This is a genomic window from Pseudomonas rossensis, from assembly GCF_039888995.1.
Lineage (GTDB): Bacteria > Pseudomonadota > Gammaproteobacteria > Pseudomonadales > Pseudomonadaceae > Aquipseudomonas > Aquipseudomonas rossensis.
The window spans coordinates 1-50,494 of sequence record NZ_JBBWCB010000034.1 but is presented as its reverse complement, the minus strand read 5'-3'; the positions used below and the strand labels follow the sequence as shown (position 1 = coordinate 50,494).

The 50,494-nt window shown below is 58.7% G+C and carries 46 protein-coding genes; 13 read left to right on the top strand and 33 right to left on the bottom strand.

Annotated elements, in window-relative coordinates; genetic code table 11:
• Nucleotides 1–36: 36 nt before the first annotated feature.
• The 7 genes from lon to cmoB all read left to right on the top strand — a co-directional run bounded on the left by lon (nucleotide 37) and on the right by cmoB (nucleotide 6,740).
• Entirely contained in the window at nucleotides 37–2,454 is a 2,418-nt protein-coding gene (gene lon / locus WLY71_RS11945) for an endopeptidase La (RefSeq protein WP_347803699.1), read from the top strand.
• Nucleotides 2,455–2,645: 191 nt separating this feature from the next.
• Nucleotides 2,646–3,065, top strand: coding sequence for a hypothetical protein (locus WLY71_RS11940; protein WP_347803698.1), 420 nt, complete (start codon nucleotides 2,646–2,648; stop codon nucleotides 3,063–3,065).
• Between the two features lie 117 nt (nucleotides 3,066–3,182).
• A complete protein-coding gene (locus WLY71_RS11935; RefSeq protein ID WP_347803697.1) occupies nucleotides 3,183–3,575 on the top strand; it encodes a protease inhibitor I42 family protein in 393 nt (130 codons plus the stop codon).
• A 2-nt stretch (nucleotides 3,576–3,577) separates the two neighbouring features.
• A complete protein-coding gene (locus WLY71_RS11930) occupies nucleotides 3,578–4,210 on the top strand; it encodes a lysoplasmalogenase (RefSeq protein ID WP_347803696.1) in 633 nt (210 codons plus the stop codon).
• A 151-nt stretch (nucleotides 4,211–4,361) separates the two neighbouring features.
• Nucleotides 4,362–4,847, top strand: a complete 486-nt coding sequence (locus tag WLY71_RS11925; RefSeq protein WP_347803695.1) for a hypothetical protein — start codon at nucleotides 4,362–4,364, stop codon at nucleotides 4,845–4,847.
• A 160-nt stretch (nucleotides 4,848–5,007) separates the two neighbouring features.
• A complete protein-coding gene (cmoA, locus tag WLY71_RS11920) occupies nucleotides 5,008–5,787 on the top strand; it encodes a carboxy-S-adenosyl-L-methionine synthase CmoA (RefSeq protein ID WP_193560118.1) in 780 nt (259 codons plus the stop codon).
• The gene (cmoB, locus tag WLY71_RS11915) at nucleotides 5,784–6,740 is read left to right on the top strand and encodes a tRNA 5-methoxyuridine(34)/uridine 5-oxyacetic acid(34) synthase CmoB (RefSeq protein ID WP_347803694.1); all 957 of its coding nucleotides are present in this window, start codon (nucleotides 5,784–5,786) and stop codon (nucleotides 6,738–6,740) included. The genes cmoA and cmoB overlap by 4 nt, the downstream gene beginning before the upstream one ends.
• A 132-nt stretch (nucleotides 6,741–6,872) precedes the next feature.
• Here cmoB and tadA read toward each other — a convergent pair whose 3' ends face one another.
• The 7 genes from tadA to treP form a co-directional block, all read right to left on the bottom strand.
• Nucleotides 6,873–7,370 (bottom strand): tRNA adenosine(34) deaminase TadA, encoded by a 498-nt coding sequence (gene tadA / locus WLY71_RS11910; RefSeq protein WP_347803693.1) that lies wholly within the window; start codon nucleotides 7,368–7,370, stop codon nucleotides 6,873–6,875.
• Nucleotides 7,370–8,746, bottom strand: coding sequence for a multicopper oxidase family protein (locus WLY71_RS11905; RefSeq protein ID WP_347803692.1), 1,377 nt, complete (start codon nucleotides 8,744–8,746; stop codon nucleotides 7,370–7,372). The genes tadA and WLY71_RS11905 overlap by 1 nt, the downstream gene beginning before the upstream one ends.
• 205 nt (nucleotides 8,747–8,951) lie before the next feature.
• Entirely contained in the window at nucleotides 8,952–9,242 is a 291-nt protein-coding gene (locus WLY71_RS11900; RefSeq protein ID WP_347803691.1) for a PTS sugar transporter subunit IIB, read from the bottom strand.
• 2 nt (nucleotides 9,243–9,244) lie between these two features.
• Nucleotides 9,245–11,779 (bottom strand): phosphoenolpyruvate--protein phosphotransferase, encoded by a 2,535-nt coding sequence (gene ptsP / locus WLY71_RS11895; protein WP_347803690.1) that lies wholly within the window; start codon nucleotides 11,777–11,779, stop codon nucleotides 9,245–9,247.
• Between the two features lie 62 nt (nucleotides 11,780–11,841).
• A complete protein-coding gene (locus WLY71_RS11890; protein WP_347803689.1) occupies nucleotides 11,842–13,065 on the bottom strand; it encodes a maltoporin in 1,224 nt (407 codons plus the stop codon).
• Between the two features lie 95 nt (nucleotides 13,066–13,160).
• Entirely contained in the window at nucleotides 13,161–14,810 is a 1,650-nt protein-coding gene (gene treC / locus WLY71_RS11885) for an alpha,alpha-phosphotrehalase (protein WP_347803688.1), read from the bottom strand.
• 116 nt (nucleotides 14,811–14,926) lie between these two features.
• Nucleotides 14,927–16,369: a PTS system trehalose-specific EIIBC component gene (gene treP, locus WLY71_RS11880; RefSeq protein ID WP_347803687.1), complete on the bottom strand. Its 1,443-nt coding sequence runs from the start codon at nucleotides 16,367–16,369 to the stop codon at nucleotides 14,927–14,929.
• A 236-nt stretch (nucleotides 16,370–16,605) separates the two neighbouring features.
• Here treP and treR point away from each other — a divergent pair, with 236 nt between their 5' ends.
• Nucleotides 16,606–17,310, top strand: a complete 705-nt coding sequence (gene treR / locus WLY71_RS11875) for a trehalose operon repressor (RefSeq protein WP_347803686.1) — start codon at nucleotides 16,606–16,608, stop codon at nucleotides 17,308–17,310.
• On the top strand, nucleotides 17,234–20,524 hold the full coding sequence (locus WLY71_RS11870) for a membrane-targeted effector domain-containing toxin (RefSeq protein ID WP_347803685.1): 3,291 nt from the start codon (nucleotides 17,234–17,236) through the stop codon (nucleotides 20,522–20,524). Before treR ends, WLY71_RS11870 begins: the two co-directional genes overlap by 77 nt.
• A 79-nt stretch (nucleotides 20,525–20,603) precedes the next feature.
• On the opposite strand, the gene guaA is transcribed toward WLY71_RS11870, so the two are convergent.
• The 4 genes from guaA to WLY71_RS11850 form a co-directional block, all read right to left on the bottom strand.
• The gene (gene guaA, locus WLY71_RS11865) at nucleotides 20,604–22,181 is read right to left on the bottom strand and encodes a glutamine-hydrolyzing GMP synthase (protein WP_347803684.1); all 1,578 of its coding nucleotides are present in this window, start codon (nucleotides 22,179–22,181) and stop codon (nucleotides 20,604–20,606) included.
• Between the two features lie 99 nt (nucleotides 22,182–22,280).
• Nucleotides 22,281–23,750, bottom strand: a complete 1,470-nt coding sequence (gene guaB / locus WLY71_RS11860) for an IMP dehydrogenase (RefSeq protein ID WP_053123503.1) — start codon at nucleotides 23,748–23,750, stop codon at nucleotides 22,281–22,283.
• Between the two features lie 209 nt (nucleotides 23,751–23,959).
• Nucleotides 23,960–24,508, bottom strand: coding sequence for a sugar ABC transporter ATPase (locus WLY71_RS11855; protein ID WP_347803683.1), 549 nt, complete (start codon nucleotides 24,506–24,508; stop codon nucleotides 23,960–23,962).
• A gap of 162 nt (nucleotides 24,509–24,670) precedes the next feature.
• Nucleotides 24,671–25,438: a sulfite exporter TauE/SafE family protein gene (locus WLY71_RS11850; protein ID WP_347803682.1), complete on the bottom strand. Its 768-nt coding sequence runs from the start codon at nucleotides 25,436–25,438 to the stop codon at nucleotides 24,671–24,673.
• A gap of 157 nt (nucleotides 25,439–25,595) precedes the next feature.
• Between WLY71_RS11850 and xseA the strand changes: the two genes are divergently transcribed.
• A complete protein-coding gene (xseA, locus tag WLY71_RS11845; protein ID WP_347803681.1) occupies nucleotides 25,596–26,975 on the top strand; it encodes an exodeoxyribonuclease VII large subunit in 1,380 nt (459 codons plus the stop codon).
• A 3-nt stretch (nucleotides 26,976–26,978) separates the two neighbouring features.
• A complete protein-coding gene (locus WLY71_RS11840; protein ID WP_347803680.1) occupies nucleotides 26,979–27,800 on the top strand; it encodes a peptidoglycan DD-metalloendopeptidase family protein in 822 nt (273 codons plus the stop codon).
• A gap of 120 nt (nucleotides 27,801–27,920) precedes the next feature.
• Here WLY71_RS11840 and WLY71_RS11835 read toward each other — a convergent pair whose 3' ends face one another.
• Nucleotides 27,921–28,277, bottom strand: coding sequence for a hypothetical protein (locus WLY71_RS11835; RefSeq protein WP_347803679.1), 357 nt, complete (start codon nucleotides 28,275–28,277; stop codon nucleotides 27,921–27,923).
• Between the two features lie 398 nt (nucleotides 28,278–28,675).
• On the opposite strand from WLY71_RS11835, the gene leuA reads away from it, so the two are divergent.
• Entirely contained in the window at nucleotides 28,676–30,355 is a 1,680-nt protein-coding gene (gene leuA, locus WLY71_RS11830) for a 2-isopropylmalate synthase (RefSeq protein WP_033061480.1), read from the top strand.
• A 185-nt stretch (nucleotides 30,356–30,540) separates the two neighbouring features.
• On the opposite strand, the gene WLY71_RS11825 is transcribed toward leuA, so the two are convergent.
• The 21 genes from WLY71_RS11825 to trmJ form a co-directional block, all read right to left on the bottom strand.
• The gene (locus tag WLY71_RS11825; protein ID WP_347803678.1) at nucleotides 30,541–31,332 is read right to left on the bottom strand and encodes an amidohydrolase; all 792 of its coding nucleotides are present in this window, start codon (nucleotides 31,330–31,332) and stop codon (nucleotides 30,541–30,543) included.
• Nucleotides 31,320–32,468 (bottom strand): pyridoxal phosphate-dependent aminotransferase, encoded by a 1,149-nt coding sequence (locus WLY71_RS11820; protein ID WP_347803677.1) that lies wholly within the window; start codon nucleotides 32,466–32,468, stop codon nucleotides 31,320–31,322. Before WLY71_RS11820 ends, WLY71_RS11825 begins: the two co-directional genes overlap by 13 nt.
• A 122-nt stretch (nucleotides 32,469–32,590) precedes the next feature.
• On the bottom strand, nucleotides 32,591–34,060 hold the full coding sequence (gene der / locus WLY71_RS11815; protein ID WP_347803676.1) for a ribosome biogenesis GTPase Der: 1,470 nt from the start codon (nucleotides 34,058–34,060) through the stop codon (nucleotides 32,591–32,593).
• Nucleotides 34,061–34,199: 139 nt separating this feature from the next.
• Nucleotides 34,200–35,351 carry an outer membrane protein assembly factor BamB gene (bamB, locus tag WLY71_RS11810; protein ID WP_347803675.1) on the bottom strand — a complete coding sequence of 384 codons (1,152 nt, stop codon included), beginning with the start codon at nucleotides 35,349–35,351 and terminating at the stop codon, nucleotides 34,200–34,202.
• Nucleotides 35,344–35,985 (bottom strand): tetratricopeptide repeat protein, encoded by a 642-nt coding sequence (locus WLY71_RS11805; protein WP_095131572.1) that lies wholly within the window; start codon nucleotides 35,983–35,985, stop codon nucleotides 35,344–35,346. The genes bamB and WLY71_RS11805 overlap by 8 nt, the downstream gene beginning before the upstream one ends.
• Nucleotides 35,986–36,025: 40 nt before the next feature.
• Nucleotides 36,026–37,315 (bottom strand): histidine--tRNA ligase, encoded by a 1,290-nt coding sequence (hisS, locus tag WLY71_RS11800; protein WP_282375262.1) that lies wholly within the window; start codon nucleotides 37,313–37,315, stop codon nucleotides 36,026–36,028.
• A gap of 24 nt (nucleotides 37,316–37,339) precedes the next feature.
• The gene (gene ispG / locus WLY71_RS11795) at nucleotides 37,340–38,449 is read right to left on the bottom strand and encodes a flavodoxin-dependent (E)-4-hydroxy-3-methylbut-2-enyl-diphosphate synthase (protein WP_347803674.1); all 1,110 of its coding nucleotides are present in this window, start codon (nucleotides 38,447–38,449) and stop codon (nucleotides 37,340–37,342) included.
• A 3-nt stretch (nucleotides 38,450–38,452) separates the two neighbouring features.
• Nucleotides 38,453–39,487: a RodZ domain-containing protein gene (locus WLY71_RS11790; RefSeq protein WP_347803673.1), complete on the bottom strand. Its 1,035-nt coding sequence runs from the start codon at nucleotides 39,485–39,487 to the stop codon at nucleotides 38,453–38,455.
• A complete protein-coding gene (pilW, locus tag WLY71_RS11785) occupies nucleotides 39,487–40,245 on the bottom strand; it encodes a type IV pilus biogenesis/stability protein PilW (RefSeq protein WP_347803672.1) in 759 nt (252 codons plus the stop codon). Before pilW ends, WLY71_RS11790 begins: the two co-directional genes overlap by 1 nt.
• A 12-nt stretch (nucleotides 40,246–40,257) precedes the next feature.
• Complete coding sequence (gene rlmN / locus WLY71_RS11780) at nucleotides 40,258–41,406, bottom strand: dual-specificity RNA methyltransferase RlmN (RefSeq protein ID WP_123368319.1); 1,149 nt, start codon at nucleotides 41,404–41,406, stop codon at nucleotides 40,258–40,260.
• A gap of 28 nt (nucleotides 41,407–41,434) precedes the next feature.
• Complete coding sequence (gene ndk, locus WLY71_RS11775; RefSeq protein ID WP_007916882.1) at nucleotides 41,435–41,860, bottom strand: nucleoside-diphosphate kinase; 426 nt, start codon at nucleotides 41,858–41,860, stop codon at nucleotides 41,435–41,437.
• Nucleotides 41,861–42,074: 214 nt separating this feature from the next.
• Nucleotides 42,075–42,275 (bottom strand): Fe-S cluster assembly protein IscX, encoded by a 201-nt coding sequence (gene iscX / locus WLY71_RS11770; RefSeq protein ID WP_116581898.1) that lies wholly within the window; start codon nucleotides 42,273–42,275, stop codon nucleotides 42,075–42,077.
• 14 nt (nucleotides 42,276–42,289) lie between these two features.
• Nucleotides 42,290–42,631 (bottom strand): ISC system 2Fe-2S type ferredoxin, encoded by a 342-nt coding sequence (fdx, locus tag WLY71_RS11765; protein ID WP_347803671.1) that lies wholly within the window; start codon nucleotides 42,629–42,631, stop codon nucleotides 42,290–42,292.
• Nucleotides 42,632–42,633: 2 nt separating this feature from the next.
• A complete protein-coding gene (hscA, locus tag WLY71_RS11760) occupies nucleotides 42,634–44,496 on the bottom strand; it encodes a Fe-S protein assembly chaperone HscA (protein WP_347803670.1) in 1,863 nt (620 codons plus the stop codon).
• Between the two features lie 51 nt (nucleotides 44,497–44,547).
• Nucleotides 44,548–45,069, bottom strand: coding sequence for a co-chaperone HscB (gene hscB, locus WLY71_RS11755; RefSeq protein WP_347803700.1), 522 nt, complete (start codon nucleotides 45,067–45,069; stop codon nucleotides 44,548–44,550).
• An 8-nt stretch (nucleotides 45,070–45,077) separates the two neighbouring features.
• A complete protein-coding gene (gene iscA, locus WLY71_RS11750) occupies nucleotides 45,078–45,401 on the bottom strand; it encodes an iron-sulfur cluster assembly protein IscA (protein ID WP_007903589.1) in 324 nt (107 codons plus the stop codon).
• A 34-nt stretch (nucleotides 45,402–45,435) separates the two neighbouring features.
• Entirely contained in the window at nucleotides 45,436–45,822 is a 387-nt protein-coding gene (gene iscU, locus WLY71_RS11745) for a Fe-S cluster assembly scaffold IscU (protein ID WP_003443374.1), read from the bottom strand.
• An 84-nt stretch (nucleotides 45,823–45,906) separates the two neighbouring features.
• Nucleotides 45,907–47,121, bottom strand: a complete 1,215-nt coding sequence (locus tag WLY71_RS11740; protein ID WP_074873944.1) for an IscS subfamily cysteine desulfurase — start codon at nucleotides 47,119–47,121, stop codon at nucleotides 45,907–45,909.
• A 50-nt stretch (nucleotides 47,122–47,171) separates the two neighbouring features.
• On the bottom strand, nucleotides 47,172–47,663 hold the full coding sequence (gene iscR / locus WLY71_RS11735; protein ID WP_007903581.1) for a Fe-S cluster assembly transcriptional regulator IscR: 492 nt from the start codon (nucleotides 47,661–47,663) through the stop codon (nucleotides 47,172–47,174).
• A gap of 169 nt (nucleotides 47,664–47,832) precedes the next feature.
• The gene (gene cysE, locus WLY71_RS11730; protein ID WP_347803669.1) at nucleotides 47,833–48,609 is read right to left on the bottom strand and encodes a serine O-acetyltransferase; all 777 of its coding nucleotides are present in this window, start codon (nucleotides 48,607–48,609) and stop codon (nucleotides 47,833–47,835) included.
• A gap of 2 nt (nucleotides 48,610–48,611) precedes the next feature.
• Nucleotides 48,612–49,382: a tRNA (cytosine(32)/uridine(32)-2'-O)-methyltransferase TrmJ gene (gene trmJ, locus WLY71_RS11725; protein ID WP_347803668.1), complete on the bottom strand. Its 771-nt coding sequence runs from the start codon at nucleotides 49,380–49,382 to the stop codon at nucleotides 48,612–48,614.
• A gap of 146 nt (nucleotides 49,383–49,528) precedes the next feature.
• Here trmJ and suhB point away from each other — a divergent pair, with 146 nt between their 5' ends.
• Nucleotides 49,529–50,344 carry a type III secretion system regulator SuhB gene (suhB, locus tag WLY71_RS11720; protein WP_033061458.1) on the top strand — a complete coding sequence of 272 codons (816 nt, stop codon included), beginning with the start codon at nucleotides 49,529–49,531 and terminating at the stop codon, nucleotides 50,342–50,344.
• Nucleotides 50,345–50,494 lie beyond the last annotated feature (150 nt).

The window sequence follows — 50,494 nt, the reverse complement described above, 5'->3', positions numbered from 1 at the left end:
CCATCTAACACCCATACCCAATTGCGCAGGTGCCCCATGAGCGACCAGCAAGAATTCCCCGAAGAGCCGAGCGAATACGCCGACCCAGAGAACGCCGAACACCACTCCACCGGCAAAGACCTCGCCCTGCCAGGCCAGAACCTGCCGGACAAGGTCTACATCATCCCGATCCACAACCGCCCGTTCTTCCCGGCCCAAGTGCTGCCGGTCATCGTCAATGAAGAACCGTGGGCTGAAACGCTGGATCTTGTGAGCAAATCCGATCACCACTCCCTGGCCCTGTTCTACATGGACACGCCCCAGGAAGACCCGCGCCATTTCGACACCTCGACCCTGCCGCTCTACGGCACGCTGGTCAAGGTGCATCACGCCAGTCGCGAAAACGGCAAACTGCAATTCGTCGCCCAGGGCCTGACTCGCGTGCGCATTCGCACCTGGCTCAAGCACCATCGCCCGCCGTACCTGGTGGAAGTCGAATACCCTCACCAGCCCACCGAGCCGACCGACGAGGTCAAGGCTTACGGCATGGCGCTGATCAATGCGATCAAGGAACTGCTGCCGCTCAACCCGCTGTACAGCGAAGAGCTGAAGAACTACCTCAATCGCTTCAGTCCCAACGATCCGTCGCCGCTGACCGACTTCGCCGCCGCACTGACCTCGGCCACCGGCAACGATCTGCAAGAAGTGCTCGACTGCGTGCCGATGCTCAAACGCATGGAAAAAGTCCTGCCGATGCTGCGCAAGGAAGTCGAAGTCGCACGCCTGCAAAAAGAGATTTCCGCCGAAGTTAACCGCAAGATCGGCGAGCATCAGCGCGAGTTTTTCCTCAAGGAACAACTCAAGGTTATCCAGCAAGAGCTGGGCCTGACCAAGGACGACCGCAGCGCCGACATCGAGCAGTTCGAGCAACGCCTTGAAGGCAAGGTTCTGCCGCCCCAGGCGCAAAAACGCGTCGAAGAGGAAATGAACAAGCTGTCGATCCTCGAAACCGGTTCGCCGGAGTATGCGGTTACCCGCAACTACCTCGACTGGGCGACCTCGGTGCCGTGGGGCGTGTACGGCGAGGACAAACTTGACCTCAAGCACGCACGCAAGGTGTTGGACAAACACCATGCCGGCCTCGACGACATCAAGGACCGCATCCTCGAGTTCCTCGCCGTCGGGGCCTACAAAGGCGAGATCAGCGGCTCCATCGTGCTGCTGGTCGGCCCGCCGGGCGTGGGTAAAACCAGTGTCGGCAAATCCATCGCCGAATCCCTCGGTCGGCCGTTCTACCGCTTCAGCCTCGGTGGCATGCGCGACGAAGCCGAGATCAAGGGCCATCGCCGCACTTACATCGGCGCGCAGCCGGGCAAACTCGTCCATGCATTGAAAGATGTCGAAGTGATGAACCCGGTGATCATGCTCGACGAGATCGACAAGATGGGCCAGAGCTACCAGGGCGACCCGGCCTCGGCGCTGCTGGAAACCCTCGACCCGGAACAGAACGTCGAATTCCTCGACCACTACCTGGACTTGCGTCTGGACCTGTCGAAAGTGCTGTTCATCTGCACCGCCAACACCCTGGATTCGATTCCCGGCCCATTACTGGACCGGATGGAAGTGATTCGCCTGTCGGGTTACATCACCGAAGAAAAAATCGCCATCGCCAAACGTCACCTATGGCCCAAGCAACTGGAAAAGGCCGGCGTGTCCAAAGGCAGCCTGAGTATCAGCGACAGCGCCCTCAAAGCGTTGATCGACGGATACGCCCGTGAAGCGGGGGTTCGGCAGTTGGAAAAACAACTGGGCAAACTGGTGCGCAAAGCCGTTGTGAAACTGATCGACGAGCCGAAAGCGGTGATCAAGCTCGGCCCGAAAGACCTCGAATCCTCACTCGGCCATCCAGTCTTCCGCAACGAGCAAGTGCTGTCCGGTACCGGCGTCATCACCGGCCTGGCCTGGACCAGCATGGGCGGCGCGACCCTGCCGATCGAAGCCACGCGCATCCACACCCTGAATCGTGGCTTCAAACTCACCGGGCAATTGGGCGACGTGATGAAAGAGTCGGCGGAAATCGCCTACAGCTACGTCAGCTCCAATCTGAAGTCGTTCGGCGGTGATCCGAAGTTCTTCGACGAAGCCTTCGTTCACCTGCACGTCCCGGAAGGCGCCACCCCGAAAGACGGCCCGAGTGCCGGCGTGACCATGGCCAGCGCCCTGCTCTCGCTCGCCCGAAACCAGGCGCCGAAAAAAGGCATCGCCATGACCGGCGAACTGACGCTGACCGGGCATGTACTGCCGATTGGCGGAGTGCGCGAAAAGGTGATTGCGGCGCGGCGGCAGAAGATCTTTGAATTGATTTTGCCGGAGCCTAATCGCGGTAGCTTTGAAGAATTGCCGGATTATCTGAAGGAAGGGATTACCGTGCACTTTGCCAAGCGGTTTACGGATGTGGCGAAGATATTGTTTTAACTCGTTCAATCAATCCCCGGTGTGGATCCAGACTCGCCGGGGATTTTTTTGCCCATAAAAAGGTAACAAAACCGATGAAAACAATCTTAAAACCTGTCAACTCTGACAGTTACCTCTCATAACTCTATCGCACATGCTGTTGGCGAGGATGTTTCGACATCTCATTTCCCTACTCACCTCCAGGATCGAACATGACTGCCAACATGCGCGTCACCTCAACGATAGAAGGCTCATTTACTGCAAAAATCCAGGGTCATAAAGATTTCAAAGCCGACAGGCTCCAGATTTATAAAGACACTGAAGACATGTATCACTTTAGTGGAATGGAAGAGGGCTCTGCCCCAACGAATCCTTTTAGAACTATTTACATCATTACCGAAAAAGATGCAGTCAGTGGACAGCACACGTTCCCCAAGGGAATTAAGTCTTTCATTTATGTCCACACAACGAGTAGTGGGGCTACTGATAAGGAATTTATCAAGGAAGGTACATGTACGATTGATTTCGACCCGGTTAACCAACGCTACAAAATGTCGTTCCTTGTAAAAGTCCAATTCCCAGATGCTGAATTGCGGGACATCATGGGTAGCTTCGACCTCATCCAAAATTAACAAGACGGGGCTCCCCCCTGAAGGGCGCCTACTCACGGGCGCTCTTCTCGCCGTCACAATTTGTCTCATCTTCAGTTATGCTCGCCGTTCGTCGTGAACGCCGGAGCCACTGACCTTATGTCCCCCACTCGCCTGTTTGCCCCCCTCGCCCTTTCCCTGCTGGCCGCTTGCGCCACGCAACCTAAGCAGAACGTGACCGTGGAAAAACAAAGCGAATGCCCGGTAAAACTGCACAGCGGGCAAAACCTGATCCTGACCTTGCCAAGCAACCCGACCACAGGTTACCGCTGGGCGATCCAGGATTCGGCCGGTGGCGTATTGCGCGCACTCAGCCCCGAGGTATACAGCAATCCGCAAGACGCGGGGATCGTCGGCAGCGCCGGCCTCTCGACCTGGCGCTTCCAGTCCTTCACCGCTGGCACGGGCCGTTTGCGCCTGACCTACTCACAGCCATGGGCACCGGAAGTACCGGCAGTGGAAACTTTCGACTGCGCGATCTCGGTTAACTGATCGTGGGCTGGCTGATTCTGGCGCTGATGGGCGCGGTGACGTTCCTCTACGGCGTCAGCGTGCACGCTGCGTTGCTCTGCCTGCTGGTCAAGCCATTGCCGGTTTTGGCCTTGCTCGGTTGGTTGCATGACGCACCGCCCAGCGAATATCGGCGCTGGATCAGCCTTGGATTGATTTTCTCCCTGCTCGGCGATGTGTTGCTGGCATGGCCGGGGGATTTGTTTGTGTTTGGTCTTGGGGCGTTTCTGGTCGCTCACTTGGCTTATCTGAAAGCCTATTTGAGCGATTGCCGGCGGTTAGCGGCGTTGCCATTGGTAATTGCGTTGGGCGTCGGCGCCGTGCTGCTGGGGATTTTGATTTCCCACGGGCTGGGCCCATTGTTGATCCCGGTGATTGTTTATGGTCTGGCCATCAGCGCGATGCTTTGGCGTGCACTGGCCCGACTGGGCACCGAAGTGCCGAAACGTTCGGCGCTGTTGGCGGCTGGCGGTGCGGTGGCGTTTGTGTTCTCGGACAGCGTCATTGGCATCAGTCGATTCGTGGTGCCGTTTGAAGCAGCGCCTTATGTGATCATCCTTAGTTACTGGCTCGGGCAATGGGGGATTGCGGCCTCGGCATTTAATAAAGACAAATAGCAACTTAGCCAGATTTCATAACCATAAAATCGACAAGCTATTTCGAAACGTTATAAAAACCTGTCAGATCTGACAGTAGCTCAGATTTTCTAGCCTACTTACTATTCCAGTGGCGCTATCCAACCATGAACGTAAACCAAGGAAGAAAATCATGAGTCTGTTTAAAAGCAAAAATTCGACACTTTCTTTAGACCTCTTTGTCAGCGTCAACTGCGATATTGAAGCCAAGGTGTCAAACCGCGTAAAGTTTCACACTCAAAACATCCAGTTCGACAAAGACACTAACAGCAACTTGATTGCTTTTATCGGTCGAAGCTATGAAAACGGCTTTAACGATTCCAAAAAAGGGATGATGTTTACTTTTTCCAGTGACATTCAGTCAGGCACTTACTCACCCAAAGACCCAAACTTTCCATTTGACACATTTTATTATTATGAAAATGGAGCTAACGCCGACTATTCGACTTCTTACCAATACAAACCCGAAAGCGGCACTATTACCGTCGAAGTAGTCCAGAACGACTCCGAGGCATTGCGCTACCTCATCAACTTTAACTTCAAAGGCAAAGACCACAGGACCGAACAGCTGCACATCGCTGGCAACGCCGAACTCAACGTTTTCACGCGTCCTAGATGATCTCGCTCTAAACAATGAATGACCAGGTCTTGCTACTCAAACTGGTCATTCATTTGTCTTTTCCAAATGCTCTCTGCAGCCAAGGCCCCATCTGCCCCCCTTCGCAAATTCCCCACGGTTTATCAGACAACCCGCGCATCCCCCCGTCAATTTGGCTAAAATGCCGGCCTTTTCCACCTATGCCGCTGGAACCGCCGTGAGCAAAGAACCCGATCGCCTTTTCGCCCAGCCTTTGGCCCAGGTGCCTGACTTCGCCTTTAACGAGGACGTGGTGCGGGTGTTCCCGGACATGATCAAGCGCTCGGTGCCGGGTTATCCGACCATCGTTGAAAACCTTGGCGTGCTCGCCGCGCAGTTCGCCCAGCCCAACAGCGTTCTTTACGACCTGGGTTCGTCCCTCGGTGCCGTGACCCAGGCCTTGCGCCGACACGTACGCACTGACGGCTGCCGCGTCATCGCTGTGGATAACTCGGCGGCGATGGTTGAACGCTGCCGCGAGTACCTCAATGGTCAGGACTCGATGTTCCAGGAGCTGCTGCCGGTCGAAGTGATCGAAGGCGACATCCTGGCCCTCGAATTTCAGCCAGCCTCGGTGGTGGCGCTGAACTTCACCCTGCAATTCATCGCCCCGGAACAGCGCACGGCGTTGCTCTCGCGTATCCGCCAATCGCTATTGCCCGGTGGCGCGCTGATTCTGTCGGAGAAGCTGCGCTTCAACGACCTTGAAGAACATGCGCTGCTCACCGACCTGCACGTCGCGTTCAAACGCGCCAACGGCTACAGCGAACTGGAAATCGCCCAGAAGCGCAGCGCCATCGAAAACGTCATGAAGCCCGACAGCCTCGAAGAACACCGCGAGCGCCTGCTGGCCGCCGGGTTCTCGAAAGTCGTGCCGTGGTTCCAGTGTCTTAACTTTGCCTCGTTGATTGCCTTGCCATGATTGATCTGTCCCCCCTCGCCCGCCGTTTGGCTGGCACACCGCTGGCCGACTGGGCCAATACCCTGCAAGCGCAACTCGACAAGAAAATGGAAAAAGGTCACGGCGACCTGGAGCGCTGGCAGAGTGCGTTGGACGCTTTACCAAAAATTCAGCCGAGCGAAGTCGATCTGCTTAATGGCCTGACGCTGGACACCGATTGCGATGACGAAACCCGTGCGCAAATGCGCACCGCGCTGATGGGACTGTCACCGTGGCGCAAAGGGCCGTTCGATTTGTTTGGTGTGCACGTCGATACTGAATGGCGTTCGGACTGGAAATGGTCGCGGGTTGCACCGCATCTGGATCTGAAGGGCAAACGCATCCTCGATGTCGGCTGCGGCAACGGCTACTACATGTGGCGCATGCTCGGTGCCGGGGCCGACAGTGTGATTGGTGTCGATCCGAACTGGCTGTTCTTCTGCCAGTTCCAGGCGGTGCAGCGTTACCTGTCCGAACCCAATGCCTGGCACCTGCCGTTCCCGTTCGAAGACCTGCCGCCGAACATGGAAGGCTTCGACACGGTGTTTTCCATGGGGGTGTTCTATCACCGCCGCTCGCCGATCGAGCATTTGCTGGCGCTGAAGGATTGCCTGGTCAAGGGCGGCGAATTGGTGCTGGAGACGCTGGTGATTGAAGGCGATCAGCAGCAGGTGCTGGTACCGGAAGACCGTTATGCGCAGATGCGAAACGTGTGGTTCCTGCCGTCAGTACCGGCGCTGGAGCTGTGGCTGCGCCGGGCCGGGTTCACGGATGTTCGCTGTGTGGACGTGAGCACCACCAGCGTTGATGAACAGCGTGGTACGGAGTGGATGAAGTATCAGTCGTTGAGCGATTTCCTTGACCCAGAGGATCACAGCAAAACGGTTGAAGGGCTGCCGGCGCCGATGCGTGCCGTCATCGTCGCTCGTAAGTAACTCCCCCAATCTTTCAGACACCAGATAAACCTGTGGGAGCGGGCTTGCCCGCGATGGCGTCCTTTCAGCCAACGACGATGTTGAATGTAAGTCCGCAATCGCGGGCAAGCCCGCTCCCACAGGTATCGGTGTTTAGTCTGCTGATTTCGCGCGTCGGGCCTTGAAGAACTCGCTCAGCACCGCCCCGCACTCCTCGGCCAACACTCCGCCTTCGTACAACACCCGGTGATTCAAAAAAGCCTGGGTAAAAAACTGCCCCTGACTCTGCACAATCCCGGCCTTCGGCTCCAGCGCCCCATACACCACCCGCGCAATCCGCGAATGCACGATCAGCCCGGCGCACATGCTGCACGGCTCAAGCGTTACGTACAGCGTGCTGCCGGGCAGACGATAGTTGCTGGCGGCCAACGCGGCAGCGCGGATCGCGACCATCTCGGCGTGAGCACTCGGGTCATTGCCGCTGATCGGGCAGTTGAAACCCCGACCGATGATTTCACCGTCCTGCACCAGCACCGCGCCCACCGGCACTTCACCGAGCGCCGCGCCCTGGGCGGCCAGGGTCAGGGCTTCGCGCATGAAGTCACGGTCACGGCTGCGGTCGATGATTGCGGTGGGACGTATCTGACGCATCAGGCCACCTCGATGGCGGCCATCAGGCCGGTTTCCATGTGATCGATCACATGGCAGTGGAACATCCAGATCCCTGGGTTATCCGCCACCAGCGCCACTTGCGCACGTTCGTTCTTGCCCAGCAAGTAGGTGTCAGTGAAGTACGGTATGACCTTGTGCCGGTTCGAGGCGATGACCTTGAAGCTCATGCCGTGCAGGTGAATCGGGTGTTGATACTGAGTCATGTTCTTCAATTCGAAAATGTAGCTCTTGCCCTTCTCGAGCTTGGCAATCGGGCGGTCAGCACAGGTTTTATCGGTGATGTCCCAGGCCTTGCCGTTGATCTGCCACAGGCTCGGCGGCTTGCCATTGTCGACGTTCACCGACACTGAGCCTACCCATTCGAAATTGAAGTTGAGTTTCTCCGCGTTGGCCAGGTCCGGCTCGGCCACCGGGTTGGCGGGCAGCGCGGGCGGCCACTTGGTCGGTGCATCGGTGTTCGCCACCGAACGGAACGTGCCCAGTCGTACCGGGCCATTACGCAGGGACAGTTCTTCACCGGCCGGCGGTGCCTTGATCGCCAGGCAGATACGCATGCCCGGGCCAAGCCAGTACTCCTTGCCGAGTGGCCGCGGCTCGATGGGGTTGCCATCCAGCGCGTAGATCTGCGCTTCAACGCCAGGAATGTTGAGTCGGTAGGTCAGGGTGTTATCGAGATTGAGCAGGCGCACCCGGGTGATCTGCCCGGCGGGCAATTCGATCACTGCTTGCGCGACGCCATTGATCGTCGACAGGCGCCCCGCCGTGCCACCACGGGCCGCTTCGCGAGGAATGCTGAACGCGACAAAAGCGCCCTCTTCATCGACGTGCCAGCTCTTGAGGCTCAAAGTCTTTTCGTACTTGAAGCCGGTAGGCTCGCGCTCTTCGATGATCAACGGGCCGACCAGCCCGCGACCGAGTTCTTCACTGCTGTTCACATGCGGGTGATACCAGTAGCTGCCGGCGTCGGGCACGCGGAATTTGTAGTCGAAGTATTCGCCCGGCAGCACTGGAAGCTGCGAGACGTAGGGCACGCCGTCCATTTCCAGCGGCAGGCGGATGCCGTGCCAGTGAATGGTGGTGGCGACCGGCAGGTGGTTGATGAAACGTACCCGCAGCCATTCGCCCTGACGCACGCGCAACTCGGTACCCGGCGCCGACGGGCCGAAGGCCCAGGCTTCGGTCTTGTGCCCGGCTACCAGTTCGACGTCCAGCGGTGCGGCGATCAGCTCATAGTCGTGGCCCGCGTCGGCGTCGGCCATCTTGCCCAACCAGTACCGCGACGCGCCCCCCGCTCCGACACCAACGACAACAAGACCGGCCAGGCCACCGAGGATTTGGCGACGGGTAAAGGACATGAACTCAACTACCTCACGTATCAGCGACAGGCATGGGGCCTGTAAAAGGCGAATACGATACACCTGCGGTTGAGAAACAGTAAGGGCGGCGCGGCTTCTGGTCACACCAGATTGTAAGGCCCCAAAAAGATCGCAGCCTTCGGCAGCTCATTTGAACGTCGTACACCCTGGAGCTGCCGAAGGCTGCGATCTTTTGAGGGCTCACTTACCTATCGAGCCCTAATAAAAGATGCACCACCCCGTCATCCAGGCTCATGACTCCCGGTACACCTGCCCTACTTAAAGCCTGCCGATCCACCCGCTCCACATCCCGCAACTCCACCCGAACACGGGTCAACGCCACCGGCTGCTGCGCCTTCAGGTTATCCACACCGCCCAGAGCGGCGACGATATCCGGCGCCAGACCAGAAACAGCCTGAGCAACCACTTTCGGCTCATCCACGATCAGGTCCGGAGTCAACGCTTTCCAGAACGCCCGCTGCATTTTCTCGAACATGCTCAGTTCTCCAGTACCCGTGAAGTATCGACCGTCGCTTCGTGATACAGCCGCAATGCCTCGCGCACTTGCTCGGCGCTTTCCAGGCCCAGCACTTGCTGGGCGATGGCCTGGCAGTCCACCAGATCCACTTCGCGAACCGCCGCTTTGATCGCTGGAATCAACGGCACGCTCACCGACAGTTCATCCACCCCCAATCCCAGCAGTAGCGGCACCGCCAGCGTCTCGGACGCCATGGCGCCACACACGCCGACCCATTTGCCATGGGCGTGGGCGGCCTTCACGGTGCTGGCAATCAAACGCAGCACCGACGGATGAAAGCTGTCGGCCTGACTGGCCAGGCGCGGGTGATCGCGGTCCATGGCCAGGGTGTATTGGGTCAGGTCGTTGGTACCGATCGAGAAGAAATCCACCTCCGGCGCAAACAGATCGGCCATCAGGGCTGCTGCCGGCACTTCGATCATGATCCCCAGTTTTGGCAACTCAGTTAGGCCCAATGCCAACGCCTCCTCCTCAAGCATCTGTCGCGCCCGTCGCAACTCCGACAGCTGCGCGACCATGGGCAGCATGATGTGCAGACGGGCCAGCCCGGCGCTGCTCAGGATCGCTTTGAACTGATCGCGCAACAGCTGCGGGCGCTCCAGACACAAACGAATTCCGCGCATACCGAGGAAAGGATTGGTTTCTCTGTCCATCGGCACATAGGCAAGGGGTTTGTCACCGCCGACATCCAGTGTGCGCACCACCAGATTACGCGCCGGCCCGAGCGCCCTGGCGATGGCGCTGTAGGTTGATGTTTGCTCGTCATGGCTCGGCGCATGATTGCGATCCAGATAAAGAAATTCCGAACGCAGCAAACCGACGCCCTCGCCTCCCAGTGCCATGGCCTGCTCCGCTTCCGCCAGCGAGGCGATATTGGCCGTCACTTCAAAATGGTGACCATCGCGGGTACAAGCCGCCAGCGCAGCGTGCGCCAGGTCATGTTGATGGCGCTTCTGCTGGCGCTGACGATTGGCTTGCAGCTGCTCGATGGCCGCCAGATCCGGGTCCAGATGCAGCTCGCCCTTGTCGGCGTCGAGCAACACTTGAGTGCCGTTGGCCAGCCCCAGCACCTGAACGGGCAACCCGCAGATCGCCGGCAAACCGGACGCCCGAGCGAGGATCGCGACGTGGCTGGTAGCGCCGCCACCGACCGTGGCGAAACCCAGTACCTTGCGGGTATCGAGCCCGGCGGTCTGTGACGGCGTCAGTTGTTCGGCGATCAGGATCGCCCCTTCCGGCAGCTCCATCGCCTGATCCTGTACGCCGAGGATCAGCTTGAGCACTCGCTGGCCGACATCGGCCAGATCCGCCGCCCGCTCTGCCAGCAAGGCATTGCCCAGGCTTTTGAACAAGGTTGCTGCCGACTCGGTGGCCGCGCGCCAGGCGAACCCGGCGCTTTTGCCTTCGTCGATCAGCACGTGAGTCACTTCCAACAAACCCGGGTCTTCGAGCAGTTCCTGGTGAGCCTTGAAGATGTCTGCCTGCGCGCCGCCAATGGCGTTGTCACGCAATTGTTGCAGGGCCAGCAGCGCCTCGGCCAAGCCGCGGGACAGATGATCGCGTTCAACCTGCGGTGTGGCGCCGAGTTCATTCACTTCCAGGTTTTGTTCGGCTATCTGCACCACTTGGCCAAACGCCGATCCGGCCGATGCGCAAACCCCACGCAACACCGTCAGCGATGAGGCCTCAATCGCCTTCGCCTCAACCTGCGCCGAGGTCGCCACCGCTTCACCGCATCCACTCACCAGCAGTTCGGCCAGCGTCTTGATCGCCGCTTCAGCATCCGGGCCGGCCGCGCTGACTTGCACAATGTCACCGTGAGCCGTTTGCAACGCCATGATTGCCACCAGGGATTTCGCGCTCGCACTTTCCTGGTGTTTATGCAAGTAAATACTCGCTGAAAAACCTTTCGCCGCCTGGGCGAACACCGCTGCCGGTCGAGCGTGTAAACCGTTCGGATTGGCGAGTGTCACCGGTTTTGAAAACAGTGCTTCGCCCTCTTCCTTCACCGACTCATCCGTTGTCTGCTCGATGGGATTCAAGCTCAGTAGCGGCTGGCCACTGTCTACCAAACCCGTTTCCGGCGTCAGCCAAGTGAAGGGCTCGCCGCTGACCACCAGCATCAACGTCAGCAGGCTGCGGGCATTCAATGCAACAAAATCGGCATCGATCTCGATCAGCGACTGCCCAACGTCAACCTGCTGGCCCTCCTCCACCAACCGCGTGAACCCCTTCCCGGCCAGGTTCACCGTGTCGAGGCCTATGTGCATCAACACCTGCACACCATTTTCGCCGGTGATGCTGATCGCATGCCCGCTGGCCTGCACATTGCTGACAACCCCTGCCAGCGGCGCGCACAGCGTCGTTGAAGTCGGATCGATGCACAGGCCATCGCCGATCACGCGGCTGGAAAACACCGGATCGGGCACAAGGTCCAGTGGCATCAATACGCCGGACAGGGGCGCGTGCAATTGCAATTGTTGGGGTGTGGCCATGACGTCACCTGCTGTTTTGTTCTTTGAAGTGCCGATGGAGCGCGAGGCTCCGACAGCATCGCTTATTTCCACCAGTACTCGACCTGCAATCCGACATTCGAACCGTGCCGCGCCGTGCCAAAGGCGCCGGTGTCGGACAACGCCGAACCCTTCGCCAGTTCATTGGCCGCCCGTTTGGCCGCCTCGTTCCAGCTCGCATAGGTGTAATACAAACGCACCTCGGGTCGTGCCCAGAATTCCGGACCTTTGGGCGACCAGGTCGGGGCGAAGGTGAACTTGCTCAGCTTGCGCGTACCGCCCGTGGCTTCGACCTGATCGTGACCCAGTTCGGTCACCAGTTTGAACTGCTCGGTGATCGCAAAAGCCGGGCGAACGCCCAGGGAAATCCAGTTCTGGTCAGCGCCGTCCGGGCGAACATCCTTCTGGTAAACCGCCTCGACCTGCCCGCCAAATCGTGGCGTCACTTGCCAGTCGAAGAACTCCACCACCCGGTAACTTTTGTTGCTGTCGTCCAGTTTCACGTTACCGGTATAGCCCAACCCGGTACCGGGACCTTCGCCGTACTGGAAAACCAGTTTGTTCTTGCCGCCCAAAAAGCCTTTCTGCACATGCTGGGTGGTGATCGCCCAGCCACGGTGAGCGTCGCGGCTGTCAGGTTTGTCGATGTAGCTCAGGCCTAACTCCAGTTCACCTCCGGGGTTGGTGTTGAAGCCGGCGACGTTGAAGTCATGACGGTTGATGTAGTCCTTCTGGTACAGGTTGTCCTTGCGCGAGAAGGCGTAGCTGTATTTCAGATCGCCGATCAGCACGTCCTCGATACCGCCGCCGGTGGCGCTCTGGTTCCAATAGTAGAAGTCGGAAATGTGAATATCGTTCCGCTTGTAGTAACGCCGGCCAGCCCACAGCGAACCGCCGTTGAGGCTTGGCATGTTCGACCATTGCGCGTACGCCTGCGGCAGGCGCACCGAGCCGTTGTCACCATTGAAGGTCAGGTCCTTGTCGTACTGGTTGTACAACGAAGCCATGCCGTCGACGCTCAGCACCGAACCGTCATCCAGGGTGTAAAGATCCTGGCGCAATTCCAGTTCGGCGTACTGCTCACATTCGTTGCCCAAGCGGTATTTGGTCTGCGCGCCCGGCAGTTGAAAACACTGCTGTTTACCGCTGTTGACCGAGGTCCCGACGCCGCTGCGCAAGTATCCGGCGAACTCCAGCGCCTGGGCCGAAAGAGGCAAAGCCAGGCACACGCCCGCCACTACAAGGCTGCGATTTATTGTTGTTTTCAAGAGCTACCCCATTATTTTTATTGTGTGCAACGGCAAAATCGGCGCGCAAAACTCCCCCGCGCAGCGTTCTGCGTGTTGTTTTAAAACAGTGTTTTTTAGTGGTTGGTCAGGTGCAGAGCGAACGACTCAAAGGGCCGTAAAAACACCTGCCAATTGCGCGGCGGACAGTCCGGATAGTTGCTGATCACCAACCGCTGCGTCATCGCTTCGCTGATCACTTCATCCGGCAACACGACTTCACAGGTTGTGCCGTAGAAGTTATTCAGCACCAGCAAACGCTCGCCCCTGCCTTCACGCACATACGCCCAAATTTGCGTGTGCTCGGGCAGCAACTGCCGGTACACACCGTCGGACATCAGCGCTTCGCTGCGGCGCAAGGCAATCAGCTGGCGGTAGTGATGAAGAACCGAATCAGGGTCATCGAGTTGGGCGGCGACGTTGATCTGCGCAGCGTTGGCCGGCACCCCGATCCACGGCTCACCAGCGCTGAAACCGGCATTAGGCCCGGCATTCCAGTGCATCGGCGTACGGCCGTTGTCCCGGGACTTCTGCATGATCGCCGCCATGTTGTCGGCGTCGCTCGCACCCGCCTCGCGCTTGAGCCGGAAGATGTTCAGCGTCTCGACATCGCGGTACTGATCGATGTGATCGAAGCCCGGATTGGTCATGCCCAGTTCCTCGCCCTGGTACACGAACGGCGTGCCCTGGAGGAAATGCAGCGCCGTGCCGAGCATCTTCGCCGAGAGCACCCGATATTCGCCGTCATGACCAAAACGCGAGACCACCCGTGGCTGGTCATGGTTACACCAGAACAGCGCATTCCAGCCACCGCCGGCCTGCATGCCGGTTTGCCAATCGGAGAGAATGCGCTTGAGTTCGAGGAAGTCGAAATCGGCACGAATCCACTTCTGCAGGTTCGGGTAATCGACCTTCAGGTGATGGAAGTTGAAGGTCATCGACAGCTCTTTCGAGTCCGGTCGCGAGTAGCGGATGCAGTGTTCCAGGCTGGTGGAGGACATCTCGCCGACGTTGATCAGGTCATGACCTTCGAACACTTCGCGGTGCATTTGCTGCAAGTATTCGTGGACGTTCGGGCCATCGGTGTAGAAACGTCGACCGTCGGTGTTGTCCTCGGGGAAGTCCGCCGGTTTGGAGATCAGGTTGATGACGTCCAGACGGAACCCGCCTACGCCCTTGTCGCGCCAGAAACGCATCATCTTGAAGACTTCGGCACGCACCTGTGGGTTATCCCAGTTCAGGTCGGCCTGAGTGTGATCGAACAGGTGCAGGAAATACTGACCGGTCTGGGCTTCGTACTCCCACGCAGAGCCACCGAACTTGGATTCCCAGTTGTTTGGCTGGTCGCGCCAGATATAGAAATCCCGGTACGGGTTGTCGAGGCTGCTGCGGGCCTGCTGGAACCAGGTGTGCTCGACGGAGGTGTGGTTGACCACGATATCGAGCATCAACTTGATCCCGCGCTTGCCGGCCTCGGCGATCAGCAACTCACAATCGGCCATGGTCCCGTAACTCGGGTCAATGGCGTAGTAATCACTGATGTCGTAGCCGTTGTCGCGCTGGGGCGAGCGCAGGAACGGCGTGATCCACAGGCAATCGACACCCAGCCAGTGCAGGTAATCAAGCTTGGCCACAACGCCAAGCAAATCACCCGTGGGGTTGCCGGCGTGGCTGTGAAAACTCTTCGGGTAGATCTGGTAGATCACCGAACGTTGCCAGTCTTGCATGGCGGATTCCTTCAGTAAGTTTTTTACAGGCCTTGAGGGCCCTTTCGCGAGCAAGCTCGCTCCCACATTGGAATGCGATCAACTGTGGGAGCGAGCTTGCTCGCGATAGCGATTTGTCAGGCGACCCGATACCCGGGCCGAACAATCTTCATGCTCAATCCGCAGGTCAGAACAAACGGCACGACCATGGCAATGACCATTCCGATCACGAACATCGGAATGAACTGCGGAATGATCGAGATAAAACCGGGCAAGCCACCGACGCCGATCGCCGAGGCCTGGACCTTGTTCAGCGACAGGAAAATGCAGCCCATGGCCGAACCGATCAGGGCTGCGTAGAACGGAAATTTGTAGCGCAGGTTGACCCCGAACATGGCCGGTTCGGTGATGCCGAAGTACGCGGAAATCGCCGAGGTCGAGGCCATGCTTTTGTCCCGCACGTTACGGGTCATGTAGAACACCGCCAGTGCCGCACTGCCTTGGGCCAGGTTGGACATGACGATCATCGGCCAGATGAAGGTGCCGCCCTGGGTGGAGATCAGCTGCAAGTCGACCGCGAGAAACATGTGGTGCATGCCGGTGATCACCAGCGGCGCGTAAAGCAGACCGAAAATCGCTCCGCCGACCATCGGCGCCAGGTCGAACAGCATGACCACGCCTTCGGTGATGAGAATCCCCAGATGACGGGTCACCGGGCCGATCACTGCCAGCGCCAGCACGCCGGTCACAACGATGGTGGTGATCGGCACCACCAGCAATTGCACCGCGTTCGGCACCCGCGCCCGCAGCCATTTCTCGATGACGCTCATCACGTAGGCCGCCAGCAGGATCGGCAGGATCTGTCCCTGATAGCCAACCTTCTCGATCTGGAACAACCCGAGGATGTCGAAGTACGGCAGGCTCTGCCCGTCCAGCCCGGCCACCGCTTTGCCGTAGTTCCAGGCGTTGAGCAGATCGGGGTGAACGAGCATCAGGCCGAGCACGATGCCAAGGATTTCGCTGCCGCCAAACCGTTTGGCCGCCGACCAGCCCACCAGCGCCGGGAGGAACACAAACGAGGTATTGGCCATGAGGTTGATCAGGCTCCAGAGCCCGTCAAGCTTCGGATAGACGTCCAGCAGGGTCTGGCCCTCGATGAACATGCCCTTGGCGCCGATCAGGTTGTTGATGCCCATCAGCAGGCCGGCAATGATCAACGCCGGGAGGATTGGCATGAAGACGTCGGAAAACACCCGCACCAGACGCTGCATCGCGTTGATCTTGTCGGCGCTTTTTTGTTTAACGTCGGCGATGGTTGAAGCCGCGAGACCGGTTTGACGGCGCAGCTCTGCGTAAACCTTTTCGACTTCACCGGGACCAATAACCACCTGGAACAGGCCGCCGGTGAAGAACGAGCCTTTGACCAGATCGATCTGGTTCAGCGTGGCGCTGTCGACCAGGCTCGGGTCCTTGAGGGCCAGGCGCAGCCGTGTGACACAGTGCGCGGCCTGCTCGAGGTTGTCGCTGCCCCCAAGGCTTTGCAGCAGCTCGCTGGCGATATTCGGATAGTCGTGGCTCATGCTTGTTCTTCCGCTGTAGTTTTTTGTTTTTGGCAGCACGCCGAAGCGAAAAGTACTCGTCTGTACGAGTTAAAGCAACAACTCGTACAGACGAGTTTGATTTTGTTTATCCTGACCCGACAGGCGGCGATTTTTCCTACCTCAAAAGTCAAAGAAACTTAACGCCGCATGGACAAACCCCTACCCTGCCCTTAAGGTTCGAAACCTTGAGCACAGCGCGGTACAGAGCCATCCCCATGAGTAAATACAACCAGATCTACAGCGATCTGCTTGCCAGCATCACGACCGAACGTCTGGAACGCGGCGCCCGATTGCCTTCCGAAACCGAACTGATGGACAGCTACCAGGCCAGTCGCGGCACCGTGCGCAAGGCCATCGAGCAATTGCAGGAGCGCGGTTTCGCCCAGAAGGTCCACGGCAAAGGTACGTTCGTGCTGTCGACCAACCCGATCGAGTTCCAATTGGGTGGGATCGTCAGCTTTCAGGAAACGTATCCACGCCTGGGTAACGACGTCAGTACCGAGGTGGTCGAGTTCACTCAAATCCCCCTCGAAGGTCCATTGATCGAACACATCAAGGCTGAAGAAGGCAGCCTGATCACGCGGATCAAGCGAGTACGGCGGATCGACGGCAAACGCGTGATCCTGGACATCAACCATTTCGTCAGCGACGTGATCCCCGGCCTGTCCCGCGACATCGCCGAGCAATCGATCTACGCCTTTATCGAGCAGACCCTGCAACTGCAAATCGCCTACGCCCAGCGCACCATCGAAGCCGTGCCCCGGAGCAAGGACGACCAGCAACACCTGGACCTCGACGGCCAGAGTCATGTGATCGTGGTCAGTAACCAGACGTTTTTGCAGGATGGTCGGCAGTTCGAGTACACCGAGTCGCGGCACACCCTGGACAAGTTTTACTTTTCTGACATTGCACGGCGCTGAGCCTGATTCTGGTACTTGCCATCTCCTACGTATTCCGTCAGCAACTGACCACCGCCAGCTACCCAGTGCCTTACAGATGGAACCGATGCCCCTTGAGATAGTGAGCGCCCCAAAGCGACCTCTCAAGGAGAGCATCATGGACGATACTCAAAACACGCCCCTGCCCAACGCCGCCGATGCCTTGGCACTCAAGGCCCTGATCCCCGATCTGATTGCCGATTGTCCCGATATGTACGCCATGGCGTATCAGGTCGCCAAAGATATTCTGCTCCAGCACAACATCACCGACATCGAGCCCGACAAGGTCTACTGGCACCGATTCCGCGCCGCGCAAAGCAGCTCGAGGACCTTCACCGGTTGGCAACACGTGTTTGAAAAACCCAGGGAGTCGATGACCTTCCCGCAACTGGTCATGCAGCGTTTCAGTGTGCACGACCAGGACAACGCCGACCTGCTGGACGCTGACAGCGGTTTCTACCGTGCCGACGGCAATGCCGGAAACTACGATGAAACCAACGAGATTCGCTTGTATGCCAGGGATGCGCTGAAAGCCTTCTGGGACATCAACTTCAGCGACCGCTACAAGACCGCCATCGCGACGTTCTGGGAAAAGCATGGCGCCAACTTCCGCGCGTTGGCCAAGTGCACTTTCATCGCCAAGGCGATTGAAGACTATGAAAACGGGCACTTGACCCCTGAGCAATTCACGCTGGTACTGCGCGCCGTCGCCAACAATGTGAGCCGACCACTCACCCGGCAAATGCTGATGGACGAGGCACCAACGGGTAGCGGTTTATCCATTCGGAAATTTTGTGTTGATCAATTCGTGTCGACGGACATCCTCAGCATCACTGACGACAGTGACCTGAACATTCTCTACGTTCCAGGCGAACCCAGAGGTTTTCACTGCTTTAACAAGGTCGAGGAGTTACACGAATGGCTGGCCAATGAGGTCAAAGATGCCGAAGGCCGCGAACGCCTGCTCATGCACTTCAAACAGGAAGAGCGGGACATTCTTCAGGAAAAGCCCACTTCGCTGGGACACAAACTCGCCAAATTCACCGGTATTGGCTTGATCATCCACGCGTTTGAGGAGACAGAAACTGAAAACATCGGCCTCACCCATGCCTATGAAGTTTTACCCGGCGAATATGAAGTCGCGGACCATCATTTGCTCCACTACCGTGGCGAGAAAATTGCCGGTGATGCGTTCACCCATCTGAGCCAGTCCACCCATGAGCGCATGCTCAGCGACGCGAACTTCCTGCTGCACTCCAACGGCGACATCAGAAAAAAGCTGTGGATCGGCTATCTCAATGCCTTCAACCACACCTTCGGGCCGATGGCCGCCCTCGCATGGCCGGCAGCGCTGGTTGTCATCGGCGCCGGAATCGCCAATGTCGGGCTGCAAATCGACCAGGCCATCAACGGCACTACTCCAATGGAACGCAAGGCGGCTGTCACTGCCGCCATTCTGGGCAGCGTGAATACCTTGTTCAATCTGCCGTTTTTGCGCGGTGCAGCAGAGCTTGCGCAGGCCGCCGAATTCGCAGAGACAGCAGAGGCAGAAGAGATGCTCACCTCCGAACAGGAGACGGAGACAGCCATGGCGACGCCCCCCAACCTCCCCGTCGAACCCGTCGCTGCTGGCCCGACCGACACCCAGATACTGGGTCCATTTGAAACCAATGAGGTGCTCGACGGCGAATCTGCGGTCAGTACCGAAGGTAAGTTCAAGGGCATTTATCAACCCACGGCCGGGGGTAACTACATCACCTTTAATGACAGTTACTACCTGGTGCGATACAGCAACGAACTGAAGACTTGGGTAATCATTGACCCGGTCAACCCTTACTCTTTCTACCGCAACATACCCGTGCGCCTGAACGAAGCCGGTGAATGGATCCCCGTTACACGCCCCGGTCTGGCCGGTGGTGGCTGGTTTACCGAATTGTTTTCCAGAGCCGAGCCGCCACTCCCGGATTTCGATGCTCCGGCGACTGCATACGATGTTCCACAGGACATCAAGCCCGCCCTCAAACGTGCGGCCAACGGGACGGCCATGAAAGGGGATTTGAAGGACGGCTTTGTCAATCCAGACAGTACGGACGATGAACTGGAAGCCTTCAAAAGACTGCGCCGAACGCTGCACGCCGACGCCGTGAGCTTCTATTCGCTACCGCAACCACAACTGCCACCCAGGCCAAACATTCCATCCTTCCTCCCGAATGCAAAGTTCAAGGACATCATCAAGACCCTTTTCAAGCGGTCACAGAGCCTGGTCATCGGCGAAAGTCACTCCAGCGTGGGCAGCAAACAGTTTCTGGTCGAAAACATGAGCCTGCTGCGCAAACAAAAGGTCAAAACCCTGTACATGGAGCATCTGCTGACTGATTTCCATCAGGCCGACCTGGACGTTTTCAACCGCACCGGTGTGATGTCCGAGGACCTGGAAAGCTACCTCAAGGACCTTGACGCAGGTTTTTCGACTGACCCCAGCGAACAATTCACCTTTGAGCAGGTGGTCAGGACAGCGCAAAAAAACAACATACGCGTTCAGGCCATCGACTGCCTGGCCAGTTACCGCAGCACCGGTATTGCAGGGGCAGGTATTAATTTTCGGCAAAAAATGATGAATTTTTTCGCCCGCCAAGTCATCGGCGCCGACCAGACGGCCAGAGGCGCGCATCGCTGGGTGGCGTTGGTCGGGAACAGCCACGCCAATACCTATGCTGGCGTGGCGGGTGTCAGTGAGCTTGAAGGCAGCATCGGGCTGCGTATTGAAAGCGTGGGCCCGGACGAGTTCGGCGGTATCAAGGTCGACCCTGGGGTGGCCGACGAGCCGCGCCCGGGGCACGCGGCCCGTTTTGCCAAAAATGACTTATTGCTGCAAATCCCGACGCCGAAAAGCGTGATCCTGGCGCAAAGGCTGGAGGATGGCCTGCCCAGGCCGGGCACGTACACCCTCAGCACCAGCACCGGTGAACCCTTTCTGGTTCACCGCAGCAGAACCCTCACCAACAGAGTCATCACCAGTAACGGCATCATCACCCTTGGCAAACTCGTTCGAACGCCCATCAAGCATGATGCAGATGGGTACTACGTCGAACGGGATGCCTGGCAGATCAACGGTCGACGCTTTCAAACCACCGACGCCTTGAGTTCAGCGCTGCACAGAATGGGCATGACCCCCGTCCGACTACCCGGCGTCTAAAACGCAAAAAGGCCGTGTGAACAGTGTTCACACGGCCTTTTCAGTTACCTGCGATCAAGCCATCAAGGCTAGCGCGGGATTATTCCCACTCAATCGTCGCTGGCGGCTTGCTCGACACGTCGTAGGTGACGCGGGAGATGCCTTCGATTTCGTTGATGATCCGGCCGCTGACGGTTTCCAGCAGTTCGTAAGGCAGGTGCGCCCAACGAGCGGTCATGAAGTCGATGGTTTCCACGGCACGCAGGGCAACCACCCAAGCGTAACGACGGCCATCGCCGACAACGCCAACCGATTTCACCGGCTGGAACACCACGAATGCCTGGCTGACCTTGTGGTACCAGTCGGCCTTGCGCAGTTCTTCGATGAAGATGTGGTCGGCGCGACGCAGCAGGTCGGCGTATTCCTTCTTCACTTCACCGAGGATCCGCACGCCCAGGCCCGGGCCCGGGAACGGGTGGCGGTAGACCATGTCGTACGGCAGACCCAGTTCCAGGCCCAGACGACGGACTTCGTCCTTGAACAGCTCGCGCAGGGGTTCAACCAGCTTGAGGTTCATTTCTTCCGGCAGGCCACCCACGTTGTGGTGCGACTTGATCACGTGAGCCTTGCCGCTTTTGGCGCCAGCCGACTCGATCACGTCCGGGTAGATGGTGCCTTGGGCCAGGTACTTGATGTTGTCCAGCTTGCAGGATTCGGCGTCAAACACGTCGATGAACGTACGGCCGATGATCTTGCGCTTCTTCTCGGGGTCCGACTCGCCTGCCAGGTTATCGAGGAACTGGTCGGCAGCATTGGCGCGAATCACCTTGACGCCCATGTTCTCAGCAAACATGGCCATCACTTGCTCGCCTTCGTGCAGACGCAGCAGGCCGTTGTCGACGAAGACGCAGGTCAACTGGTCGCCGATGGCTTTGTGCAGCAGCGCGGCAACCACCGAGGAGTCCACACCGCCGGACAGGCCGAGCAGCACGTTGTCAGTACCGACCTGGGCGCGAATGTTGGCGATGGCGTCTTCAGCAATCTTCGAAGGCGTCCACAAGGCTTCGCAGCCGCAGATGTCGAGGATAAAGCGCGAGAGGATGCGACCGCCCTGCTTGGTGTGGGTCACTTCCGGATGGAACTGCACGCCGTAGTAGCCACGAGCATCGTCGAACATGCCAGCGATCGGGCAGCTTGGGGTGCTGGCCAGGATGTGGAATTCCTGCGGCATCTTGGTGACTTTGTCACCGTGGCTCATCCACACGTCGAGGCCGAACAGGCCGTCGGCGTCGATGTGGTCTTCGATGCCGTCGAGCAGACGGCTCTTGCCGACCACGTCGACACGGGCGTAACCGAACTCACGCAGTTCGGAACCTTCAACCTTGCCACCCAGCTGTTCAGCCATGGTCTGCATGCCGTAGCAGATACCGAAGACCGGTACGCCCAGGTCAAACACCGCTTGCGGGCAGCGCGGGCTGTCGGCTACGTGCACGGACTCGGGGCCGCCGGCGAGAATGACGCCTTTTGGAGCGAATTCGCGAATCGCGTCTTCATCCATATCGAACGGATGCAGTTCGCAGTACACGCCGATTTCACGCACGCGGCGGGCAATCAGCTGGGTGTACTGGGAACCGAAGTCGAGGATCAGGATGCGGTGAGCGTGAATGTCGAGGGCCATGATTCAGTCTCGTCTAAGTAATTCAGAAACAGTCGTGATTCAGAAACAACTCGGGGCTGAATAAAACAGCCCCGGTTACTTAACTTTTTGCTGGAAGGCTCAACCTACGCGGTAGTTTGGCGCTTCTTTGGTGATTTGCACGTCGTGAACATGGGATTCGGCCATGCCAGCGCCGGTGATCCGCACGAACTCAGGCTTGGTGCGCATTTCTTCGATGTCGGCACTGCCGGTGTAACCCATCGAGGAACGCAGGCCGCCCATCAGTTGATGGATGATGGCGCTCAGGGTGCCCTTGTAAGGAACACGCCCTTCGATACCTTCAGGTACAAGCTTCTCGGCGCCTGCCGAGGAGTCCTGGAAATAACGGTCGGAGGAGCCTTGAGCCTGGGACATGGCGCCCAGCGAGCCCATGCCGCGGTAAGCCTTGTACGAACGACCCTGGAACAGTTCGATCTCGCCCGGCGCTTCTTCAGTACCGGCGAACATCGAGCCCATCATCACGCAGGAAGCACCGGCAACGATGGCCTTGGACAGGTCACCGGAGAAACGGATGCCGCCGTCGGCGATCAACGGAACGCCAGTGCCTTCAAGGGCAGCGGCGACGTTGGCGATGGCGCTGATTTGCGGGACGCCGACACCGGCGACGATGCGGGTGGTGCAGATCGAGCCCGGGCCGATACCGACCTTGACTGCATCGGCGCCTGCTTCGGCCAAAGCCTTGGCGGCAGCGCCGGTGGCGATGTTGCCACCGATGACCTGCACTTCAGGGAAATTCTGTTTGACCCAGCGAACGCGGTCGATCACACCTTTGGAGTGACCGTGAGCGGTGTCGACCACCACCACGTCAACGCCGGCATTGACCAGGGCAGCTACGCGATCACCGGTGTCTTTACCGGTACCGACAGCAGCGCCAACACGCAGACGACCTTGGTCGTCCTTGCTGGCCAGCGGGTATGCCTTGGCTTTTTCGATGTCGTTGACGGTCATCATGCCTTTGAGGGCGAATTTGTCGTCGACGATCAGAACGCGTTCGATACGGTTTTTGTGCAACAACTCGCGGACGTCGTTCTTGTCGGCGCCTTCCTTGACCGTGACCAGACGCTCTTTAGGCGTCATCACTTCACGGACAGTGGCTTCCAGACGGTTTTCGAAGCGCACGTCACGGGAAGTGACGATACCGACCAGGTCGCCATCGTGCAGCACGGGAACGCCGGAAATGTTGTGCAGGCGGGTCAGTTCGAACAGTTCACGAACCGTGGCGTCAGCCTCGATAGTGATCGGGTCCTTGACCACGCCGGCCTCATAACGCTTGACCTTGCGCACTTCGGCAGCTTGCTGCTCGATGGTCATGTTCTTGTGGATAATGCCGATGCCACCTTCCTGAGCCATGGCAATTGCCAGACGGGCTTCAGTAACGGTGTCCATGGCGGCAGAAACCAGAGGAATATTCAGCTCGATGCCACGGGTTAGGCGGGTCTTGAGACTGACTTCGTTAGGAAGCACCTCGGAATAACCAGGCACTAGGAGAATGTCGTCGAATGTCAGAGCTTCTTGGCTGATACGCAGCATCGCGGGGGCTCCCGAGCGGGAAAATGGAAGCGCGCCATTATAGTCAGACACCCCCTCGGGTTCAATGTAAAACTCTGTCTATTATTAGCATTACTGATATACGGGGGTTATTGCCGCGTAGGAGCTGCCGAAGGCTGCGATCTTTTGATCTTGATTTTCGGCGAGGCTAAAGATCGCAGCCTTCGGCAACTCCTACACGGGTATCGCATTCACAGTTCGACTTTCACCCAACTGATAGGCTGATCAAGCCAATCGGCAAATTCGTCGATAAAGCTCTGCTTGAACCCGGCCTCGGCCCAGTTGTTGAAGATAAAGCCCAGGTTGGAAAAGCCGCATTCCTGCAGGAAAAGAAACCCATTGATGTCATCTTCATGCCCGCACTCCGGACAAGTGAAGTTATCGGTGCGCCCCGGCATCCAGTCTTCCAGGCTGTCGAACAGCGCTTCGCCGACTTCCTTGCGGCACTCGGCGCAGCCCGCCTCTTCAAGGAAACCCTTGGCCGGCGTATAGATGCAGCGCTTGGTGATGATCTCCAGGCCATTGATCGGTTCGCCGAACGGCAGCGCTTCAGGATGCAGCACTACAGCGCGGGCACCGTCGCCGATGGCATGAGCCATGCGGTTGCCAGTGCGGCCGCAGGTGGTCAGTTCTTCTTTAATGATGTTCTTGCGCACCAGCCAACGCACGACCGCCCGGGCCCGGGGTTCGTGCACCGGCAGTGTGGAGATTTTCGGGACAATAATGCTTTGCGAATTCATGGCACAGCCCTGCAAATCCTGAGTGATCACCCTTGTGGGAGCGAGCTTGCTCGCGATGGCAATCTTTCAGTCAACGATGATATCGACTGCCAGTTCGCTATCGCGAGCAAGCTCGCTCCCACAGGGTTTGCGGCCGGCAGCTTAATCCCTGACACACTCAGGTCAAGCACTCAAATAACGTCCGATCAAGGCAATTCCGCTGGCCAACACCAACCAGGTCACCAGCCGCACAAACGCCTCGCGGGACAATCTCATGGTCAACCGCCGGCCGATCCACAGCCCCAATGTCATGGCCGGCAATAAACACAGCGCCAATACCAACAAGGGTAGCTCGGCATACACACCCGCGACAGCAAACAGGCTCAAGCGCACCACGGTGCTGCAACTGATCAGCGCACTCTGGGTCGCCCGGGCTGCCTCTTTGGGCAGGCGACTGTTCAAATAGATCGCATATAAAAAGCCGCCACTGCCAAACAATGCCCCGAACATCCCGCCCACCGTGCCCATCGGCACGGCCCAACCGGCGGACAATTGTGTCGGACGGGTTTTGACCCACAAGCTGTAAATCGCGTAGGTGCTGATAAACAGCCCCATCAACAGCAACAACACATCGGATTTCAGATTCAGTAGAAAAATAACCCCCAGCGTGCAGCCCACCGCCATGCACGGCAGCAGCCGCAACAACTCAGGCTTCGCCACATCCCGTCGCGAAGGCAGCAGATTGCCGAACGCCGCGACGAAATCCAGCAGCACCAATAGCGGCACGATTTTCGACAGCGGCATGAACAGGATCAATATCGGCCCCGCCACCAACGCAGTGCCGAAACCGGCAATACCGAACACGATGTAGGCCAGGGCAATGCCCAACGCGATTACCAGCCAATCCGTAGCGCCGAAGGGCCATTGGCTCAACAACTCAAGCACGTTCATCTGCACGTCTTCCCTGATTACCGTTGATCACCGTAGGAGCTGCCGCAGGCTGCGATCTTTTGATCTTAAAAATCAAGGTCAAAAGATCGCAGCCTTCGGCAGCTCCTACAAGTGTGCGGGGTGTCAGGTGGAACGCATTGCCTTTATCATGCGCCCCATGATTAAAGATCCCTTTGCAAGACTCGGCCTGGACCGTGAAGTACTGACTGTCAGCCAGCTCAACGGCCGCGCGCGGGTGTTGCTCGAAGACGTGTTCAGCAACATCTGGGTCGAAGGCGAAATCTCCAACCTCGCCCGTCCGGCGTCCGGTCATGTGTACTTCACCCTCAAGGACAGCGGTGCCCAGGTACGTTGCGCACTGTTCCGGCAGAACGCGGCGCGGGTGCGTCAGGCGTTGAAGGATGGCCTGGCGGTCAAGGTCCGCGGCAAGGTTTCGCTGTTCGAGGGCCGTGGCGACTATCAGTTGATCCTCGATACCGTGGAGCCGGCCGGTGACGGTGCGTTGCGTCTGGCCTTCGATGCGCTGAAGGAAAAACTCAGCGCCGAAGGCCTGTTCAGCGCCGAGCGCAAAGTACCGCTGCCGGCGCATCCGCAACGCATCGGCATCATCAGCTCGCCCACCGGCGCGGTGATCCGCGACATCATCAGCGTGTTCCGCCGCCGTGCGCCGCAGATCCAACTGACGTTGATCCCCACTGCCGTGCAGGGCCGCGAAGCCACTGCGCAGATTGTCCGCGCATTGAAACTGGCGGACGCCCGCGGTTTCGATGCGTTGATCCTGGCCCGTGGCGGCGGCTCGCTGGAAGACCTCTGGTGCTTCAACGAAGAAGCCGTGGCCCGCGCCGTGGATGCCTGCGTGACGCCGATTGTCAGCGCCGTCGGCCATGAAACCGACGTATCGATCAGCGACTTCGTGGCCGACGTCCGTGCCCCGACGCCGTCCGCCGCCGCCGAACTGCTCGCGCCGGATTCCAGTGACCTGGTCCGCCGGGTCGAAAGCCTGCATCGACGGCTGGTGATGCGTATCCGCGACCGCTTGATGCGTGATCGACTGCGCCTGGAAGGCATGTCCCGCCGCTTGCGCCATCCCGGCGAACGTCTGCGCCAGCAAGCGCAACGCCTGGATGATCTGGACATGCGCATGCGCCGCGCGTTCGAACGCAGCCTCAATACCCGTCGCGAACGGTTGATCCGTCTGGAAACCCGCCTCGCCGGGCAACATCCGGGACGGCAACTGGCGATGCTCCGTCAGCGCCTCGACAGCCTTGCCGAACGCCTGCCCCGTGCCATGCGCGAAGGGCTCAAATCCCGTCGCTTGCAATTGCAAAGCCAGGTGCAGACGCTGCATGTGGTCAGCCCTTTGGCGACCCTTGGCCGTGGCTACAGCATTTTGCTGGACGAACGCGGCAACGCGATCCGCAACGCCGCGCAAACCCACAACGGTCAGCGCCTGAAAGCCAGACTTGGCGAAGGCGAACTGCAAGTGCGGGTCGAAGACAATCACCTGACGCCTGTCACCCTTTCTTTACTGGATTGATCCATGCCGCGTTTTTTAGCTCCGCTGCTGTTGCTGTGCCTGACCTTCAATGCCCACGCCGACAGTTACATCACCCGCCTGTTGAACAAACCGGTGCCGGGCGGCGTGGCCGTGGTGGATCTGGGTGCCTCTGCGCAGGCGCCGAAGGCCAGTTATCAAGGCAAGCCCGTGTTGGTGGTCAAGGAACAGAACAACTGGCTGGCGATTGTCGGTGTGCCGCTGACGGTAAAACCGGGCACGCAGCAGGTCAGCAGTGACGGGCGGAATCTGAGTTTCACGGTCGGCAACAAGAAATACCCGGAACAGCACATCACGTTGAAGAACACACAGCAGGTCAATCCAAACCCGGAGAATCTCAAGCGCATCGAGGGTGAGTTGGCCGAACAGATCCAGGCTTACCGCCGCTTCAGCCCAAACACCCCGAGCAACCTGTTGCTGGACAAACCGGTCAACGGCCCGCTGTCGAGCAAGTTCGGCGTGCGCCGCTTCTTCAATGGTGAAGAGCGTAATCCTCACGCCGGCCTGGACTTCGCCGTGCCAGCCGGTACGCCGATCAAGACCCCGGCTGCCGGCAAGGTGATCCTGATCGGTAACTACTTTTTCAACGGCAACACGGTGTTTGTTGATCACGGACAGGGCTTTATCAGCATGTTCTGCCACATGTCGAAAATTGACGTGAAGGTGGGCCAGCAATTGGCCCGTGGTGGAGTGGTCGGGAAAGTCGGTTCCACCGGGCGCGCGACCGGGCCGCATATGCACTGGAACGTCAGCCTGAATGATGCGCGGGTGGATCCGGCTATTTTTATAGGTGCATTTCAACCTTGAATAGTTTTTGTGGCTGATGGCCTCTTCGCGAGCAGGCTCGCTCCCACAGTTGATCTACGGTGCGGCAAAGATTAAATGTGGGAGCGAGCCTGCTCGCGAAGGCGATATCACCGACGCCGCTTATTCCGCGTCCAGGTCCTCAATCCCATGGACTTCCCGGTCTGCCAGACAGTGTTTGACCCAGGCCTGCGTTTCCTCCGAGAAACCCGTCAATTCTTCAGGCGTGATCAGCTCGCGGGCACACAACCCCAGCAAGTGAGAGCGGGCCTCATGGCGTGAGAACCTGAAAACGCCAAACGCCCAATAAAGCTCTTTTTGCCCGTCCTTCAGCAGTTCTTCGCTGGCTTCTATCCGCTCATAAGGCACCAGGCTTTTATCCAGCACCGTACGCTCGACCTCCTCCATGATCCGCACGCACATTCGCTCATGGGCCAACGGACGCAGTGCGCTATAAAGCTTCCAATCCGACTCGTTCATTGCCGACTCCTGCCTGCCAGTAGTCCTTGGTGAGGCTTTAAGAATAGCCGCGCTGACACGCTCCATCTCGGAAAGCCTTCAATTGCGCATCGCTCAAACCTCGCGCAAACATAAAAACAATCACCACCGTTCACCGCAATAAAATCTCGATACCCATGACTTTTCGAGGATTCCTCTCAATTTTTTTCGACCGCTTGCCATCCTTCACCCTCGCGGTTAGGGTTGAAGGCATGAAAACCTCTCACACCCTCATTCAGCTTCGCCAGCACCGCAGCCTGTGCCTTGTCAGTGCACGACTGCCAGGCTGAATCGCGGTGCCTCGTCCTACCCTTTATCCCCAGAACATTTGATCCACCGGCAGGCCGCCTTTTTTCGGCCCACACAATAAGGATTTCCCGATGAGCATGCTCAAAGACCCGTCTTCGAAATACCGCGCGTTCCCGACCATCGACATCCCGGACCGCACCTGGCCGTCGAAGACCATTACCGCCGCGCCGATCTGGTGCAGCTCGGACCTTCGTGATGGTAACCAGTCGCTGATCGAGCCGATGGACGCGGTCAAGAAGCTGCGTTTCTGGAAAACCCTGGTGTCGGTCGGCGTTAAAGAAATCGAAGCGTCGTTCCCGGCGGCTTCGCAAACCGACTTCGACTTCGTGCGTACCCTGATCGAAGGCAACCACATCCCGGACGACACCACCATTCAGGTGCTGACCCAGGGCCGTGAAGATTTGATCGAGCGCACCTTCGAATCCCTGCGCGGGGCGAAGAAAGCCATCGTTCACCTGTACAACGCCACCTCCCCCTCCTTCCGTCGCATTGTCTTCAACCAGGACAAGGAAGGGGTCAAGGCCATCGCCGTGAACGCGGCCAAGCTGTTCGTCAAATATGCCGCCCAGCAGCCAAACACCGAGTGGACCTTCGAATACTCGCCAGAAACCTTCAGCGCCACCGAGCTCGAGTTCGCCAAAGAAGTCTGCGACGCAGTCATCGAAGTCTGGAACCCGACGCCTGAGCACAAGGTGATTCTCAACCTGCCAGCCACCGTCGAATGCGCGACCCCGAACATCTATGCCGACCAGATCGAATGGTTCGGCCGTCACATCAACCGTCGTGACAGCGTGATCATCAGCCTGCACACCCACAACGACCGTGGCACGGGCGTTGCGGCTACCGAACTGGGCCTGATGGCCGGCGCCGACCGTGTCGAAGGCTGCCTGTTCGGCAACGGCGAGCGTACCGGTAACGTCGACCTGGTCACCGTGGCGTTGAACCTCTACACCCAGGGCATTCACCCTGAACTGGACTTCTCCGACATCGACGGCGTGCGCAAAGTTGTCGAAGAATGCAACCAGATCCAGGTGCACCCACGCCACCCGTACGTCGGCGACCTGGTTCACACCGCGTTCTCCGGCTCCCACCAGGATGCCATCCGCAAGGGCTTCGCCCAGCAAAAACCGGACGCCCTGTGGGAAGTGCCGTACTTGCCGATCGACCCGGCCGACATCGGCCGCAGCTACGAGGCGGTGATCCGCGTCAACAGCCAGTCGGGCAAGGGCGGTATCGCTTACCTGCTGGAACAGGAATACGGCATCAGCTTGCCGCGTCGCATGCAGATCGAGTTCAGCCAGGTTGTGCAGCGTGAAACCGATCGCCTCGGCCTGGAGATGACCGCCCAACAGATCCACGCACTGCTGCACAGCGAGTATTTGCAGGCCAACACCCCGTATGCGCTGGTCAGCCATCGCCTGCAGGAAGAAAACGGTCACAGCGCCGTGGAAGTGGAAGTCTCGGGTAAAGGTCAGGGCGAAACCAACCTGCACTGGCGCGGCAAGGGCAACGGTGCCCTGGAAGCGCTGGTGGCCGGTCTGCCGATTCCGGTTGAGATCATGGACTACAACGAACACGCGATCGGCGCGGGCACCAATGCCAAGGCGGCGGCCTACATTGAACTGCGCGTGAACGGCGAGCGTGCGGTGCATGGCGTTGGTATCGATGAAAACATCACCACCGCGAGCTTCAAGGCCCTGTTCAGCGCGCTCAACCGCTCCCTGAGCCAGCCGGAAGCGAAAGCGGCGTAAGTCTCCGCTGCAATGCAAAAGGCCCCGGGGTGAAAACCTAGGGGCCTTTTTGTTTGCCTGCAATTTTTGTAGTGCCTGTTATGCCCCCTTCGCGAGCAGGCTCGCTCCCACAATTGAATGGTGTAAACACGGACAATGTGGGAGCGAGCCTGCTCGCGAAGGGGCCGGTTCAGGCAACCGAAATCTCAGGTGAACTCAAAGGTATCCGCATCCAGATTCGCCGGAAACCGCGTGCGATACGCCGCCAGTTCCGCCGCGTCCAGAACAACCTTGAACACTCCGTCAGCTTCGCCTGCGCTAAGCAAGGTTTCACCTTGGAAGTCCAGCACCTGACTGTCGCCGGTATACGCGAAGCCTTTGCCGTCAGTACCAATGCGATTCACCGCCGCCACGTAGCAAAGGTTTTCGATCGCCCGCGCTGGCAGTAAACGGTTCCAGTGCTGACGCCGTGCCCCCGGCCAGTTGGCGGTGTACAGCAGCAAATCGGTGTCCTGAGCATCGCGGCTCCAGACCGGGAAGCGCAGGTCGTAGCAAATCAGCGGCCGCACTCGCCAGCCCTTGAGTTCGAACTGCACCTGACGCTCGCCGGGGGTGAAGTGGTTATGCTCGCCGGCCATGCGGAACAGATGGCGCTTGTCGTAGTGCCACACCTCCCCGTCCGGCCGCGCCCACAACAGGCGATTGCGATGGCTGCCGTCAGCCGCCTGGACGATCACACTGCCGGTGATCACCGCATCCAGTTTCGCCGCCTGAACCCGCAGCCATTTGCTGGTGGGACCGTTTTCCGACTCGGCGAGGGTCTCGGACTCCATCGAGAAACCGGTGGTGAACATCTCCGGCAGGATGATCAGGTCAGCGCCGCGAGCCTGTTCCAGCAACGGCTCGAAATGCTCCAGATTGGCCTGACGATCGTGCCAGGCCAGGGAGGTCTGGATCAGCGCGATGTTCAGATTGGGTAGCGCACTCAGATCACGCATAGTTTTGCCGCTGCTTCACGCAGGGTCTCCTCGCGTTTGGCGAAGCACAGGCGCACCAGGCGCTGGCCTTCGGGCGGGGTCTGGTAGAGCACCGAGATCGGGATGCTCGCCACGCCATGTTCGCGGGTCATCCACAACGCCATCTCGACATCATTGAGGTCCGGGCGAATCTGCGAGTAATCGACCAATTGGAAATACGTGCCGGCCACTCGGGTGAAGCTGAAGCGCGACGGCGTCAGCAGATCGCAGAACAGATCGCGCTTGGCCTGATAGAACGCCGGCAGTTCTTCGATGTGTTCCGGGTGTTCGGCCATGTAGTCGGCCAAGGCATATTGCAGCGGTGTTACGCCGCAGAAACTGACGTATTGGTGAACCTTGCGCAGCTCGGCGGTGAGGGCCGGCGGTGCGACCACATAGCCGGTTTTCCAGCCAGTGACGTGATAAGTCTTGCCGAAGGAGCTGACCACGAATGCACGCTGATACAGCTCTTCGTGATTCAGCACGCTGACGTGGTGTACACCATCGAACACCAGGTGTTCGTAGACCTCATCGCTGATGACATAGATGTCGCGGTCGCGAATCAACGCCGCCAGCTGATCCAGTTCGGCACGACTGATCAGTGCACCGCTTGGGTTATGTGGGGTGTTGAGGATGATCATCCTCGTGCGCGGTGTAATGGCTTCACCCAGCTTCTGAAAGTCGATGGCGAAGTCATTCAGGCCCAACTGCACATGAACGCAGCGACCACCGGCCAGCTCCACCGAAGGTTCATAACTGTCGTAGGCCGGATCGAAGACAATCACTTCGTCACCGCTGTGGATAACCGCCTGAATCGCACAGAAGATCGCCTGAGTTGCGCCGGGAGTGACGGTCACTTCATGGTCGGCATCCACGTTAACACTGTAGCTGCGGGCGATCTTCGTCGAAATCTGCTGGCGCAGCGCCGGCAGTCCCGTCATCGGCGAATATTGGTTATGGCCACTGGCAATATGCCGACCGACCGCATCGCACAGGGCCGGCGGGGCATCGAAATCGGGAAAACCCTGGGACAGGTTCAGCGCCCCGGTTTGCGCCGCGAGCTGAGACATCTGAGTGAAGATAGTGATGCCGACATTCGGCAGCTTACTGGTGATCATCGGTGATTCCCTGCTCTACACCCGGCTCTACGGCGGCGCGGGAGAGCCCGAGGATAGCCCAAACGACAGGCATGAAAAAGGGCGCCATTGGCGCCCTCTTCATTCCACGGAAAAAACCTGAATCAGCGCTTGTCGCGGCGCTTTTTATCGGCTTTCTTGTGGTGCGACATCATGCGACGCTTCTTGTTGACCTGACGGTCAGTGAGCGAGTTCTTTTTGCTTTCGTACGGGTTCTCGCCGCCCTTGAACTCGATGCGGATCGGCGTACCGACCAGCTTCAAGACACGACGGTAAGTGTTTTCCAGATACCGCACGTAAGACTTCGGCACTTTCTCGATCTGGTTACCGTGAATCACGATAATCGGCGGGTTGGCACCACCCAAGTGGGCATAACGCAGCTTGATCCGGCGGTTGTTGACCATCGGTGGCGCGTGCTCACCGACCGCATCTTCCAGAATCTGGGTCAGGCGGTTGGTTGGCCAGCGGGTAACCGCGGACTTGAAAGAGTTCTGTACGGAGGCGTAGAGGTTGCCCACGCCCGTGCCGTGCAGGGCCGAGATGAAGTGGATGTCGGCGAAGTCGACGAAGAACAGTCGACGTTGCAGCTCGACCTTCACGAAGTCGCGCTCACTCGGCGTCATGCCGTCCCACTTGTTGATCGCGATAACCAATGCACGACCCGCTTCCAGGGCAAAGCCCAGCAGGTTGAGGTCGTGGTCCACCACGCCTTCGCGGGCGTCCATTACGAAGATCACCACGTTGGCGTCTTTGATCGCTTGCAGGGTTTTGACCACGGAGAATTTTTCGACTTCTTCGTGGATCTTGCCGCGCTTGCGCACACCAGCGGTGTCGATCAGCGTGTACTTCTCGTCGTTACGCTCGAACGGGATGTAGATGCTGTCGCGGGTGGTGCCGGGTTCGTCATACACGATCACCCGGTCTTCACCGAGCATGCGGTTGACCAGGGTCGACTTGCCGACGTTCGGACGGCCGATGATTGCGATCTTGATACCGTCTTTTTCGCTCGGGCCAGGAATGCGCTTGGCTTCCTCGCCTTCGGCAACGATCTCTTCTTCGCCGTCTTCAGGCTCTTCTTCGTCTTTCGGGAAGTCGCTGAGGGCGATTTCCAGCATCTGGGTGATGCCACGACCATGAGCACCGGCGATCGGGATCGCGTGGCCCATGCCCAACGGGGCGAATTCGGCGCGGGCCATTTCAGGGTCGATGTTGTCGACCTTGTTGGCAACCACGTAAGAACGCTTGTTACGTTTGCGCAAATGCTCGGCGATCATCTGGTCGGCGGCGGTGAAACCGGCCTTGGCATCTACCAGGAACAGAACGACATCCGCTTCTTCAATGGCCAGCAGCGACTGCTCGGCCATTTTTTCGTCCATACCGTGCTCGTCACCGGAGATACCGCCGGTGTCGACCAGAATGTAGGAACGCCCTTGCCACTTGGCCTCACCGTATTGGCGATCACGGGTCAGACCGGACAAGTCGCCGACGATGGCGTCGCGAGTCCTGGTCAGGCGGTTGAACAAGGTGGACTTGCCGACGTTCGGTCGGCCCACCAGGGCGATTACGGGAACCATGCGGCTCTCCACTTCGTTATTTCAGAAAATACAAAAGCCGCTGCGAGGCAGCGGCTGGTGCTCGGGGCAGCGCTTGAGGGCGCTGCGAACCCCGTGGAACGGGGCTGCCTGGGGTTTAACCCCAAGCATAGTCAAACCTTTACTTAATGGTCAGGGCTTCCAGTTTGCCGCTGTTGCCATACAGATAAATCGTGTCACCCACCACCAGCGGACGGGCACGCAGGCCGTCGCTGTCGATGCGCTCGCGGCCGACGAAACGACCGTCCACCTGGCTCAGCAGGTGCAGGTAACCTTCCATATCACCGACTGCAACATAGCTGGAGAACACTTCCGGAGCCGACAGTTGACGACGGGCCAGCGAATCGTTGCTCCACAAAGCTGTGGTGGAACGTTCGTCGACGCCTTCAACGGTGCCCGAAGACAGGCTCACATAGACGCTGCCAAAACCCTGGGCGACACCGGCATAGCTGGAAGCATCACGCTGCCAGAGCTGACGACCGCTTTCCAGATCCAGTGCCGCAACGCGACCCTGATAGCTGGCGACATACAGCGTACCGCCGGACAGCAGCAGGCCGCCGTCGATATCGACAACGCGCTCCAGTTCCGAACGACCTTGTGGAATCGCTACACGTTGTTCCCATACCGGCACGCCGTTGGAAATATCGAGAGCGACCACTTTACCGGTCGACAGGCCAGCCACCGCGAGGCGGTTGGTGACGATCGGCGCACTGGTGCCGCGCAGGGTCAATACCGCCGGAGTGCTGTCATACAACCAGCGCTGGGTGCCGCTAGCGGCATCCAGACCGATCAGACGGTCATCCTGAGTCTGAACGACAACGACATCACCGTTGTTGGCCGGCGGTGCGAGGACTTCACTGGACACGCGAGCGCGCCATTTCTCTTCACCGTTGATGGCGTCCAGGGCAACGATTTCACCCTTGACCGTACCGATCAGGAGCAGACCGTAACTGACGCCGACAGCGCCGGAAACAGGCAGTTCGAGATCTTTCTTCCATTTGACGTCGCCATTGCTGCGATCCATCGCCATCACCACACCGGTGACGTCGGCGGCATAGATGGTATCGCCATCGATCGCCGGAACCAGCATGTTGTACGAATTGCCCTGACCGTCACCGATCGAACGACTCCACTGCTTTTGCAGAACCACTTCTTCTTTGAAGTCGGTCAACTCGGCCGGTGGCAGTTCTTTTTTGCTGTTGCTGCTGCAACCCGCGGCCAATATGGCCAGAGCCAGCAATGCTGCATGTTTCCAACGAATCACGTCATGCATCCCCTTTGGCCAGGTCGTCCAGCTTGATTTGTAGGCCACCCACTGCCGCTTCATCCGACAGTGCCGCCTTGGCTTTTTGATACGCCGTGTTCGCTTCGTCGGTACGACCCAACTGCACCAGCAGGTCGCCTTTGAGTTCTTCGCGAGTGGCCAGGAATGCTTTATCGGCATCGCCTTCGAGCAGTTTCAGGGCTTCATCGGCCTTGTTCTGCGCGGCCAGCACCTGCGCCAGGCGCTGACGAGCAATTTCGCCCAGCGCCGGGTTGGCCGGTTTGGCGACAATGGCTTTCAGCTCGCTGGCTGCGTCATCCAGCTTGCCGCTGTCGACCGCAACTTTTGCCACGAACAGGCTGCCGTACTGCGCGTAAGCGCTACCGCCGAACTCGCTGTTGAGCTTGCCGGCCAGGTCCGCAACACGGGCGGCATCAGGCTTGCCGTCTGGCGTCAGCGTGGTTTCCAGCAGTTGCTGATAGAGCATCGAGGCGCCTTGCGACTGATTGCTCTGATACTTTTGAAAAGCCTGCCAGCCGAACACGATGACCAGCGCCAACAGGCCGCCAGTGACCAGGGGCTTGCCGTTGCGTGTCCACCAGTCCTTCAAATCCGACAGCTGTTCGTCTTCGGTACTCGACACCCCAATACTCCTTAATCGCTAAATCGGCTGTTTGACAGCTTCAACCCTGCACGACGCAGGTGGCCAGGTGTGCAGCAAGCGCATCCCAGGCAATGCTTTGTTGTTCGCCCTGGCCACGCAGGGGTTTGAAACCTACCACTTGCTGGGCCATTTCGTCGTCACCGAGGATTAGCGCGTACAACGCACCGCTCTTGTCGGCTTTCTTGAACTGGCTTTTGAAGCTGCCGGCGCCGGCATTCACTTGCAGGCGCAGGTTGGGCAATTGATCACGAACACGTTCACTCAGGGCCAGGCCGGCCAACTCGGCGGCTTCACCGAAGGCGCAGAGGTAGACGTCGACCTGACGGGAAATCTCTTCCGGGATCTGCTCCAGGGTTTCAAGCAGCAGCACCAGGCGCTCGATGCCCATGGCGAAACCAACGCCCGGGGTCGGCTTGCCGCCCATCTGCTCCACCAGACCGTCATAACGACCACCGGCACACACGGTGCCTTGGGCGCCCAACTGGTCGGTGACCCATTCGAAAACGGTCTTGCTGTAGTAATCCAGCCCGCGAACCAGCTTCGGGTTGATCACGTAAGGAATGCCGGCGGTGTCCAGGCGAGCCTTGAGGCCCTCGAAGTGCACGCGGGATTCTTCGTCGAGGTAGTCGGCCATTTTCGGCGCGTCGACCAGCACGGCTTGAGTGTCAGCGTTCTTGGTATCCAGAACCCGCAAAGGGTTGGTCTTCAGACGGCGCTGGCTGTCTTCGTCCAGCTTGTCCAGGCGGGCCGAAAGGAACTCGACCAGCGCTTCGCGATAACGACCGCGGGACTCGGCGGTACCCAGGCTGTTGAGCTCGAGCTTGACCGCATCACGGATGCCCAGCTCGCCCCACAGGCGCCAGGTCAGCACGATCAGCTCGGCATCGATGTCTGGACCATCGAGGTTGAAGACTTCGCAACCAATCTGGTGGAACTGACGATAACGGCCTTTCTGCGGACGTTCGTGGCGGAACATCGGGCCGATGTACCAAAGTTTCTGCACCTGGCCGCCGCCGGTGATGCCGTGCTCAAGCACTGCACGCACGCAGGCCGCCGTGCCTTCAGGGCGCAGGGTCAGGGAGTCGCCGTTGCGGTCGTCGAAGGTGTACATCTCTTTCTCGACGATGTCGGTTACTTCACCGATGGAGCGCTTGAACAGCTCGGTGAACTCGACGATCGGCATGCGGATCTGCTTGTAACCGTAGTTATCCAGCAAACGCGAGACGGTGCCTTCGAAATGACGCCACAGGGGAGTCTGCTCGGGCAGGATGTCGTTCATGCCACGTATGGCTTGCAGAGACTTGCTCACTATAAATCCTTAAATTCGTTCGACTTAGCCGCGCGCAATGACTGCTGCGTCAGCTTCGACCTTTTCGGCCGCTTTCTGGCGGATCAAGCGTTCAAGCTCATCCACCAGATTGTCATTCGTCAGTTTCTGCGACGGCTTGCCGTCGATGTAAATCAGGTTTGGCGTGCCGCCGGTCAAGCCGATATGGGCTTCCTTGGCTTCGCCCGGTCCATTGACCACGCAACCGATGACCGCGACATCCAGCGGCACCAGCAGGTCTTCGAGGCGCCCTTCCAGCTCGTTCATGGTTTTGACCACATCGAAGTTCTGCCGCGAGCAGCTCGGGCAGGCGATGAAGTTGATGCCACGGGAACGCAGATGCAGGGATTTGAGAATGTCGTAGCCGACTTTCACTTCCTCGACCGGGTCGGCCGCCAACGAGATGCGAATAGTATCGCCAATCCCTTCGGCGAGCAGCATACCGAGGCCCACGGCGGATTTCACCGTGCCTGAACGCAAACCACCGGCTTCGGTGATGCCCAGGTGCAGCGGCTGGACGATTTCCTTGGCCAGCAAGCGGTAAGCGGCGACGGCCATGAACACGTCGGAGGCTTTCACGCTGACTTTGAAGTCCTTGAAATTCAGGCGTTCAAGGTGCTCGACGTGACGCAAAGCAGACTCGACCAGCGCAGCCGGGGTCGGCTCGCCGTATTTCTTTTGCAGGTCTTTTTCCAGAGAACCGGCGTTCACGCCGATGCGGATCGGAATCCCGCGATCACGGGCGGCATCGACTACCGCACGCACGCGATCTTCGCGACCGATGTTGCCCGGGTTGATGCGCAGGCAGTCAACACCCAGTTCGGCTACGCGCAGAGCGATCTTGTAGTCGAAGTGGATGTCGGCAACCAAAGGTACTTTGACCAGCTTCTTGATCTTGCCGAAGGCTTCAGCGGCATCCATGTCGGGCACGGAAATTCGCACGATATCGACGCCAGCCGCTTCCAGACGATTGATCTGGGCCACGGTAGCGGCTACGTCATTGGTGTCGCTGTTGGTCATGCTCTGCACAGCGATAGGCGCATCGCCGCCAACGGGCACGTTACCGACCCAGATCTTGCGGGATTCGCGACGTTTGATTGGAGATTCGCCGTGCATGACTTATTGACCCAACTTCAGGCGAGCAGTCTCGCCACTGGTGAACGGAGCGACATCAACCACCTGCCCGTTGTAGCTGACCTGCGCGCCACGGGCGAAGCCCAGACGCACGGAGAAAGGTGGCTTGCCGCTCACGGAAACGTTTTCGCCTTTGCGCTTGAGACCGCTCAACAGCACTTTACCGCTGCCATCGGTCACTTGCGTCCAGCAATCGGCAGTGAATTGCAGTTGAACCTGACCCTGGCCAGCAACCGGAGCAGCCGCTGCCGGAGCGGGAATGGTCGGAGTAACCGAGGCGCTCGCAGGCGGGGTCGATACAACGGGAGCAGTCGGGGCTGGCGCGGTCGGAATCGCGACAACCGGTGCGGTGCTGTGCGCCGGTGCAGCGGGCGTCAGCGCTGGTGCTGGTGCAGTCGGTGCAGCAGGTGCGGTGGCTTCAGCTTCGGCCGGCGCTTCAGCCGACGTCTCGGCTTGCGGCAACGAAAGAGCGGTTGTGCCTTCAACCTGACCTTCCGCGACGGCCTGGTCTTCCGGCTCGTCCAGCGGATGGATCTGGGTGGTGCCGTCAGCGCCTTCGACTTCAACGTGTTCCGGGCTCAGGCTGGTCAGGTCTTTGGTGCGCAATGAGGTTTGATCCTGCCACCAGACAAAACCACCACCAATCACTGCGAACAGCAACAACAGGCTGACAACTCGCAAAATGGTGTGGGAAACCCGAACCGGCTCTTCGATACGTCCCAGGCTATGAACGTTGCTGCCCTGGGAGTCGGTGCCGGTGGATTGGTCGAACTGCTGGACCAGTACGGTTTGATCCATGCCGAGCAATTTCGCGTAGGCGCGAATGTAACCGCGAGCAAAGGTATGCCCAGGCAGCTTGTCGAAAGCGCCGGCTTCCAGATTGCTCAGGGAATTGACGGTGAGGTTGAGCTTGAGGGCCACTTCGGCCAGCGACCAGCCATTGCTTTCGCGGGCCTGGCGTAAAGTCTCACCGGGATTAACGCGATTCGCTGCTACAACTTCGGGATGCGCCGCTTTCATCATTGCTCCGACAGGTATTGCTGATATTCCGGCGTACCGGGATAGAGTCGTTTTAGTTGCAGGCCAAAACTGGCGGCCTTGTCGCGATCATCAAACACTTTTGCCAGCCGAACGCCGAGCAATAGACTACGTGCATTTTGCTCGGTGAGCAGGCTAAAACGATCGTAATAGTCACGCGCGGGCACATAATGCCTGTCTTCGAAGGACAACTCAGCCATTTCCAGCAATGCACGTGGCTGTTGGCGATTCAAACGCAGGGCTTTTTCCAGCTGCTGCCGGGCCAGATCACGCTGCCCAAGCTTCGAAGCGGTCATTCCGAGGTTCTCGAACACCCGCGAACGCTCAGGATACAAGGTATCGGCGGCGGCCTGTTCAAAGCGCTCGTACGCTTCTTTGTACCGTTTCTCTTCGAAAAGAAAACTGCCGTAGTTGTTCAGGATTCGCGCATCGTTGGGGCGTGAAGACAGCGCCTTGCGAAAATGCTGATCCGCCAGCTCCGGCTCCATCTCGGCCTGGAATACCAGGCCCAGCGCAGCGTTGGCATCCGGATCCGAGTCATCCAGATCCAGCGCTTTCTTCAACGGTACTTTCGCCCGTTCGGTCATGCCCTGCTGCAAGTACCCCAAGCCCAGCTGCACATAGGCAACGCGCGCTTCATCGCGGCCCTTGCTGGTCTTCATCGGGTTGAAATCGCCCGACAGGACACAACCAGCACACAGGCTGGCCAACAGCAAAAGCAGCGCGAAGCGCAGGGACATAGAGATCCTCTCTTAATTATTGTTCGCGGCGTTTGTTGCGATATCGTTTTCGGCGCTCAACTCGCGCACGGCGATATAACGTTCGCTGCGACGGGTGCGATCCAGCACCTGTCCTACCAATTGGCCACACGCGGCATCGATGTCTTCACCGCGGGTGGTGCGTACGGTGACATTGAAGCCGGCATGGTGAAGCTGATCCTGGAAACGACGAATCGCGTTGTTGCTCGGGCGCTCGTAACCGGAATGCGGGAACGGGTTGAACGGAATCAGGTTGATCTTGCACGGGATGTTCTTGAGCAATTCGATCATTTCGACCGCGTGTTCGACCTTGTCGTTGATGTCCTTGAGCAACGTGTACTCAATGGTCAGTACGCGCTTCTCGCCCAGGGACGACATGTAGCGCTGGCACGACTCGAGAAGCATCTTAAGCGGATACTTCTTGTTGATCGGCACCAATTGGTTACGCAATGCGTCGTTCGGTGCGTGCAGGGACAACGCCAGGGAGACGTCGATGTGCTTGGACAGCTCATCGATCATCGGCACCACACCCGATGTAGACAGGGTTACGCGGCGCTTGGAGATCCCGTAGCCCAGGTCATCCATCATCAGATGCATGGCGGCCACGACGTTGTCGAAGTTCAGCAGCGGCTCACCCATGCCCATCATCACCACGTTGGTGATGGCACGGTCGGCGGTCGCCGGGATGCTGCCGAACGATTTATTGGCAATCCACACCTGGCCGATGACTTCGGCGGCAGTGAGGTTGCTGTTGAATCCTTGCTTGCCGGTGGAGCAGAAACTGCAATCCAGGGCACAGCCTGCCTGGGACGAAACGCACAAAGTGCCGCGTTTGCCCTGGGGAATGTACACGGTCTCGACGCAGCTACCGGACGCCACGCGCACCACCCACTTACGGGTGCCGTCGGTGGAGATGTCCTCGCTGACCACTTCAGGACCGCGAACTTCGGCAATAGCCTTGAGCTTGTCGCGCAAGGCCTTGCTGACGTTCGTCATGGCGTCGAAATCATCGACGCCAAGGTGGTGAATCCATTTCATTACCTGACCGGCACGGAAACGCTTCTCCCCGATTGAGTCGAAGAATTTTTCCATTTCCAGCTGAGTCAGACCCAGCAGGTTGGTTTTTACAGTCGATGTAGTCATGGATTCACCTTCACTCTTAAGGCAATGCTTAGCGAGTGGTTACTTCAGTAGCTGCGAAGAAGTACGAGATTTCGCGAGCAGCAGCGGCTTCGGAGTCCGAACCGTGTACAGCGTTGGCGTCGATGGAATCAGCGAAGTCAGCGCGGATGGTACCGGCAGCAGCTTCTTTAGGGTTGGTAGCGCCCATCAGCTCGCGGTTCAGAGCGATAGCGTTTTCGCCTTCCAGAACCTGAACGACAACCGGACCGGAGATCATGAAAGCAACCAGGTCGCCGAAGAAACCACGAGCGCTGTGCTCAGCGTAGAAGCCTTCAGCTTCAGCTTTGGACAGTTGCTTCAGTTTCGAAGCTACAACGCGCAGGCCAGCTTTTTCGAAACGAGTGGTGATCTCGCCGATAACGTTTTTTGCAACAGCGTCAGGCTTGATGATGGAGAAAGTACGTTGAACAGCCATGATGTAACTCCAGAAACGGTAATTTGCGAAAAATTAAACCCGCGAATTATACGCGGGTTCTTTGGTATTGCCTAACTGCGTAAGGTCGCGACCTCTGCCCTTTGTAGGAGCTGCCGAAGGCTCGGGCCGCGTTCGGACGATCCTTTGATTCTGCTTTGCGCTTGAGATTCCGGTCGCTTTGAAAAGATCGCAGCCTCGCTTCGCTCGTCAGCTCCTACTCTGCTTCTTCGATCCAGGCGGCCTGAATGGCTTCAAGCACCTTCTCGCCACCGCGGGTCGGATCATCACTGAACTCCGGCAATGCCAGCACCCATTTGTGCAGATCGACGAAGTTCACATAACGCGGATCCACATCCGGCTTGGATTCAGCCAGCTGGATCGCGATTTCCAGCACATCAACCCATTTCAGACTCATTTCAGTTCCTTGAATCAGTGCGCCGCTTCGGCCGCATGGTTGAGCGAGTATTTCGGAATTTCGACAGTCAGGTCTTCATTCCCGACGATCGCCTGACAGCCTAGACGCGATTGCGCCTCCAGACCCCAGGCACGATCAAGAAAGTCTTCTTCCAGCTCATCCGCCTCTTCCAGAGAGTCAAAGCCTTCACGAATGATGCAGTGACAGGTGGTGCAGGCGCAGACGCCGCCACAGGCGCTTTCCATCTCGATATGGTGTTCATGGGCCAGTTCGAGAATGGATGTACCGGGCTCAGCCTCCACAACCATGCCGTCCGGGCAAAACTTATCGTGTGGCAGAAAAATGACCTGCGGCATCGTTATTCCTCAATCTCATTCAGGTTGCGCCCCGCCAACGCGGCTTTCACCGTCGAGTCCAGGCGGCGGGCAGCAAAGGCGTCGGTCACTTGCGACAGACGCTTGGTCTGCTGCTCGATGGCGTAACCATCAGTACCTTTCATCAGTTCGGTCAGTTCCTGCATCTGCAACTCGATAACCATGCGCTCTTCAGCGTCGAGCAAACGCTCGCCATCGACATCGAGGGCGCCCTGCACCGCTTCGATCAGGCGCCGGGCATCGACCTGCTGTTCACGCAACACACGAGCGACCTTGTCGTCGTTGGCGTGCTGGAACGAGTCCTTGAGCATCTTGGCAATTTCGCCATCCGTCAGGCCGTAGGACGGCTTGACCTGGATGCTGGCCTCGACGCCCGAACCCAGCTCACGAGCGGAGACACTGAGCAGACCGTCGGCATCGACCTGGAACGTCACGCGAATCTTCGCCGCACCCGCCACCATCGCCGGAATACCGCGCAATTCGAAGCGTGCCAGGGAGCGGCAGTCGCTGATCAGCTCGCGCTCGCCCTGCAACACATGGATCGCCATGGCCGACTGGCCATCTTTGTAAGTGGTGAAGTCCTGGGCGCGGGCGACGGGGATGGTGGTATTGCGTGGAATCACCTTCTCCATCAGGCCGCCCATGGTTTCCAACCCCAGGGACAACGGAATCACGTCAAGCAACAGCAGTTCATCGCCATCGCGCTTGTTGCCGGCCAGCGTATCGGCCTGGATCGCGGCACCGATGGCCACCACTTGATCCGGATCGATTTCGGTCAACGGTTCGCGGCCGAAGGCTTCAGCGACGGCTTCGCGGACGCGAGGCACGCGTGTCGAACCGCCCACCATGACCACCGCGTGCACTTCGTCCAGCTCGATACCGGAATCACGCACAGCGCGGCGACAGGCTTTCAGGCTGCGGGCAACCATTGGCTCGATCAACGCATTGAAGGCTTCACGGGTCAGCTCGGCTTTCCAGTCGCCATAAGCGACTTCAACGGACGAGGCATTGGTCAGGGCTTCTTTGGCCGCACAAGCGGTTTGCAGCAGATTGCGTTGCGCACCCGGATCGAGATCGGCGGACAGACCGGCGCTCTCGATGATCCAGCCAGCGATTGCATGGTCGAAGTCATCGCCGCCCAGCGCACTGTCGCCGCCGGTAGCCAAAACCTCAAACACACCGCCGGTCAGGCGCAGAATCGAAATATCGAAGGTGCCACCACCCAGATCATAAATCGCGACCAGGCCTTCAGCGTGTTGATCAAGACCGTAAGCCACAGCGGCCGCGGTCGGCTCATTGAGCAGACGCAGCACATTCAGACCGGCCAGTTTGGCCGCGTCCTTGGTGGCTTGACGCTGAGCATCGTCGAAATAGGCCGGAACGGTGATCACCGCGCCCACAAGTTCGCCACCCAACGTCGCTTCGGCGCGCTGACGCAGCACTTTCAGGATATCGGCGGAAACTTCGACCGGGCTTTTCGGGCCCTGAATGGTGTCAATGAACGGCATGTGCGACTCGCCGCCGACGAAGCGGTACGGCAGTTGATCGCCCAATTGCTTGACGTCGGACAGACCACGACCCATCAAGCGCTTGACCGACAACACGGTGTTCAAAGGATCGGTGGCGGCAGCCAGTTTGGCCGACTCGCCGACCTCGACACGATCGGCATGGTAGCGCACGGCAGACGGCAGGATGACCTGCCCGTCAGCGTCAGCCAGAGGTTCGGAAAGACCACTGCGCAATGCAGCGACCAGCGAATTGGTAGTGCCCAAGTCGATCCCCACAGCCAGACGACGCTGGTGCGGTTGAGGACTTTGGCCGGGTTCGGCGATCTGCAGTAGGGCCATCGTTATCAGGACTTATCTGTATATCAGGCGTGCGACCGGAGCGGCACTGGGTTAATCGTCGAGGCGCTCTTCTAACTGGCGCACTTCGTAGGTGAGCTTGTCGAGGAACTGCATGCGCCGCATCAGGCGTTCGGCCTGTTCACGTTGCGCTGCATTATCCCAACAGGCTGCGAAGCTTTCGTTCAGTTCATCCTGCGCAGTCTTCAGGCGACGCTTGAACACTGCAACACCCGCCAGGTCGGCGCTGTTTTGCAGGTCTTCGAGCTCTTCGCGCAGCTCCATCTGCTGCAGAAGAAACTCCGGATCATGCACCGTGACCTCCAGCGGCAGCTCGCGACCGCCCATGGCGAGCAAGTAACGCGCGCGCTTTGGGGGATTTTTGAGCGTCTGGTAGGCCTCGTTGAGGCTCGCGGATTGCTCTAGCGCCAGCCGCTGCTCGCGCTCGGAAGCGTCTGCAAAGCGGTCCGGATGAACACCGCGCGCCAACTCACGGTAGCGCGTGGCCAACTGATCGAGATCCAGACGGAAGCTCGGTTTCAGCTCAAATAAAGCGAAATGACAAGGAGTACCCACGCGCAGCCTCAGATGTTGAAGCTTTCGCCGCAGCCACATTCACCGCGCACGTTGGGATTGTTGAACTTGAAGCCTTCGTTCAACCCTTCCTTGACGAAATCGAGTTCGGTGCCGTCCAGGTAGGCCAGGCTTTTCGGGTCGATGATCACTTTCTCGCCGTGACTTTCGAACACTTGATCCTCTGCAACCACCTCGTCGACAAACTCCAGCACGTAGGCAAGGCCGGAACAGCCTGTGGTGCGAACACCCAGACGAATCCCTTCACCTTTGCCGCGCCCGTTGAGGGAGCGTCGCACGTGTTGAGCAGCCGCTTCTGTCATGCTGATAGCCATCGGTGACTCCTTACTCGTCGCCAAATCTTGAAAGTCAGATCAAGCCTTTCTTCTGCTTGTAGTCGCGAACGGCCGCTTTGATAGCGTCTTCAGCAAGTACGGAGCAGTGAATTTTTACTGGCGGCAGAGCCAGTTCTTCAGCCAGCTGAGTGTTTTTGATGGTCTCTGCTTCATCCAGAGTCTTGCCTTTCATCCACTCGGTCGCCAGGGAGCTGGAGGCGATAGCCGAACCGCAACCGTACGTCTTGAACTTGGCGTCTTCGATGATGCCTTGCTCGTTGACCTTGATCTGCAGACGCATCACGTCGCCGCACGCCGGAGCGCCGACCATGCCGGTGCCGACATCAGGGTCTTCCGCGTCCATCTTGCCGACGTTGCGCGGGTTCTCGTAGTGGTCAATGACCTTTTCGCTGTAAGCCATGATTCTTAATCCTCACTCATCAGAGAGTCGCTCTTGAAGCCCTGCGCCCGAGGGTTCACAGGGCCGGTTTGCGGCGACTTGAAATCAGTGTGCCGCCCACTCGATTTTCGAAATGTCGACACCGTCTTTGTACATGTCCCACAGCGGCGACAGAGTGCGCAGCTTGGTAACGGCCTCGCAGACTTTCTGCGCGGCGTAGTCGATTTCTTCCTCGGTGGTGAAACGGCCGAAGGTGAAGCGAATCGAGCTGTGTGCCAGTTCGTCGTTGCGGCCCAGGGCGCGCAGTACGTACGAAGGCTCAAGGGAAGCCGAGGTGCAGGCCGAACCGGACGAAACCGCCAGATCCTTGAGCGCCATGATCAGCGACTCGCCTTCAACGTAGTTGAAGCTCAGGTTCAGGTTGTGCGGAACGCGGGCTGTCATGCTGCCGTTGATGTACAGCTCTTCCAGGCCTTCGACCTGCTTGAAGAAGCGGTCACTCAGGGCCTTGATGCGGATGTTCTCGGCAACCATGTCTTCCTTGGCTACGCGGAAGGCTTCGCCCATGCCGACGATCTGGTGGGTCGCCAGGGTGCCCGAACGCATACCGCGTTCGTGACCGCCGCCGTGCATGGTCGCTTCAATGCGAACACGCGGCTTGCGGCTCACGTACAGTGCGCCGATGCCTTTAGGGCCGTAGGTTTTGTGGGCAGAGAACGACATCATGTCGACTTTCAGCTTCGACAGGTCGATATCGACCTTGCCGGTGGACTGAGCAGCGTCGACGTGGAACAGGATGCCCTTGGAACGGGTCAGTTCGCCGATGGCTGCGATGTCGTTGATGGTGCCGATTTCGTTGTTCACGTGCATGACCGAAACCAGGATGGTGTCGTCGCGCAGGGCAGCTTCGATCATCTCTGGGGTGACCAGACCATCAGTGCGAGGCTCGATGTAAGTGACTTCGAAGCCTTCACGCTCCAGTTGGCGCATGGTGTCGAGGACAGCCTTGTGCTCAATCTTGGTGGTGATCAGGTGCTTGCCTTTAGTGGCATAGAAATGCGCCGCACCCTTGATTGCCAGGTTGTCGGACTCGGTGGCACCGGAGGTCCAGACGATTTCACGCGGGTCGGCGTTGACCAGGTCAGCGACCTGACGACGAGCGTTTTCGACGGACTCTTCAGCTTTCCAGCCGAACACGTGAGAACGGGACGCCGGGTTACCGAAGTTTCCGTCAACCAGCAGGCATTCACTCATTTTTTGCGCTACACGCGGATCAACCGGGGTGGTCGCAGAGTAATCAAGGTAAATCGGCAATTTCATGGACTATCTCCTAAATCAGGCTGGCTGGCGTGCCGCTAGCTCTTTGGCTGTCATTCGACGGCGGACGCTTCAATCTTGTCCAGGCGTGGCGCTTTGCTGTTGCAACGGCGCTGATCCTGACGCTGGGCTACTTCTTGTACCTCACGGCGAGTGACAAGGTCAGCCAAGCTGATACCGCTGAGAAATTCGTGAATCTGCAGGCTCAGATCGCACCACAAGTGGTGGGTCAGACAGGTGTCGCCTTGATGGCAATCACCTTGGCCCTGGCATTTGGTTGCATCGACCGACTCGTTAACCGCATCGATCACCTGGGCGACCTGGATGCCCTGCATGTCGCGCGACAGCTGATAGCCGCCGCCTGGACCACGGACGCTGGACACCAGATTGCTGCGGCGCAATTTGGCGAAGAGCTGTTCGAGGTAGGACAGGGAGATGCCTTGGCGCTCGGAGATATCGGCCAGGGACACCGGCCCGTGCTGCGCGTGCAACGCCAGGTCAAGCATGGCAGTCACGGCGTATCGGCCTTTTGTAGTCAGTCGCATGGACAATTACCACGGAGTTCAGAATGGGGCGAGTATGCAATTCCCGAGTATTTAAGTCAACTATAAGACCTAGTACTTTAGTCAGGATTACCCGCAAAAGAGCGCGCGCATCATAGCAAAGGCTGGCCACGAACAGCCAGCAATTGCTTGCGAAGGGGCCAGCCCGGAGTTAGCTGGCCTTGCTTTCATCTTTATCCTTCACGCAGGCGAAGTCTTCTTCGCGCAACTCAGGCAGATCCTTGGCGCAGTAGTTACTGCCCAGGTCCTTCAACGCACCGCACATCCCCTCCAGACGGCCGTCGACGGCCTGCAGGTGATCAAGCAGCTGACCAATGGCGCGAGCCACCGGATCAGGCATGTCTTCGCCGACCCCGTAGGCATCGAAACCGATTTTCTCGGCCATGGCCTTACGCTTGGCGTCCTGCTCATCGTCAGACTTGACGATGATCCGCCCCGGAATGCCGACCACCGTCGCACCTGCCGGAACCGCCTTGGTGACCACGGCGTTGGAACCGACCTTGGCTCCGGCGCCGACCGTAAACGGACCCAGCACCTTGGCTCCCGCCCCGACCACCACGCCATCTTCAAGAGTCGGGTGACGCTTGCCCTTGTTCCAACTGGTGCCACCCAGGGTCACGCCCTGATAAAGAGTGACATCATTGCCAATCTCAGCGGTTTCACCGATGACGATGCCCATGCCATGGTCGATAAAGAAACGACGACCGACCTTGGCACCCGGATGGATCTCAATCCCGGTCAACCAGCGACCGAAGTTTGACACCAGCCGCGCCAGCCACTTCCAGCCCATACCCCACAGCGCCGACGACAGGCGGTGGATCCAGATGGCGTGCATGCCCGGGTAGCACGTCAGAACTTCAAAGGCGTTGCGCGCTGCCGGATCACGATGGAAAACACTCTGGATATCTTCACGCAAACGCTCGAACATTTTTAATCCTTCCGCTTTAGAAGCTCGCCACGGGCCGCTTTCTGGGTTTCCGTGAGGATGCCACGCAATATATTCATTTCCGCCCGGCTGACCGAGCTGCGCCCGTACAACCGGCGCAGGCGCGCCATCAAGTGCCGTGGTTTTTCCGGATCGAGGAATTCAATGGCCACCAGGGTTTGCTCCAGGTGCTCATAGAATCGCTCCAGCTCATCCATGGTCGCCAGCTCACCACTTTTGGTGGACGCCACTTCATCCTTCTCGACCTTGCTCGGCTGACCTTGGGCCGCGAGCCAGGACATACGCACTTCATAGCTCAACACCTGCACCGCCGCCCCAAGGTTCAGCGAACTGAACTCAGGGTCTGATGGGATGTGCACGTGATAATGACATCGCTGCAGCTCTTCATTGGTCAGACCGGAATCTTCACGACCAAAGACCAAAGCGATTTCAGCGCCCTGCGTTGCTTCCTCGACCACTTTCACACCGCATTCGCGGGGATCGAGCAACGGCCAGGGAATGCGACGGTCACGGGCGCTGGTGCCGAGCACCAGATTGCAGCCAACCAAGGCATCTTCCAAAGTGGCGACGACTTGCGCGTTTTCAAGGATGTCACCGGCACCGGAAGCACGAGCATCGGCTTCGTGATGCGGAAACAACCGCGGTTCGACCAGCACCAGCCGCGACAGGCCCATGTTCTTCATGGCACGCGCAGCCCCGCCGATATTCCCGGGATGGCTGGTATTGACCAGGACGACACGAATGTTATGCAGCAAGGGAGGCGCTCTCGAACACAGAAATGGGGAGCAGAATCTTACAGTTCATCCTACCGTTAAGCTACGAATCCGAACACCGACCTTCACCTGTAGAAAAGTTCTGATAGAATGCTCGGCTTTCTTTAACAACCTTAGGTGACACATCCATGCAGCCCATGCTGAATATCGCGCTGCGCGCCGCCCGCAGCGCCAGTGAATTGATCTTCCGCTCCATCGAGCGCCTGGATACCATCAAGGTCGACGAAAAAGACGCCAAGGATTACGTATCCGAGGTGGATCGCGCCGCCGAGCAGAAAATCATCGACGCGCTGCGCAAGGCCTACCCTACCCACGGCATTCTCGGTGAAGAAACCGGCATGCACCCTGGTAGCGGCGAAGGCGAAGACTACCTGTGGATCATCGACCCACTGGACGGCACCACCAACTTCCTGCGCGGCATTCCTCACTTCGCTGTCAGCATCGCCTGCAAATACCGCGGTCGCCTGGAACACGCTGTTGTTCTGGACCCGGTTCGCCAGGAAGAATTCACCGCCAGCCGTGGTCGTGGCGCTCAACTGAACGGTCGTCGTCTGCGCGTCAGCGGCCGCACCAGCCTGGACGGCGCCCTGCTGGGTACCGGCTTCCCGTTCCGCGATGACCAAATGGACAACCTCGACAACTACCTGGGCATGTTCCGCGCCCTGGTTGGCCAGACCGCCGGCATCCGCCGCGCTGGCTCGGCGAGCCTGGACCTGGCCTACGTGGCTGCCGGCCGTTTCGACGCCTTCTGGGAGTCTGGCCTGTCCGAATGGGACATGGCTGCAGGCGCCCTGCTGATTCAGGAAGCAGGCGGCCTGGTGAGCGACTTCACCGGCGGCCACGACTTCCTTGAGAAAGGCCACGTCGTTGCCGGTAACACCAAATGCTTCAAAGCAGTACTGACGGCCATCCAGCCGCACCTGCCGGCTTCGCTGAAACGCTAAGCGAGCAGCCACAAAAAAGCACCCCTCGGGGTAATGCCAGTCAGTTAAGCTGACTGGCATTTTTGTTTTTTATCGGATACTTCGGGGATTTGAGCCTTATAGTCCGGGGATAAACGCGCTCCTCTCGTCGATGAGGCAGAACGTAATGCA

What these genes read in the sequence shown, in the direction of transcription:
- lon (WP_347803699.1), top strand. Translation starts at nt 37, where the DNA reads ATGAGCGACCAGCAAGAATTCCCCGAAGAGCCGAGCGAATACGCCGAC.
- WLY71_RS11940 (WP_347803698.1), top strand. Translation starts at nt 2,646, where the DNA reads ATGACTGCCAACATGCGCGTCACCTCAACGATAGAAGGCTCATTTACT.
- WLY71_RS11935 (WP_347803697.1), top strand. Translation starts at nt 3,183, where the DNA reads ATGTCCCCCACTCGCCTGTTTGCCCCCCTCGCCCTTTCCCTGCTGGCC.
- WLY71_RS11925 (WP_347803695.1), top strand. Translation starts at nt 4,362, where the DNA reads ATGAGTCTGTTTAAAAGCAAAAATTCGACACTTTCTTTAGACCTCTTT.
- cmoA (WP_193560118.1), top strand. Translation starts at nt 5,008, where the DNA reads ATGCCGGCCTTTTCCACCTATGCCGCTGGAACCGCCGTGAGCAAAGAA.
- cmoB (WP_347803694.1), top strand. Translation starts at nt 5,784, where the DNA reads ATGATTGATCTGTCCCCCCTCGCCCGCCGTTTGGCTGGCACACCGCTG.
- tadA (WP_347803693.1), bottom strand. Translation starts at nt 7,370, where the DNA reads ATGCGTCAGATACGTCCCACCGCAATCATCGACCGCAGCCGTGACCGT.
- WLY71_RS11905 (WP_347803692.1), bottom strand. Translation starts at nt 8,746, where the DNA reads ATGTCCTTTACCCGTCGCCAAATCCTCGGTGGCCTGGCCGGTCTTGTT.
- WLY71_RS11900 (WP_347803691.1), bottom strand. Translation starts at nt 9,242, where the DNA reads ATGTTCGAGAAAATGCAGCGGGCGTTCTGGAAAGCGTTGACTCCGGAC.
- ptsP (WP_347803690.1), bottom strand. Translation starts at nt 11,779, where the DNA reads ATGGCCACACCCCAACAATTGCAATTGCACGCGCCCCTGTCCGGCGTA.
- treC (WP_347803688.1), bottom strand. Translation starts at nt 14,810, where the DNA reads ATGCAAGACTGGCAACGTTCGGTGATCTACCAGATCTACCCGAAGAGT.
- treP (WP_347803687.1), bottom strand. Translation starts at nt 16,369, where the DNA reads ATGAGCCACGACTATCCGAATATCGCCAGCGAGCTGCTGCAAAGCCTT.
- treR (WP_347803686.1), top strand. Translation starts at nt 16,606, where the DNA reads ATGAGTAAATACAACCAGATCTACAGCGATCTGCTTGCCAGCATCACG.
- WLY71_RS11870 (WP_347803685.1), top strand. Translation starts at nt 17,234, where the DNA reads ATGGTCGGCAGTTCGAGTACACCGAGTCGCGGCACACCCTGGACAAGT.
- guaA (WP_347803684.1), bottom strand. Translation starts at nt 22,181, where the DNA reads ATGGCCCTCGACATTCACGCTCACCGCATCCTGATCCTCGACTTCGGT.
- guaB (WP_053123503.1), bottom strand. Translation starts at nt 23,750, where the DNA reads ATGCTGCGTATCAGCCAAGAAGCTCTGACATTCGACGACATTCTCCTA.
- WLY71_RS11855 (WP_347803683.1), bottom strand. Translation starts at nt 24,508, where the DNA reads ATGAATTCGCAAAGCATTATTGTCCCGAAAATCTCCACACTGCCGGTG.
- WLY71_RS11850 (WP_347803682.1), bottom strand. Translation starts at nt 25,438, where the DNA reads ATGAACGTGCTTGAGTTGTTGAGCCAATGGCCCTTCGGCGCTACGGAT.
- xseA (WP_347803681.1), top strand. Translation starts at nt 25,596, where the DNA reads ATGATTAAAGATCCCTTTGCAAGACTCGGCCTGGACCGTGAAGTACTG.
- WLY71_RS11840 (WP_347803680.1), top strand. Translation starts at nt 26,979, where the DNA reads ATGCCGCGTTTTTTAGCTCCGCTGCTGTTGCTGTGCCTGACCTTCAAT.
- WLY71_RS11835 (WP_347803679.1), bottom strand. Translation starts at nt 28,277, where the DNA reads ATGAACGAGTCGGATTGGAAGCTTTATAGCGCACTGCGTCCGTTGGCC.
- leuA (WP_033061480.1), top strand. Translation starts at nt 28,676, where the DNA reads ATGAGCATGCTCAAAGACCCGTCTTCGAAATACCGCGCGTTCCCGACC.
- WLY71_RS11825 (WP_347803678.1), bottom strand. Translation starts at nt 31,332, where the DNA reads ATGCGTGATCTGAGTGCGCTACCCAATCTGAACATCGCGCTGATCCAG.
- WLY71_RS11820 (WP_347803677.1), bottom strand. Translation starts at nt 32,468, where the DNA reads ATGATCACCAGTAAGCTGCCGAATGTCGGCATCACTATCTTCACTCAG.
- der (WP_347803676.1), bottom strand. Translation starts at nt 34,060, where the DNA reads ATGGTTCCCGTAATCGCCCTGGTGGGCCGACCGAACGTCGGCAAGTCC.
- bamB (WP_347803675.1), bottom strand. Translation starts at nt 35,351, where the DNA reads ATGCATGACGTGATTCGTTGGAAACATGCAGCATTGCTGGCTCTGGCC.
- ispG (WP_347803674.1), bottom strand. Translation starts at nt 38,449, where the DNA reads ATGCACGGCGAATCTCCAATCAAACGTCGCGAATCCCGCAAGATCTGG.
- WLY71_RS11790 (WP_347803673.1), bottom strand. Translation starts at nt 39,487, where the DNA reads ATGAAAGCGGCGCATCCCGAAGTTGTAGCAGCGAATCGCGTTAATCCC.
- pilW (WP_347803672.1), bottom strand. Translation starts at nt 40,245, where the DNA reads ATGTCCCTGCGCTTCGCGCTGCTTTTGCTGTTGGCCAGCCTGTGTGCT.
- rlmN (WP_123368319.1), bottom strand. Translation starts at nt 41,406, where the DNA reads ATGACTACATCGACTGTAAAAACCAACCTGCTGGGTCTGACTCAGCTG.
- ndk (WP_007916882.1), bottom strand. Translation starts at nt 41,860, where the DNA reads ATGGCTGTTCAACGTACTTTCTCCATCATCAAGCCTGACGCTGTTGCA.
- iscX (WP_116581898.1), bottom strand. Translation starts at nt 42,275, where the DNA reads ATGAGTCTGAAATGGGTTGATGTGCTGGAAATCGCGATCCAGCTGGCT.
- fdx (WP_347803671.1), bottom strand. Translation starts at nt 42,631, where the DNA reads ATGCCGCAGGTCATTTTTCTGCCACACGATAAGTTTTGCCCGGACGGC.
- hscA (WP_347803670.1), bottom strand. Translation starts at nt 44,496, where the DNA reads ATGGCCCTACTGCAGATCGCCGAACCCGGCCAAAGTCCTCAACCGCAC.
- iscA (WP_007903589.1), bottom strand. Translation starts at nt 45,401, where the DNA reads ATGGCTATCAGCATGACAGAAGCGGCTGCTCAACACGTGCGACGCTCC.
- iscU (WP_003443374.1), bottom strand. Translation starts at nt 45,822, where the DNA reads ATGGCTTACAGCGAAAAGGTCATTGACCACTACGAGAACCCGCGCAAC.
- WLY71_RS11740 (WP_074873944.1), bottom strand. Translation starts at nt 47,121, where the DNA reads ATGAAATTGCCGATTTACCTTGATTACTCTGCGACCACCCCGGTTGAT.
- iscR (WP_007903581.1), bottom strand. Translation starts at nt 47,663, where the DNA reads ATGCGACTGACTACAAAAGGCCGATACGCCGTGACTGCCATGCTTGAC.
- cysE (WP_347803669.1), bottom strand. Translation starts at nt 48,609, where the DNA reads ATGTTCGAGCGTTTGCGTGAAGATATCCAGAGTGTTTTCCATCGTGAT.
- suhB (WP_033061458.1), top strand. Translation starts at nt 49,529, where the DNA reads ATGCAGCCCATGCTGAATATCGCGCTGCGCGCCGCCCGCAGCGCCAGT.